Origin of the sequence: Nocardioides agariphilus (assembly GCF_015352445.1) — a bacterium.
GTDB lineage: Bacteria > Actinomycetota > Actinomycetes > Propionibacteriales > Nocardioidaceae > Nocardioides > Nocardioides agariphilus.
In genome coordinates, this window is sequence record NZ_JADKPO010000018.1 from 1 (window position 1) to 56,983 (window position 56,983).

Below are 56,983 nucleotides of genomic sequence, written 5' to 3' on the forward strand. Positions count from 1 at the left end.
AGGTCTCACTGACCGTCGCACGATGGCCGCCTACTTCCTCGTCAACGACACGAGGCACTTCAGCGAGCCAGAACTACACCACCTCCCGGGACGTCACCACAGCCCGTCTCCGCTCGCCGTCAATCGTGCTCTTTCTGTGCTCCTGTAGATCCCAACGTATGAGGCACAGATGACGCCTGATGCACTCAAGCGGGTCCGTCGTGTTCAGCATCCAGACTGCTTGTGCCGACGCCTCGAGTGCTGCCCGCGCCAAGGTGTAGGGCGGGCGCTGCTGGAACACATTTGCCTGCTCGGGGTGGAACTTGAACGGCGCCACGACGTCGGCCCACAGCATCAGATGCTCCAAGGCTGCGTAGATATACGCACGAGCGCGGTCGGCGACACGTTCGTATGGGTAGAGCTCGTGCACGCGTGCGAAGTTGGACTCGGCCTTGGGTTCCCCAACATTCACAAGCACGCGCCAATGCAGGCGCGTGCCGTGTGCGATCTCAGTCCACGCGCGGTCGTTGGATTCATCAACCAGCATTTGGCCCTCTGCCATGACGCGAACCTACGTTGACCTGCCCTCACATGGCGTCCGCTCGTAGCGGACTCTGATCGCGGGCTTCCGAAAGTGCGTCACATCGCCGCTTAACGGACGAGCGGATCACCTTGGTCGCCGGAGAAGGGTGGCGGTTCGCTTGAGCGGCCGTCCCACTGCGAGGGCGCGTCGCCTGGACCGTCGGCGGCCTGCTCCGCGCCGTCTTGGGATGAGATCGCAGTGGACGCAACCGATGGGGGCTCTTGGGTTGGGACTACTTCGGTCTCTCGCATCCGGGGCGGCGCGGCAGACCAAGCCTTGAGATATTGCACGACATCGCCGTAGAACGTGTCCAACAAATCGAGAACGGAGTCGATGAAGCCACCTCGTCCTCTGCCTCGCTTGACACCCATTTGGCGGCTCATTGCTACGCGGAAGGCGCGGATTTCCTTCTTGGGGTCATGGATGAGGAGGCCGGGGCTCTCGCGAACGGTCCCGAGTAGTTCGGCGGCCCCGTCTCCTCTGGCATTGGCAACGAAGGCCTCGACCCGCAGCGAATCGGGTGCTGCCTTGAGTTGGCGGAGGAGCCAGTTGACGCGCGTGGTCGCTCGGCCGTCCTTGGGCGCGTCGATGTCTAGGTAGGCAGTGATGCGGCCGGCTCGCAGATCCGCTGTGAGGTGGATGGGTGCCACGGTGTTGGGGATTCGAATCGCGCCGGTCAGCTCGCCCTTCGAGACCAGACTTTCGAGCAGTGCTTGAGCTCGGATTCCGGGATCGGCGAGTTCCTTCCAGCTGAGGACATGCACCACGTCCGTCCCCAGCTGTCTTCCAAGGCGGAGACCCGCGTAGCGCAGCAGTGCGTCGAATCGAGACACGACCTCGGGCAGAGTCTTGTCGGTTGCGCGCAAGGTCCCCGTGGTCACGGCCTCTCGGACCGAAACCCAGTTGCCGCCCATGTCATCGAGTTCCATCGCGCCCGAGCGAGGGTGTTCGAGGTAGCGGATCAGTTCGCCGAGAATCCATGCCTGCTCGGGGTCGGAGACCCCGCGATGTTCCTTTTGCATGACAGCCGTGGAGAGAAGGTAGGTCCACGACCAATGATGTAGCTCGACCTTTCGGAGCTTCCGCTTGTCCACCTTCGTCGGGTGCTGGCCGGCGACGGCGGGAATCTCGTTGCTGATCGTGATGAGGGCATCGAAACCTTGCTCGCGCGCCACGTCCAGGTAGTTCTCCAGTTGTTCGGTGGCCAGCTCGTTTCGGCCGGTCTTCACCTCGACTAAGGCAGTCCATGACCTGCCACCCCGGGTCACCCTGATCAGGCCGTCGGGATACACGCGCTTCTCGCCGAGCATGAACGGCACCTCGACGTAGGTCTCCACAGTCCCTGAGGGCGAACCCACAGGTCCCAGGGCAGCTCTAGCGAACTCCTTCACGGCGCCCATGACCGCCAGCAGCGCTGAGGTCGCGCGCCGCTCCTGCTCCTCGGCTCCGGAGATGCCTGACGTGGGGATCAGCCGCGCCTGGTGCCAAGTCTCTTCCGTCATGGGTTCCCCCGAGTCGCCCGATCAGTGCCTGCGTCTTCTCGGGCACCCTAGCGAGGCGCACCGACGGTCACAGTCAAATAGCGATTAGTACGTCGGCGACGTTCTTGCCCAATCCACACAATTGCGGGGACGCCTCACGGGCCGCGTCACTTCGCCGCGTTCCGGACGCACCACGTAGCCGATGGGTGGGCGCGTTCGAGGCTTCAGCTGTGTCGGGGGACGCCCCGCGGTGCTGCCGCGCGGACGACCTCATCGGTGTCGAGGGTGGTCAGGTCGGCCCCGAGTGTGGCCAGCATTTCGACGAGCTGTCTTCGCTGGGTCTCGGTCAGCGCGGCCATTGCGGCAGTCTGGAGCGCCACGACTTCCGGCAGGAACTGGTCGACGATGGCCTTCCCGTCCTGGGTGATCACGATGACTAGCCTTCGCCGGTCGGTCGGGTCGGGCTGTCGTTCGACCAGCCCACGCCGTTCCAAGGTGTCGAGCAAAGAAGTGACGCTCGCCGTCGTCACGATGAGCCGCTCGGCGATGGCGGTCGGCGACAGTGGTTGCTCAGCGCCATCGAGGACGGCGAGGGCTTCGCGTCCGGCCCTGGACAGACCGTGGTGCCGGAGGGCTTGGTCGATGCACGCGAGAAGTCTTTCCCCAGTGCGGACCAGAGCTATCGCGCAGGCATTCGCTGACTCGCTGGCCCCCGGGAACTCGCGCTCGAAGTCGGTCACGGGTCGACGCCGAGAAGGGCTCCCGGTGCGGGAGCCCTTCTGGCCGGGGGTTCGCCGGGTACTCAGTACGTCTCCCCGGATGCTTCGGACCAGGTGCTGATGTCCGGTGCGCCGACGACGCCGGCCTTGGCCATGACCTCGCCCAGCTTCGGGTCGGTCTGGAAGGCCTGCGCGGACGCGGCGTCGGGGAACTCGATGAGGGCCAGCACGCTGTTGCCGTCCTGGAGCACTCGGTAGCCGGTTGACCCATGGCTACGACGCGCTTGGTCATGCCCGTCGAACCCGGCCTTCCAGGTGTTGAAGTCTTGCACCGTGTGTCGCACTGCCAGAGTGGTCATGTCGGTCCTTTCCTGCCTCGGTGTGTGAGTGCCCGAGGGTCTTATTACTAGACCTCTAATGATCAGAAGTCAAGCAAACTTGCCTACCTCTCCCAGATCGGGAAGCGGTCCACCCCACACGCACTCATCGCCGTGATGCGCGCTCGGCTGGTCAGTTCCGGATGCACCACCCTCGTCGCTCCACGCGGGTCGTGTTGATGGCCGGCTAGGGCACCATGGCCCGATGGGTGAGCGATGGGGGTGGTTCGCCGGTGGCGACGCGGAGGGCGAGCGTGCGTGGTTCGGCGGAGGGACAGGCGGTGAGCTGAGCCTGACCCGCGACGCCGACGGCCCGTTCCGCACCGCGCAGGGGACGGGGTGCCCCGGGACGTCTTCGTGCGTCCGGCCGACTTCACACCCCGGCCCGTGGTGGTGCCGATGTTCGTCGACGACGTCTCCGGGATCGCGCTGTGGCCGGGAACCGTCGGTTGGCCACCTCGCGCCTCGTTCGTCGCGGAGACCCTTCCGATGGACGTGGAGCTGAGGGCCCGGATCGATGCCTGGGTCGGGGAGTACACCGAGTCGATCGATGACCCCTTCGAACGGTACGACGAGCAGTGGCTGCTCGATCACGACCTTCGCGGTCATGGGTTGAGCCGAGAGCTCCAGGACCGGCTCGGGGACGGCTACCGGGTCGGCTACGAGCCGCACTCTCGGGCGGGCCGAGCGTGTTCCAGAAGACCTGCGTGAGGAGTTCTTCGCGTGGGAGGAAGAGGGTGCGCTGATCGTCGGCGAGCTCCAGGGAGTCTGGGGCGTACGCGTCGACTTCCGATAGCGGAGTCGACGAAGGTCAGCCCTACCCGCGCTTCTTGCGACCGAGCGTGAAGTAGATCAGCGGAACCAGACCCGCGGAGTTGCTGAACGTGATCGCGAGTCCCCACACCTTCTTGGATCCGCGTAGCTCCTGGACGTCTCGGCGTCGGAGATCCACCAACGCTGCGGCCTTCAGGACGCTGTCGAGAAGGACGAGGATCGCGATGAGTCTGCGATTGCGTCCGCTCAGGTCGCTCCATCGTCGTACCGCCATCAGGCCCTCCCTGGAGCTCGTGGACTGCAGACCGGCAACGCTATCTCGCGGGCCGGTGCCGCTCGGCAGAACGCGTAACAGTCGTCGTCAGTCTCTCCAACTGGGCAGCGTCAGCCAGATCGCTCACGGCCAGCAACCACTCACAAACCTGGGCGGCGAAGACCATCCGCAGGCTGACGATGCGTCGTACCGCCGGCGTACCCCTGGTCCGAACGGGCCATTGCGCGTCGTCGTGGCATCTCCCTAGGTTCCCGTCCATAGGGGGCGAGCCTGCCGCTGTCGAACGGTGTCACCGTCGACTGTGGGAGCGAGCGGTCGAGCCAAGGCATACGACCACGCACAGAGGTGTCCTGATGTCGCACAACCGCACCCGCAAGCTCGCCGCGCTCGCGATCGCCGCACTGGCGACCAGCGGGCTGACGGTCCTCCAGACCGCGCAGCCCGCAGCTGCCTACAACGTCTGCTCGGACGCCAACGCCTGTGTTCACGAGAAGATGTCGGCCTTCGCGCTCGACCTGATCCCGCCGGGGTCGGAGGCCGCGCAGTTCGCCCAGGACATCTGGAACGGCGCCGGCCATGAGGACGGCGTGGGCGACCCGAGCGACCACATCTACGGCTACCCGTTCCTGCCGCTGCTCAACGAAGCCGTCATCACGATGCCCCACTTCTGGGACTCCGACGCCGGCGACGAGACGAAGAGCACGTACGGCGACTTCGAGGAGCCGCTGCCGATCGAGACCCTCAAGGACATGTGGGAGGCGCTCGACGTCCTCGACCTGATCGACATCGACATCTTTGACACCACGTTCATCGAGACCGAGAACGCCTGGCAGAAGGCGCGTCAGTTCTGGGTCCTCGCGCAGGGTGCCTACGCCAACGGCGACAAGCACAAGGCCTACGAGTACCTCGGCCACATCGTGCACCTGATGGGCGACCAGACCGTGCCCACGCACGCCCACGGCGACGCCCACGTGAAGGTGGTCTTCGACGCGGACCCCTACGAGAACTGGATGAGTGACCTGGTCGACGGCGACCACGGCCACATGAACCTCACCGACCCGGAGAAGCAACGGCTGCGCGACGAGGACGCGACCGTCGACCCGCTGCATGCTGCGGTGACCGGACGCCTGGACGAGAAGGTGCCCGCCGGCGTCGACCCGCTCTACTACCTGCTCTACACGACCAACCAGCTCGCCGACTTCTTCACCTCACGCGACGTCGACGGCGACACCGTCGACCGGCACGGCTGGGTGCAGGCCGAGCTCGACGACATGAGCACCAAGATCACCAGTCCCCGGGTGCAAGACGACCTCGACAACAACGACAACGATGGTCCGTTCGAGGACATCAACAACGCCGACGGCGACCTCAACCGGGTGCGCAACACAACGTACTTCTACGGCATCCGCGCCATCGCTGCGCTCTACCGCGTCTTCGATCGGACGGTGCGCCAGCCGACCCTGGCCGTGCGGATCGACTCCGTCGACGATGACGACGACGACGTCGACACCTTCGACGACGCCGACATGTACGCCAGGGTCAGCGTCAACGGCAAGAGGGCGCAGAACCGCGGCGAGGAGAAGGTCGACACCGAGCACGTGAACAACCCCGGCTGGGCGTTCGGCAACAACGTCCCGCTGACCGGATCGGTCCCCGTGACCGTGGACATCCTCGACGAGGACGGCGAGAGCCCGCTCGTCCCGTCGCTGAACTTCGGCGACGACCTGATGGACATCTCGCCCGACGACGACGAGGCGATCGGCGGCCTCAACCTCTCGGTCGACATGGCCAAGTGCATCAAGAAGGAGCCGGGCGCGATCACCGGCAGCGGCATCACCGCCACCTGCGGCACGACGATCGACGTCACCGGCGACAACGACCCGTTCAACCCGCTGGAGTCTGCCGACCGCGCGCACCTGAGGTTCACCGTGTTCTTGTCCAACCTCCCGCCAGTCGCCGACGCGGGCGGGAACCGCAGTACTCCCGAGGGCACCAACATCACCCTCGACGGCACCGGGTCCACCGACCCCGAGGGCGGCACCCTGACCTATGCGTGGGACCTCGACGGCGACGGCGCCTGCGACGACTCCTCAGGTGACTCCACACCGGAGTTCACAGCGGTCGGCCAGGACGGCGACACCACCGTGAAGGTCTGCGTCACCGATCCCGAGGGCCTCACCGACGACGACACCGCCGTCGTCACGGTCACCAACGTCGCACCCGCCGTGTCGGCCAGCGATCCGACAACGGTCTCGGAGAACACCGCCACCACGGTCTCCGGCACGGTCAGCGACCCGGGCTGGCTCGACCCCCTGTCGGCCACCATCGACTGGGGCGACGGCTCAGGGGCCCAGACCCTGACGGGCACGTTGGAGAACATCCGCCCCGATGCCACCTTCACCTTCAGCACGACCCACACGTACGGCGACAACGGCACGTGGACGGTGCGGATCTGTGGCAGCGACGACGACACCAGCACCTGCAAGGACATCAGCGCGACGGTGTCCAACACCGACCCCACAGCCGTCATCGACACCACCAACACGGTGAGCGTCAACGGCATCCCGACGGTGATCGCGCACGCGGGCACCAACGTCGACTTCAAGGTGCGGATCACCGACCCCGGGAGCGACGACCTCACGACCAGGTGGGACTGGGGTGACGGCGCGGCGGTGAGCACCACGACCGACTACGTCAACCCACCCGACGCCGACCCGGCCAAGAGTCCGTCGATCCAGCCGCGCGACATCTCACCCAACGCCGGTCACTCGTTCAACCAGGCCTGCACCTACACCAGCGCGCTGGGCATCACCGACGACGACGGCGGCACGGCGACCGGCTCGCTCAATGTGGTCATCGTCGGCAACAACCATCCGAACCGACCGCACGGCTACTGGAAGCAGCAGTACCGCTACTACGCGTTCAACTCCGGACCGGCCCCCGACATCGACGCCACGACCGCGGACTGCTACCTCAAGATCGTCGGCTACATGAGCAGGGTCTTCAACGAACAGACCGCGGCGTCGACCGCGGCCCAGTCCTACGACGTACTCGACACCAGCGCGACGAGCGTGATGAACGAGCTGTTCGACCAGCAGCTGTTGGCCGCCTGGCTCAACTTCGCCAACGGCGCGATCGACTGGAACCGGCTGGTCGACACCAACAACGACAAGCGCGTCGACACGCAGTTCCTGACGGCCATGGTGAACGCCGAGACCGTGCGCCTGAACCCCAACGTCAAGCGCAAGCAGCTGGAGGACACCAAGAAGATCGTCGAGAGCTGGACGAACCTGCCCTGAACCGGTCGTGGGATTGCCCCCCGGCCCTGACAGAGAGGACCCTGGGGCCCATAGGCCGCCGTACCAGCCCTCGCATCCTCGGGATCCTTGGCGTGCTCGCGTGCCTGCTGACGGCGCTGCTGGGGCCGATCGTCACGACAGCGTCGCCGGCCGCAGCCGCCGGCGAGGCCTGGTCGTTCACCCCACCGTCGGCCCTTGCCGGCCAGACCATCACGGCGAGTGGCACGGGCTGGGATCCCGATCCCTACACCGGTCCGGTCTACCTGTTCCTGCCCGGCATCGACCCCAACCCCTCCAACGCGTGGATGTCCGCCGACGTCAGCGCCGACGGCACGTGGAGCATCGAGGTCACGGTGCCGTCGTACCAAGCAGGCCAGTACCGGTTCTTCGCCTGCCAGATCTGCTCGTTCATCGACTCGCCCGGACCTCCCAACGCCGAGACGTACCTCAACGTGCTCGCGGTCTTCACGCCCGCCGTGAGCCAGGCCCTGCCGAACACCTCGGTGCCCGTGACCGGCTCGGGCTGGAGTCCCAACGAGGCGGTCTCGCTCTACACCTCCATCGGCACGTTGGGGCAACCCGACAGCCTCGTCGGCACCGTGATGCCGATCTCGGACGGCACCTTCGACAACGCCGCAGCGTTCACCGTGCCGGGAATCCCGGCGGGCAAGTACGTCTTCGTGGCCTGCCAGGGCTGCACCTACGGGTCGGAGGCTCTCACGGTCGATGTCCCGTTCGTGGTGACGACCGTGCCCAACGACACGCTGCAGACGCTCGCGGTCGCACCGGCGAAACAGGCCGTGGGAGAGGACGTCTCCGTCAGCGGCACCGGATGGTCGCTGACGGACGGCGACGTCTCGGTGTACGCCGACATCGCCGACCTCGGCGCCGGTCTCGATCCGCTGGCCACGACGACGGTGTTGTCGGGCGGTGAGATCAACACGACGGTCACGGTCCCGGACCGCGGGGTCGATTCGCTGACGCTCTACGCCTGCCAGGTGTGTGGCGACTCCGACCTCGAGGCCCGAGCGACGCTGACGATCGCCGAGAGGTCGGTACCGGTTCCCATCCTGGAGGTCCAGCCGACCTCCGGGGCGCCGGACGACCAGCTGCAGGCCACGGGCACCGGATGGCTGGACGGTCCGGTCACGCTGGTCATTCGCCGCTCCGCCGGCGTCGGCCGGGTCGACCTGGCGACCGCCACCGCCGTCGACGGCGTGTTCGAGCAGGAGCTGGCCGTGCCGGACATGGATCCGGGACAGGCCGAGATCGTGGCCTGCCAGCTGTGCAGCGGTGCCGACCGGATCGAGGACATCGTCGCGTTCACCGTCTTGTCCCCGCAGATCGACAACCCCGTGATCGCCCTCGACCGACGCAGCGTCGAACCCAAGGCCCGCATCACCGTCAGCGGCGCCGACTGGGCTCCCGACGACGGCGAGGTGACCGTGCTCATCGGGCCGGCCGGCGACGAGGAGCCGACCGACGTCTGGTTCCGCGTCCAGCCCGCGGAGGACGGCACCTTCACCGAGGAGGTCGAGGCCCCCGACCGCGACAACGGCCAGTACAAGGTCGTCGCGTGCCAGCGCTGCGACGAGTCGGAGCACCCCGTCGCGACCGCGCCCCTCGCGATCAACGGGGGACTCGACCTGCTGCTCGTCGTCGGCGGCGCGGGTGGTGGGCTGGCGCTCCTCCTGGCGGCCCTGCTGGGAGTCATGCTGCTGCGACGACCTGGCCGGGTCGCCGCCAGCCCCGAGCCGTCGCCGCCTCCCACGCCGACGGCACGACCCGACGTACGCCTGGTGATGGACGACGACCTGCAGGTGGGATGGCAGGACGCGTCCGACCGCCCCGCCGGCTTCAAGCTGCCCGGCATCGACATCGTCGCTCGTCTCGACCCGGCCCCGCTGGCCGACAACGTGGAGGTCCTCAGATGACCCTCGGAGCGCCGACGTCCTCGGCCACAGCACCGGTCACGGCCCTGTCGGTCCTCCAGCCAGGTGACGCGGAGCTCGACCGGCTCGTGCCGCCCTCCGACGAGCTCACCGAGGCCAGGTCGCTGGCATCCTCGGTCACCGACGCCTTGTGGGCGGTCACGCTGCGCGAGGCCGGCCGAGCAGCCGCCGGCTTCCTCGACATCGACCTCGGCGACGTGATGCTCGCCGGCTGGGCGAAGTTCGACGAGCTGCGCGAGGCAGCCCGCCGCACCCTCGGCACCATCGACGAGGCCACGGTCGACCTCGCGGGCCGCGGCCTGGCCCTGCGACAGCACCCCCAGATCGAGCTGAGGTGGCTGGAGCAGACCATCTACCGCATCCCGTTCGAGGTCCTGGTCGAGGTGAACGTCAAGGCGGTGGAGGCGGTCGTGGCCGACGGCTCGTTGGTCCGGCTGACCAGCGGCCGGTGCGAGGTGGCCGTGTCGCTGAGCGGCCCCGGCTACACGATCGGCCCCCGCACCCAGGAGCTCGACCCGAACCTCGCCGTCGACCTCGGCGACGGCTTCCGCCTCGCCGACTAGACGAGGCGTCCGCGCTCGCCAACCTGGTGCGCGCCTGGCTCAGGCACGCACCCACCCGTTAGCCTCACCCCACCGCCAGCCCCGGCGGCGTACCCGTCCCCGGAGGTCACGCGCATGCGCCTTCTCCTCGCCGACCGGCTGCCCGACCACACGGTCGACGACCTGACCGCCCTCGGTCACGAGGTGGTCATGGAACCCGGACTCTCGGCTGACGACCTACCGGGCCGCATCGCCGGGTTCGACGGCCTGGTGGTGCGCAGTACCAAGGTCAACGGGGCGGTGTTCGAGGCTGCTGACCGGCTGGTGCTCGTGATCAGGGCGGGTGCCGGCACCAACACCATCGACACAGAGGCGGCGTCGCGCCGTGCTGTCTACGTCTGCAACGTCCCGGGTCGCAACGCTGCGGCGGTGGCCGAGCTGACGATGGGACTGCTCCTCGCGATCGACCGACGGATCACCGACAACGTCGCCGATCTGCGCAACGGCCAGTGGGACAAGCAGCGCTACAGCAAGGCCGAAGGGCTGCTCGGCTCGACCATGGGGATCATCGGCCTGGGCTCGATCGGGTTCCTCGTGGCCGAGAGGGCCGCGGCGTTCGGGATCAAGGTGCAGGCCCTGGCCAAGCCCGGCCGCTCGCCGCAGTCGATCTCTCGGGCCGAGGACCTCGGCATCACCTTCTGCGACTCCCTGGAGGAGCTGGCGGAGACCTCCGACATCGTCAGCGTCCACGTACCTTCCGGGGCTGAGACCAAGCACCTGGTCGACGCGGAGTTCCTGGCGCGGATGAAGCCCGGAGCCATCCTGCTCAACACCTCGCGCGGCGACGTCGTCGACGAGACGGCGCTGCTCGCTGCACTCGACGCGGGCCGGGTGCGCGCCGGCCTCGACGTCTTCGACCACGAGCCGGGTGGCGGACAGGCCGAGTGGGAGTCCGCGGTCGCGCGTCACCCCGAGGTGGTGGCCACCCACCACATCGGCGCCTCGACCTCGCAAGCCCAGCGCGCGATCGCGGCCGGAGTGGCCGAGATCGTCGAGGCGTTCGCGGCCGGGGAGGCCCGTCACTGCGTCAACCTCGATCCCGACCGCCAAGGGTCCGCGGCCATCTCCATCCGCCACCTCGACCGGGTGGGCGTGCTCGCCCACATCCTCGACGAGCTGCGCAGCGCCCACATCAACGTGCAGCACATGGTCAACCGGGTCTTCCGGGGCGGCGAGGCGGCGGTGGCCACCATCGACGTCGAAGGCACGGTCTCGGAGGAGCTGCTGACCGCGCTCGGCGCCATCGAGCACGTCCTGGGCGTCTCGGTCGTGACCCTCGGCGCCGACGAGCTCTCATGAGCTTCGTCCGCCTCTTCCCAGCCCGTGTGGTCCGCCAGGAGTGGGCCCGCCGCACGGTGTCGTCACTGGCCGAGTCGGTCGATGAGTCGGGCATCGACCTCTATGGCGTCTCGATCGACCCGGCTGCCTACGAGGAGTCACCCGTCGCCCTCTACGTCTACCGCCAGACGAGCGGGCACGCGTCCTACGTCGGGATCGTGTGCGACGTCTCGGTGCAGGCCCTCGCCGACGGACGCGTGCGCGGCCACGAGGCCGTCCACCAGCAGAGGGTGGACGCGTTGGTGTGGCACCACCAGCAGACGTCTCATGGCACGCCGGCCCTGGTCTCGCTGCTCCACCGAGCGGGCGAGGTCTACACGCGGATCCTTGAGGCGGTGCAGCAACAGCCACCACTCCTGGACTTCCCCGGCCCGAGCGGGTGGCAGCAGACGGTCTGGCGACTCCCGGTGGGCGACGAGACGAGCGCGCTGACCGACGAGCTGACGGCCGCCGACTTCTACATCGCCGATGGCCATCACCGGGTCGCGGCGGCGCTGGAGGAGTGGGCGCTGGCCGGCAAGCCCGACGACGCCACCGTCTTGTGCCAGATACACCCGATGGACGGCCTCGGGCTGTCGTCGTTCCACCGTCGCGTGTCCGGACCGCTCGACCCGGAGGGCCTGCTGGGCCTGGTGTCTGCGGACTTCGACCTGCTCGAGGTCTCGCGCGCCGCCGTACCCTCTTCTGGCTCGATGGGCCTCTACGTCGATCACCGCTGGTTCGAGGTCACCTACGACGGGGCCCGCGAGCGTGGCGTCGCGGGCCTCGATGTGACCCTGCTGCAGAGCCGGATCCTCGACAGGGTGACGGCCGTCGCGTCGTCGGGCCGGGTCCCTGTTGTCGACGCCGTGCCGGCCACGGCCGATGTCGACGCGCTGACCGCCCGCTGCGACGTCGACGGAGGTGCGCTGTTCACGTTGGCGCCGCCGAGCTACGAGGCGATCATCGAGGTGGCCGACGCCGACGAGGTGATGCCGCCGAAGGCGACGTACTTCGAGCCCAAGCCCTGCACGGGAATCTTCCTGCGACCCTGAGGGCTGGCCAGAGGGTTGGCCTGGGGGCTCGGCTGAGGGTTGGGCACCCGATGCGACCGGCTCACCGTCGGCGACGCACGCCGCGCTCGTGCCGCACGCTGTGCGGGCCGACCATGCGCGGGCCGGCGAGCTTGGCCTCGAGGCGGCGCGCCTCGCGCCGGATCGGCTGGGCGAGGTACTCGCCGAGGATGGCACCCGAGCTCAACGCGAGCGCGATGGCGATCGCGGTCACCATCGCGAGCAGCGCGGCACTGGCGTCGGTGGCGGCCAGGCCGAGGCCGCGGTAGATCGACAGGCCGGGCAGGAACGGCAAGATGCCCGCCGCGACGACCACCAGCGACGGCACGCGCACACGCCTGGCCACGGGATAGCTGACGAGTCCCAGCAGCAGGGCGGCCAGGGCCGAGGACCACGCGATGCCGACACCGCGGTCGAGCGCCACGGCGTACAGCCCGATCGACAGGCCCGCCACGATCGCGATGGGCAGCAGCGAGCGTTCGGGGGCGTAGGCGGAGAAGGCGTAGGCCGCCGCCGCGATGGCGCCGCCGACCACCATGACCGGCCAGTCAGCCAGGGCGTAGGCGCCCGGGCTGACGTGCCCGAGGTCCACACCCAGTACGTCGGCGACCTGCAGCCCGCCGCTCACGCCGGCGACGATGCCCGCCGTCGCGAGGAACGCCTCCAGGATCCGGGCCCCGGCCGTCAGCGGGAAGCCGGTGAGCGCGTCCTGGATGGCGCCGAGGAAGTTCACCCCGGTCAGCAACAGCACGATGCTCGTGGAGATCACCAGGCTGGGCGAGACCTGCGCAGGTGTGGCGGTCACCCCGACGGCGATCAGCGTGGCGAGCAGCCCGCCCGCGACCTGTTGGTAGAACGCCGGCAGCCGGCGTCTGCCCATCCGCCGCTGCAACAGGTCCACCAGCACGGCGGCCACGGCGGCAACGAGTACGACGACCCAGTCCCCGCCCAGGAACAGCCCGATGCTGCCGCCCATCACACCCAGGGCCAGCGAGATCGACCATCGCGGTCGCGAGTGGCCCGAGGAGATGATCTGGTTGAGGCGGCGACTCGCATACTCGCGACCGATCACCCCCGCCACGACCTGGCGGATCAGCTGGTCGACCAGCGTCAGGTCGCCGTAGTCGACCTCGCGGTAGCGCACCTGCCGGATCTGGATGACGGGGACGGCGTCCCCAGCGGTCTGCGCCGTCATCGTCAGCTCGGTGAACGTCACGTCGGCGGTGAACCGTCGCAGCCCGCAGGCCCGCCCGACGTTGTTCATCGCAGCGCTGACGTCGCTAGCACCCGCGCCCGATGACAGCAGCACCTCGCCGATGCGCAGGGCGAGGTCCATGGTCGCGGTGATCTCGCGGGTGTTCGCCGTCCGTGACGTTTCGGTTGTCTCGTACGGCGTGTCGACAGCACGTTCGTCACTGACGGCGTCGTCGGGGCGGTCGGGTCCAGCGGCCATGGCGCGACCAGTGTGGCCCATGCGGGTCAGACTCCGCCGTGACCTCGAGGTTGTGCCCGTCCGAGGGCCCGGCCCGTAGCCTGGCCGGCATGGGACTGTTCGACCTGCTCCGACCCGGACGATCCGAGTCCACCCATACGGCCTCTGCCCTGGAGGCCGCCCGAGCGGGCGTGCCGGACGACGGTGCCATGTCACGCGTCGTGCAGATGCTCATGGACGCCGGCCTCGACGGCCGCGGCCCCTTGCGGCCGGCGACGGCGATGGCCGACTCCGCGCGCCGACGTACGTCTGATCCCGAGGCGGCGATCGAACGGATCGTCCGTCTCCACTTCATCGGCGGGGTGGTCGGCGGCTTCGTCACCGGGCTCGGCGGCTTCGTGACGATGCCAGTCGCACTGCCGGTCAACGTGGCGGAGTTCTACGTCCAGGCGACCCGCATGGTGGGCGGCATCGCCCACCTGCGCGGCTACGACGTCGATGAGAGGCACGTCCGTACGGCGGTGCTGCTGACGCTCGTCGGGTCGCGGGCCGACGAGGTGCTGGCCAAGGCCGGGATGGCGACGGGTGGTGGTGCACTGACCAAGCTGGCCCTCGGCAAGCTCTCGCCTGCTGCACTGATGGTGGTCAACAAGGCGGTCGGCTTCCGGCTGATGCGTGGGGTCTTCGAGCGCGTCTTCTCGCGTCTGGGTCGAGCGTTGCCGTTCTTCGGCGGTGTGGTGGGCGCCGTGGTGGACGGGTGGATGATGAAGCGGATCGCCGAGCACGCACTCGCGGAGTTCCCGCCGCGCACCGGCGATCGGCCCGGAGGTGCACAGTGAGCAGGGACGACAAGCCGATCACCGACCAGCTCAAGCAGGTCGTCGACGAGCTCCAGCTGGAGGAGCGCGTCAAGGAGGCCGCAGCCGCAGCCGAGCAGGCGGTGCTGCGCGGCCTGGACGCCACGGGGTCCTACGTCCGCGACCACCGCGCCGACATCGAGGACTTCCTGCACCGAGCCGGCGCCGCGATCGACCGGCAGACCTCGGGGCGGTTCGCCGACCAGGTCGAGCAGGTGCGCAACCAGCTGACCGCCGGTGTTGCCAGTCTCGCCGAACGCGACTGGGGCTCCGGTCCGGGACGCGAGCTCGAGCCTCCGGCCGAGGAGCCCTAGACAGGAACGAAGGCCCGAACCCCATGGATTCGGGCCTTCTCCGCGAGTACGAGCTCGTCGCACACGAGGTCCCCTGTGACCAGAAGAGTATGACGCGCAGGGGGTGTTGCGCTTCACCCTTAAGGCCGAAATGTGTCAGGCCGTGGTGCCCGGCTCCAGACGTGCTCCCGCGGCCACGTGCTGACGCCGGCCTACCGAGGAGTCCTGGCCGACCAGCGTGACCTCCTCGTCGCGCGCGATGCGACTGGTCGGCAACTCGCCGACCAGGCTGTCGCGGCCGAACGTCGAGCGGTCGTCAGCGATGGTCGTGAACACGTGGGCCCCGGCCTCGACCCGGCAGTCGGCGAACAGCACGGAATCCTCCACGCGGGCTCCCTTCGCGACGACCACACCGGGCCCGATGACCGAGCGCACGACCTCCCCCGACACATCGGCGCCAGGTGAGACCAGAGTGTCCTCGACATGGCAACCCGCGCGCAGGCGGGCAGTCGGCCGGTCGTCCCAGTGGCTGATGACGGGATAGCCCTCGTGGTCGAACACGTCGACGCGGCCGGCGATCAGGTCCCGGTGCCCGTTGAGGTAGGCACCCGGACGACCGAGGTCGCGCCAGTAGCCGCTCAGCGGTTCGGTGCGGACCGTCCCCCCCGAGATCAGCCGTGGCAGCAGGTGCTCGCCGAAGTCGCCCAGCCCGCTGTCGGCGCTCTCGCCCTCGGCGGCCTCGTCGTCGGCGCCGGCGCCGAGCTCGCGACGTAGCTCGAACAGCGCCTCGAGCAACGACTCGGTGCGGTAGACGAAGATCTCGGTGGCCACCACGCCCGAGCTGGGGCGCGACGGCTTCACCTCGACGCCGGTGGCCTGGCCCGCGCGGTCGGTGAGGACCACGACGTTCGAGCTCGCCTCGCGCTTGGTGACCTCGGACGTCAGCACGGTCGCGTCCGCGCCGGACTCGACGTGCCGCTCGACCACCGGATCGAGGTCGGCGGCGAAGACGTGGTCAGCGCTGGCCACCACGAGGGTCTCGGCGCCGAAGTGCATCAGGTCGCGACTCATCCGCAGCAGCAGGTCGGCGTTGCCGTGGGCGAACTCGTCCTCGGTCGGCGACCCGCCGCCCGACTGCGGCACCATCCGGCGGAACCCGCCTCGGTTGCGGTCCAGGCTCCACGGGCGCCCGCCCGACAGGTAGTCGTCGATCGAGGCCACCTGGTACTCGACGCTCACCCACACGTCGACGAGCCCCGAGTTCGCGAAGCTCGACAGCACGAAGTCCACGAGGCGGTGGGTGCCGCCGTACGGCAGCACCGGCTTGGCCCGCTCGCGCGTCAGCACGTCCATCCGGGACCCCTCGCCACCTGCCTGCACCAGCGCCAGCACGTCGCCACGGCGGATTCTCGGTAGGCGCCCAGGAGTCATCCCCGCACGCTAGCCAGGCTCACTCCTGGCAGGGACCACCCCGGAGGACGGACAGCTGCCCGCGCTCGACGTCGAGCGTGGCGGTGGCCAGGGTCGCGGTCTCCAGGTAGTCGCGGCTGTCGACCTCGGCCGGGTGCCGGCACACGGGCCCGGCCTCGACGTGGTGGGTCATGGCGTCGAGTACGTCGGCAGCGGACGTCGGCGGCTGGGCGCCGAGGGTGGCGACCAGGTGATCGCGACGAACCCAGGAGTTGTCGTCCAGCAGGCCGGCCTGGCAGCCGGGCTCGCCCTCGGCGGAGACGAAGTGGTTGGTGCGTACGAGCAGCTCGGACTCGGGCTTCACCTCGCCGACCCCGTCGGGGAAGGTCTCCAGCGATGCCGCGTCGCCGCCCCTGTCGACGACGGTGAGGGCGGACGACGCGGTGAAGTTCGCTGCGCCGACGAGATCACGCGCCTGGTCGACGGTGTCGCAGCGCTCGAGGAGCGTGCGAAGCATGACGTGGACCGGGAAGCCGACCTGTGCCTCGTCACCCAGGGCGAGCTGGTCGTCGGCCTCGTGGTGGAGCATGTTGAGCATCACGCCGAGACCCGCGTCGTTGACGCCGATCTTGGCCAGCACGCCGTACTCCGTGAGGGTCGTGACCTGGCGACCCGTCGCCGTCTCGAAGGACCACACGAACCACCCGTTGCGCATCTGCGGGTACCAGTCCCAGGTCTGCACGGCGATCGGCGCGCACCCGTCGGGAGTCGCGACCACCGTCGAGCACTCGGAGGCCGCGATGCGTGGCGCGATGCCGGCCAGCACCTCGGTGCGGGCGTTGAGTGCGGCGATCTCCTCGACACCGCGGCCGGAGCCCGCGGCGATCCCGGCGATCTCCTCAGCCGCGTGCGGGGCGCGGGCCTGGATGGAGCCGAGCGCCCGATCACCCCACCACGCGATGTCGAAGGCGGGATCGAGCCACGTCCACAGCCGGCGGTACGCCGCGACGGTGCTGCCGACGCGGTCGGACAGAGCCGTGCCCAGCTCGACCCCACGTTCGTAGGGGTCGGTGGCTGTCGAGGAGAAGGTGACGAACGATGTCACGGACGTAGTCAAGCAGGGCGGACGCAAGGGCGCCCGGAGCGGGTGCTCCGGGCGCCGTACGTCGTGTGGTCCAGCTAGTTGAAGATGCTGACGCCACCCGGGCCGACCAGCAGTCCGAGAATGATCAGGACAACGCCCATCAGGACCTGGCCGCGGACCAGGGTCACGATGCCCCAGATAACCAGGACCACGGCGATCAGCCAGAGGATGAATAACATCTGTCGCTCCTTGTGAGTGCGAAAACCTGGGCCAAGTCATGCCTTGAGCTCCCAGCACGCGCGGGAGGTGCCCACCGCGTCACCTCTAATCAACCAGACGCCGCACCTCCTCCACAGCGCCCGATGGGGTGAGTGCCCGGGGTGCTTCCCACCCGGCCGGGTGAGGACCTGTGACTGAGTCACAGATAGCCCGAAGCCGCCCGCGTGCGCCGGCAGGTCGTTCAGTCGATGGGCTCTCCAGCAATGGCCTTCGATGCCAGCCGCTCCTCCTCGCTGACCTCCCAGACCTCGTAGGCCGCGTGCAGCGCCAGCAGGATGATGAAGCAGCCGAGGATCAGGTCGGGCCAGCCCGACGCGGTCCAGAGGGTCACGAGGGCCATGACGATGATGGCCACGTTGACCAGGACGTCGTTGCGCGCCGAGAGGAACGCTGCCCTGCTCAGCGAACCGCCGTGGTGACGAACCCTGACGAGCAACCAGGCGCTGGTCCCATTGATCGCGATCGCGCCCAGCGAGGCCAGCACCACCGGCACCACCGACGGTGCGACCGGGTCGGAGAAGCGTTGGATCGCCTGCCAGCCCGCCACGGCCGCCGGGCCCAGGATGATGAGGGCCATGGCCTTCCCCATCCAGGCCCGTCGGGCCATCGGCCAACCCAACGCGACGAAGATCAGCAGGTTGATCGCGGTGTCTTCGAGGAAGTCGACGCTGTCTGCCAACAAGGAGACGGAGCCGGCGGCCAGCGCCACCGAGAACTCGACGAAGAAGTAGGAGAAGTTCAACATCGCCACGGCGAGGACGATCCGGCGCAGCCGACCCGCATCGATGCGGTCGGGGTGCCGCGGTCCCGGCCCGACCCGGTCGTCTGGGCTCATAGCTCGAACCCCAGCCGCTCCTCGAGACGGCCGACGTCGACGCCGTACGTCGCGATGACACGCGCACCGTGTGCTCCGACCTCGAACGTCGCGAGGTCCGTGTAGACGCGGGTGACGCAGGCCAGCCCGGTCAACGGATAGGTGCACTCGCGGACCAGCTTGGGCGAGCCGTCCTTGGCGAACAGCGTCATCATCACGAAGACCTGCTTGGCGCCGATCGCCAGGTCCATCGCGCCGCCGACGGCGGGGATCGCATCCGGAGCGCCGGTGTGCCAGTTGGCGAGGTCTCCTCGAGTGGAGACCTGGAACGCGCCGAGCACGCAGACGTCGAGGTGGCCGCCGCGCATCATCGCGAAGGAGTCCGCGTGGTGGAAGTACGCCGCTCCGGGCAGCTCGGTGACCGCCTGCTTGCCGGCGTTGGTGAGGTCCCAGTCCTCGTGGCCCGGAAGTGCGGCCGGGCCCATGCCGAGCATGCCGTTCTCGGTGTGCAGCACCACTCCGGACTCGGCTGTCAGGTGATCGGCGACCTTGGTGGGCTGGCCGATCCCGAGGTTGACGAACGAGCCCGGCGCGATGTCCGCCGCAACGGCCGCGGCGATCTCGTCGATGGTCCTCATGACACGACCACGCGATCCACGTAGATGCCAGGTGTCACCACGACCTCGGGGTCGATCGCCCCGATGTCGACGACCTCGCGCACCTCGGCGACGACGAGGTCGGCGGCCGTCGCCATCACCGGCCCGAAGTTACGTGCGGTCTTGCGGTAGACAAGGTTGCCCGCGCGGTCGGCGCGGTGGGCACCGATGAGCGCGACGTCACCGTGGATCGGGTACTCCAGCACGTAGGTGCGGCCAGCGATCTCGCGGGTCTCCTTGCCGGCGGCCAACGGGGTGCCGACCCCGGTCGGGCAGAAGAACGCGCCGATCCCCGCCCCCGCAGCCCGCATCCGCTCGGCGAGATTGCCTTGGGGGACGAGCTCGAGCTCGATGCGACCCTCGCGATAGAGGCTGTCGAAGACCCACGAGTCGTGCTGGCGGGGAAACGAGCACATCACCTTGCGCACTCGACCCTTCGACAGGAGTGCAGCCAGGCCCGTGTCGCCGTTGCCCGCGTTGTTGTTGACGATCGTCAGGTCGGTGGCACCCTGGCGGATCAGCGCATCGATGAGGACGTACGGCATGCCGGCCGGCCCGAAGCCACCCACCAGCACCGTCGAACCGTCAGCCACATCGGCGACCGCCGCGTCCGCGGACTCCGGGAACGTCACCTTCACGCGAGGTTCTCCAACACCACAGCCAGGCCCTGGCCGACGCCGATGCAGATGGCAGCGACTCCCCAGCGCCCCCCCGACTCGCGCAACCGGTGGGCGAGGGTGCCGAGGATCCGGCCCCCCGAGGCACCCAGCGGGTGGCCGATCGCGATGGCGCCTCCCTGGGTGTTGACGATCTCGGGGTCGACCTTCCACGCATCGACGCAGGCCAGCGACTGCACGGCAAATGCCTCGTTGAGCTCCACAGCGGAAACGTCGTCCCAACCGATCCCCGCGCGAGCGAGGGCCTGCTCGACTGCCTCGACCGGCGCGATCCCGAAGTCCTGCGGCAACAGCGCGAAGGTGCCCCGGCCTGCTACCCGCGCGACCGGGTCGACACCGATGGTGTCGCGAGCGGACTCCGATCCGAGCAGCACCGCGGAAGCACCGTCGTTGAGCGGAGATGCGTTTCCTGGCGTGATCGACCCGCCATTGCGGAAGGACGGCTTCAGACCCGCGAGCTTCTCGGGCGACGACCCGGGACGGATGCCCTCGTCGCGGGCCAGGTCGACGCCAGGTACGGCGACGACGAGGTCGTCGTAGAACCCGCGTTCCCAGGCAGCATCCGCCAAGTTGTGCGAGCGGGCAGCGAACTCGTCCTGTCGCTCTCGGCTGATGCCGAACCGGTCGGCGAGCTGCTCGTTGGCCTCACCCAGCGACACGGTCCACTCGGCCGGCATCTTCTCGTTGACCAACCGCCAGCCCAGGGTCGTGGAGACGGCGGTGGCGTTGCCGGCGGGATAGGCGCGGTCTGGTTTGGGCAGCACCCACGGGGCACGCGTCATCGACTCGACGCCGCCGGTGAGCACGATGTCGGCGTCACCGGACTCGATGGCCCGCGAGCCGATCATGGCCGCGTCGAGCGACGAGCCGCACAGTCGGTTGACGGTCACCGCCGGCACCGAGACCGGCAGTCCCGCAAGCAGTACCGCCATCCGACCCACGTTGCGGTTGTCCTCACCGGCGCCGTTGGCGTTGCCCCAGACCACGTCATCGATGACCGCCGGGTCGAGGCCAGGAGCCTTGGCGAGCACACCGGTGATCGCGGTGGCGGCCAGGTCGTCGGGACGTACGCCGGCCAGTGCACCGCCGAAGCGTCCGAACGGCGTCCTCGCCGCGGCGTACAGGAACGCGCTCGTCACTGGTCGACCTCCTCGTCGCGGACTCCTTGGGCGATGCGGAAGGCCGTGTTGGCAGCCGGCACCCCGCAGTAGATCGCGGTCTGCAACAGCATCTCCTTGATCTCCGTCCAGCTGAGCCCGTTGCGGCGCGCGGCCCGCAGGTGCAGCGCGAGCTCCTCATGGTGCCCACCAGCGACGAGCGCGGTGACGGTCACCATCGAGCGACTGCGACGGTCGAGGCCGGGCCGGGTCCAGGCCCCACCCCAGGCGTAGGTCGTGATGAAGTCCTGGAACTCCCGCGTGAGGTCAGTGGCGTTGGCGAAGGACTGGTCGACCCACTCGTCGCCGAGCACCTCGCGGCGGACGACCTCACCTGGCGCGCGATCGACCCTCTGCCCGAGGAAGTGCCGGCGCAGCAAGGCGGCGACCTCCTCGGGCCGTTCGGCCGGCGCGAGGTGCGAGACACCGTCGAGCACGACCAGGCGGCCGTCCTTGACGCCGTCGGCGATCTCCTGGAGCGAGGCCGGCGGTGTCGTCGGGTCCTCCGAGCCCGCAATCGCCAGCACTGGCTGGGAGATCTCACTCAGCCGGTCACGGACGTCGAAGCTCGCGAGGGCATCGCAGGCGGCGATGTATCCCGCGTCCATCGCCTCGCTCAATGCGTGCAACAGCTCACTGCTGCGCGCCGGCTGGTGCTCGAGGAAGCCCGGACCGAACCATCGCTCGGCAGACATCGACACCAGCCCCGACGTACCTGAAGCGCGCACCTTGGCGACGCGGTCGGCCCAGGAAGCGGGAGTGCCGATACGCGCACCCGTGCAGATCAGCGCGGCCGACGTGACGCGGTCGGGGTGGTCGAGGAGCAGCTGCAACCCGACGCTGCCGCCGAGAGAGACGCCGGCGTAGGCGAACGGCGCACCGTCGTCGCCGCGTTGCAGTTGCACGTCGGCGACCAGCGCCAGCAGGCCGTCGGCGAGGTCGCCGACCGTGATCGGCTCATCCGGGACCGACCGGTTGTGGCCGTGCCCCGGCAGGTCCCACGCAAGTACGTCGAACGCGTCGGTCAGCCCGCCCGCACACGCGGTCCACACGGAACCGGCACTCGTGCCGAGCGAGGGGCCGAGGACCAGCAACGGGAGCTCGGCGCGATGCGCGGCACCGGACATCCGCACGCCGGTGAGGATGGGGGTCACGTGGGTCCTCCTTCGGCCAGCACGCCGGCGGGTGCTCATCGGTTCAGTCTTGCGTGTCGGGGTAGGTGACGAACACCGTCTCCCCCTGAAGTTGAGGTCCGATTCCAGGCCCGGCCGAGCCTATGGTGGAGCCCCGTCTCACGACTTGTGACCCGTACGGCTGGTGGTGAGCTGGTTTCGGGAAGCCTCCGGGGTCACCAGTGACGGGATCCCCGGATGTCCGGGGATTCCGCCCACCCCGTCAGGCCCGAACCGCGACCAGCCCCTCCCGCCGTCCGACGGTGGCGGCGACGAGGATCGTCAGGCCGGCGGCGGAGAAGTTCACGACGGTGACGGTCAGACCCTTGATCAGCACGAAGTCGGCAAGAGACGCCGAGAGCAGCAGCCAGAGGGTGAAGGTGGCCTTGCCGAGGTAGAGCAATGCCCACATGGCGGTGAGCACGCGGAAGAGCCGCTGGATGCCCGGTCGTGCGGCGATCTCCTCGGTCATCGGGTAGAAGTCGCCGGCGAGCCGGGCGACCAGGGTGCGGGCGCAGAACAGGGAGACGAAGAAGGCGACGCCGATCGCGGCGTCGGTGAGGATCGGCTGCAGGAAGTAGAGGAACGGGCTGCCCGCCACGAACGAGATCAGCGAGCGACCTGTCAGCACGGCCGCTGTCAGGACCAGGAGCCCGGAGGTACATCGGCCGGTGAGCGCGCGCCAGGCGATCGCGCCGTACGACCACGCCAGCGCGAACCCGATCGCCACCCACACGCCGGCGAGGGCGAACGCGGCGTAGAACAACGCACCCGGGATCGCGCACCCGACGGTGATGCTGACCGCGACCCGCCTGATCACAGCACCGAGCCCCGGCCGGGGGGCGACCGGGGCTGCAGAAGGTGCTGAGGAGGGGGCCACAGCGGGGGTGATCAGGGACATGCGAGACCCGTCCTGCCGGACGGACCGGCTCTTCAGCTTGGTCCACCGGGGGAAGACGCCCGCTAGGGCATCCGGGGGGGTTCCACCGGTGGTTGATGCAAAAACTATGCGCTGGTCCGCACCAGCCAAGGCGAATCAGTCCGAAATGACCCACATGGACCAGGTGAATAGTCCGCGGGGGCTAGCGCTGCTGACCCGGAAGACCCTTCCGCCATGACTACATCCGACAACGGCGCCCGAACGCCATACTTCTCCTGGCCACGTATCCGATCGGGAGCGGGATGAGCAGCGACGACACACCAAGCCCTTCCACCTCAGCCGACGTCGAGACCGCCGTGCGGCTGGGCTGGGTCGTCGCGGAGCTGCGCGGCCGCTCGTGGCCCGACGGCCCGCGGCCGGCCACGACCTCGCTGCCCGACCAGCCGGAGTACACCCTGCCCCTGCGGTCCCAGCGGGGGTACGCCGCGGCGCAGCGCTCCGCCATCCAGACGATGATGGCGCTCTCGAAGCTGCTCGGTGTCGACGCCGAGGACGCTGACGAGGAGCTGGCCATGGGTCGGCCGTGGGCGGAGGTGTCGTCGTACTTCTTCGAGTTCGACGCCCGTGTGCAGGACTCGCTGGCGTGGCGCAACGAGGGCGCGGCCAACGGCTACCTGCTGGCCCGCGGTCTGGCCGAGTGCTACTGGGGCCTGGGCCCGGACTCCGCGTGGGAGGAGGGCGGCAAGCAGACCGGGGTGTCGCTGCTGTTCCTGTTCGGCGTGGACCGGCGTCGCGAGCTGAGCCGGATGCTCGGTCGGCTCAAGTCCGGCCAGATGCACGAGCTCAGCGCACCCGCGATCGCGGGCAGCATCGAGGCCTGGGGCAAGGTGGCCGAGGACCCTTCGTGGTCACGCGCGCCCGACCTGCGTGACGAGCTCTACGAGCAGGTACGCCGGTGGTACCAGCTGCTGGTCCTCGACCAGGACCCCACGACCCTGGTCAAGCCGTACGCCAAGCTCAACTCCCCGCACGGCTTCTTCCGCTTCATGCGGCTCTACCGCCTGCAGATCATCATCGGCATCGTGGCGATCCTGCTGCTGACAGGCTTCTTCGCGTTCCGCGGTCAGGCCACCGGCTGGATCCCCTCCATCGTCGGCGCCCTCGGCGTCGGCGGCGCTGTGCTCACCACCGTGCTGACCCGCGCGCAGAGCACCGCGCAACGCCTGGCCACCCGGATGCGCCAGGACGCCTACACCGATCTGGTGGCCGTCGCGGTCACGTCGGTCCCCGAGCACCCCGGCTCCCCCACGTCCGGCTCGGCGATCGAGGCTGCTGTGCGCAAGCGGTTGCTGACGCCGGCCACACCCGCACCCGACTGAGAGTCGCGGCGCCGTTACGTTGGGCGGCATGTCTCGAGACCCGCACTCGCACGCGCGACCCGACGAGGTCGCCGTTCGCAACCTCTCGCTCGACCTGACGGTCGACTTCGAGACTCGCACCATCACTGGCAGCGCGTCGCTCGACCTCGACCGGCGCGAACCGGACGTCGGCACGCTCGTGCTCGACACGCGCGGTCTGGTGATCGATCGCGTCACCGACGGTGAGGGTGTCGAGCTGGCGCACGAGCTCGGCGAGCACGACCCGGTCCTCGGCCGCAGCCTGTCGGTCCAGATCGGCCGGACCGACAGCGTTGTCGTGCACTACTCGACGGGCGAAGGCGCGGATGCCCTGCAGTGGTTGGAGCCGGCGCAGACCTCGGGCGACAAGCCGTTCCTCTTCAGCCAGGCACAGCCGATCCTGGCGCGCACGTGGATCCCCTGTCAGGACAGCCCGTCCGTGCGGATGACCTATGCCGCGACCATCCGGGTGCCCGAGGACCTGCTGGCCGTGATGAGTGCAGCCAACCCGCAGGACCGCTCCGACGACGGCGTCTACCGCTTCGAGATGCCGCAACCCGTTCCGTCGTACCTGATCGCCTTGGCCGTGGGCGACCTGGAGTTCCGGTCACTTGGCGCGCGCAGTGGGGTGTACGCCGAGCCGTCGGTGGTCGAGTCCGCGGCGTGGGAGTTCGGCGAGGTCGAGCAGATGATCATCGCGGCCGAGGGCCTCTACGGTCCCTATCGATGGGGGCGCTACGACATGCTCGTGCTCCCGCCGAGCTTCCCCTTCGGTGGCATGGAGAACCCGCGCCTCACCTTCGTGACGCCCACGATCCTGGCGGGCGACCGATCACTAGTGACGCTGATCGCCCACGAGCTCGCGCACTCGTGGTCGGGAAACCTGGTGACCAACGCGAAGTGGGACGACGTGTGGCTCAACGAGGGCTTCACGGTCTACTTCGAGACGCGCATCGACGAGGCGATCTACGGCGAGACCTACACCCGGATGATCCAGCGGCTCGGCCGGCAGGAGCTCGACGAGGAGGTCGAGCGCCTCGACCCGAGGATGACCTGGCTCGAGCTCGACTTCACCGGCAAGGATCCCGGCGGCCCGATGACAGTGCCCTACGAGAAGGGCTCTCTGCTGCTGCGGCTGATCGAGCAGACCGTCGGCCGCGAGCAGTTCGACGTCTTCCTGCGCGACTACTTCGACCGGCACGCCTTCACCTCGGTCACGACCGAGATCTTCCTCAGCGAACTGCGTCGCGACCTGCTGGACCCCATGGGCATCTCGCCCGAGGACCTGCGACTGGAGGAGTGGGTGCACGGACCCGGAGTGCCTGACAACGCGCCGTACTTCGAGTCCGCGGCGTTCGACGTCGTCGACGCCCAGGTGGCTGCCTTCCTCGCAGGGGCTGAAGCAAGGTCCCTCGACACTGCCGGCTGGGTCTCGCAGCAGTGGGTCCACTTCGTACGCGCGCTCCCGAGCGACCTGCCCTCCGCACGGCTCGACGAGGTCGACGCGGTTCACGGGTTCAGCCGAAGCCGCAACATCGAGGTGGCGACGTCGTGGCTCGAGCTCTCGATCGAGTCAGGCTTCGCACTCGACGATGCCGACCAGGACGACGCGGTGGCGGACTTCTTGACAAGGCACGGACGAGCGGCATACGTCCGACGCGTCTACGCCAAGCTCGCCGCGACGCCCACCGGACTGGCGAGGGCGCGGCAGATCTACGCCAGCGCGCGGCCGACGTATCACTCGGTGACGCGCAACGCCGTCGACCGCGTGCTGGCCTGATCGGCCTGAGCCTTCTGGCGTTCGGCCGAGACGACGATCGCGACCGCACCGACGACGACCGCACCGCCGATCACGATCGGCATCGTCACGGCCTCCGACAGGATCAGCCAGCCGAGGAAGACGGCGACGACCGGGTTGACGTAGGCATAGGTCGCCACGAGGGAGATCGGTGCGACGCTGAGCACCCAGACGTAGGCGGTGAAGGCGACCACCGACCCGAACGTGACCAGGTACGCCCAGGCAAGCCAGGCATCGAGCGGAGCCGACGTCGGGAGGAGGTGCTCGCCTCGGACGGCCGCGAGGAGCAGCAGCCAGACCGACCCGAACAGCATCTCGTAGACCGCCAGGACGAAGGCGTCCTTGGGCAGCGGCAGTCGCGGCTGCGACCAGGACCCCAGCGACCAGAACACGGTCGCGCCCATGATGATCAGGCAGGCCACGACCGGGACGTCGCCGCTGATCCCTTGCGAGGCGATGAGGACGACCAGGCCCGCGAAGCCGAGCAGTACTCCGAGGAGGGTACGGGCGCTGGGCCGGTCGCCGGTCAGGCGCCGGTAGACGATCACCCACAGCGGCACCGCAGCGATCAAGAGTGCGGCGATCCCCGAGGGCGCGCCCTTCTGCTCGCCGAGCATGACCAGGCCGTTGCCGAGTGCCGGCAGCAGGAGCCCGAGCGCCGCGCACCCGACCAGCTCGCGGCGGGCGACGCGCAGCCGACGTACGCCTCCGCGCAGGGCGAGGACGGCCCCGAGCAGCAGCCCGGCCACCAGGTAGCGCCAGCTGGCCGAGGCGAAAGGCGGCAGGTCCTCGACGAGCACGCGGATGGCGAGGTACGTCGATCCCCAGACCACGTAGACGATGCCGAGCGCGACCGCGACGAGCCACGCAGCGGGTGGCACCGTGGCCACGGCCGGCGGGGCTGTCATCTGCCAACGATCGGTTTGCTCCTGCACGGCTCCATCGTAGGGAGCAGGCGCCCCCCGGGCCGGATGCTTTTCGGACACCGCACCGCGATTTCCCGCCGCCACGTGCCGTCTGGAGCTGTCTTGACCGGTTCTTCTGCCGAACGGCGTCCAACGTGTCAACCTCTTGGACATGACCGTCCTCCGCGTCGGACTGTGGGGTGCTGACCAGCACGCCGCGGACGTCACCGTGCCCACGCTCAGGAGCACTCCCGGCATCCAGCTCACGGCGATCGCCTCGATGTCGACCTACGCACAGGAGCTTGCCGACACCTGGGGGGTCGAGGGCGTGCAGGCCACGGTCCAGGAGTACCTCTCGGTCGGCGAGTTCGATGCCGTCGTCCTCGCCGACAACCCGGCGTCCCACGAGTCCGCACTGGCCGTGGCCGCCGAGATCGGGATGCCGGTGTACGTCGAGACGCCGGCCGCGTTCGGCGCGGCTCCGTTGCGCAGGTACGCCGAGATGGTCAGCAAGCGCGACAAGCCGGTCGCGTCGTTCGTCGGCTTCAACCTCAGGTACGCCGCGATGACCCGCGCCGCGCTGGAGCTCGTCGCCACCCATGGCCGGATCTCGCACGTCGCCATGGACTACCACGTCGGATCTCCCCGCGGAGGCCTGTGGTCGCGCGACCCGCTCGACACCTTCTTGCTGGTCTCCGGCATCCACGCCCTCGGGGTGATGGCCGACGTGCTCGACTGGCCGGCTGCCGACACGCTCACGAGCGCGGAGGTCACCCAGACCCGCAAGGACGACTGCTTCGTCACCGCCGACTTCACGACTCGCACGACCAGGGGCTCGCTGCGGATGTCCAACACCCGCAACCGCGAGACCTTCGAGACCACCGTGACCTGCGTCGACGGCTGGTCGGTGTCCTGGACGCTCGACGAGGTCACCGCCTACAGCCCCGGCGCCCATGAGGAGTCCCACCACTACTGCAGCCCCCTGCTGATGGGCGGCGAGCGCGCCGGGTACGCCGCAGCGATGCGAGAGTTCCGCGACGCCTGCCGCGGCAAGGCCGAGAGCCGGTCGACGATCGAGCAGGCCGTCGTGGTCATGGAGTGGATCGAACGCCTGCGCGCGTAGCTCGCGGACGTCATACGAAGTGGTCGCTATGGCGACCAATTCGTATGACGTCCCGCGCGTGACAAGGGCAGGATCCGCACCATGACCTCAGCCGCGGACCTCTCCCGGTACGACGACATGCTGGCCTGGATCGACGCTCGCCACGGAGCCGACCCGGACGTCCGGGCGTGCTGGGTCGGCGGTTCGGCGGCGACGGGTGGGTACGACGACCACTCCGACCTCGATCTCAACGTGCTCGCCGCGCCGGGCACGTTCGCGCGTGTGTTCGCCGACCTGGTCGCCTCGCTGCAGGAGTCGTTCGGGCTGACGAGTCTGTGGCTGCTCCCCGAGTCGACGTACTCCGACGGGCGCCAGCTCTTCGCCACGCTGGACGAGGACCCGGGTGGTCTCGCGACGCCGACCCGACTGGTCGACCTGGTCGTCTTCGAACCGACCGACGAGCACCGCTGCATCGACGTACGCCGCCACGGCACGCCGCTGGTCCGCTTCGACCCCGACGGCCTGGTCGTGGTGCGTCATGACGACGAGGAGGGGCTGCATCGGGGCGCCGCCGAGACGATCGACCAGATCCGCCAGCGCCGGCTGGTCGCGGAGTGGCTCGTGAACCGAGCCACGGCGCGGGGCCATCTGCCCGAGGCGGTGTCGCTCTATCTGAGGTTCGCGCTGCTTCCGGTCATCCAGCTGCTGAGGGCGCGCGACTGCCCGGCCCGACACGACTACCTGTTCCGCTACCTCCACACCGACCTGCGGCAGGAGGATGCCGCCCGGATCGACACCCTCCTGCCCGGAGTGGAGAGGCTGCGCGAGCTGTCCGCCGAGTGCTTCGCTTGGCAGGACGAGCTGCTCGCGACCGCCGCTGGTTGAGGAGGTTGCTCTGCAAGCTCACTGGTACTGGGAGAGCAGTCCAGTCACCGGGTTTCGAGACAGGCGCTAGCGCGCCTTCCTCAACCAACGAGTCACCAGGTGGGTCCGCAGCCAGTCGAGACGGTCGACGCGGGCGCTGTCGCGGAACTCGTGGTCCTGGCGGGGGTAGAGCTTCGTGACGGCGTCGGGGCTGGAGGCGGCGTAGGCGTCGCGCACGTCCTGGCCGATGTAGAAGTCCTCCTCGGCCCACTGGATGTAGACCTGGTCACCCAGTCGGGCAGCGTGGTCGACGGGGTTGAGATCGTCGAACAGCGCGAGGTAGGCGTCGCGCTCGGGACCTTCGAGCTGCAGCCAGAACTGTGCGAACCAGTTGCCCATCAGCGCATCGGGAGCCTGGAGCACCATCGTGGAGATGCGGTGGTCGGAGTCGGCGAGCAGCGCGCCGTACATGGCGCCGTAGTCGTGTCCGACCAGCGCGATGCGGTCGTCGTCGACCGCACGGACGGCGGCGAGCCGGTCGAGCGCCCGCCGGAAGGCCGCCACCTGGTTCTCGACGAGCGTGACGTCGCCCGTCGTGCCGTCGGGATTGGGCACCCACGGGAAGTAGCCGAGCGGCAGCACCGAGACGACACCCTCGCCGGCCAGGGTGATGGCCTCGGGGAGGTACTCGCTGCGGTCGTTGTTGATCTCGCCGAGCCAGTGCAACCACAGCACACCCGGAGCCGAGTGCCTCTTCAGCGCCCCGGCGGGTCTGACCAGGTAGGCCTGCACGGGGTCCTGACCCGGAACCGGGATCGAGATGTCCTCGACGACCACCCCACTCGCGACTGGTCGAGCAGCCGCGGGGCGCGCCGCGTCCGACGTCGTGCTGACGCCCGCCATCAGTCCTCCCATCAAGGCCGCTACCGCCACCAGGGCTGTCCGTCGTGGTTGCACCTCGCACCTCCATGCATCAGTTGCTGCATCAGTAGTAAAGAGGGTTTTAAGACTGACGCGAGGTACGTCGGTAGCATAGAGCCGCTAGCAACTGACGCCGAATCGTGATCTCGACACGCTCGATCACCGAGAGGACGCCATGAACGGGTTCCCCAGCGACTGGCTGGTCGACGCGATGGTGCCGGCATCCGACGTCGAGCTGGCGCTGCTGCTCGTCAACAGCATGGATCTCCTGGAGGACCCGCCCGACCGCTTGGTCGACCTCCAGTGGCTGACGCACGTGCTCACTCGCGTCGGACACGCACAGCTGGCAGGCGAGCTCACCAAACGAGACCTCCCTCGCCTGCGCAGGTTGCGGGACGCGATGCGCAGCGTCTTCGAGACCGATGACGACACGACCGCCGCCGAGGTGCTCAACCCCTTGCTGGTGAAGGCTCGAGCGGTCCCACTCCTGACGGAGCACGACGGCGCGATCTTCCTCCAGGTCGGCCTCGGACTGCGCGGCGTCGCCGCTCTCGAGGCACGCCTCCCGGCGGCCCTTGCCACCTTCGTTGCCGAGCAGGGCACCCGTCGCCTCGGCGTCTGCGGCAGCGATCCGTGCCGGTGCGTGTTCGTCGACCGGACCCGGGCGGGCACTCGCAAGTACTGCTGCAGCTACTGCAATGACCGCTACGCCGCGCGGGCCTATCGTCGACGCCGCAAGCACTAGCCTGGCGTTGGCCCCCCTCGCGCACCGGCTGGAAGAACGTCGAGCAGGCGGAAGGGCCTTGCTGTCATCGGTACTACCGCGAAGGTGCATCCGAATCGAAGGTGTTCACAATGGTCCCCATGGAGTGGGAGATCAAGCCTCTGTCGACGGAGACCTGGGATGCCTACGCGGCCCTGATCGCCAAGCACAACGGCATCTTCGGAGGCTGTTGGGACACCTACTTCCACTCACTGGAGAGGGACCCCGACCGCACCTACGACAGCAACCGCGAGCTCAAGTGCCGGCTGGTCGAGGACGGCCGGGCGCATGCGGCCGTCGTGTTCAGCGGCGACCAGGCCATCGGCTGGTGCCAGTACGGATCGCCGGAGGAGCTGCCCAACATCCACCACCGCAAGCAGTACGACGCGGAGGCCGACCTCGTGCCGGACTACCGGCTCACCTGCATCTTCGTCGACCGCGACCACCGCCGGCAGGGCGTGACCGAGTTCGCGATCCAAGGCGCTCTGGACCTGATCGCCCAGGCCGGAGGCGGAGTCGTCGAGGGATACCCCCACGAGAGGCCCACCAAGAAGGTCTCCTCGTCGTTCCTCTACAACGCGACGCGACCCGTCTACGAGCGGATGGGCTTCGAGTACGTCAGGCCCAAGGGACTCAAGAACACCGTCATGCGCAAGGTCGTTGCGCCCCGATGAATCGCTCGACCGGGTCAGCAACGGCGGCGGGATCGCCACCTCCGGGACGCTACTCGGTGAACTCCTGCTCGCGACTGCTCGTCATCCGACTGGTCACAGGTTCGGCCCGGGATCCCCTCGTCGCCTGAGGTTCGCACGGTCCACGAGACTTCCTACGGCCGCATGTCCCAGGTGGGTGCCAAGGTGTCCCGTGTGTCGCGCATCTGGGTCTCCCGGCTTCCGGGCGAGCGCGTGCTCGCTCGGGAGAGTGGGAGCCGACACGACCTGTCGATGACCGACCTCGCGGCCTTCGTCGCCGGCCGCGAGGCTGACTCTCCGCGGTGGGTGTGGGACGACACGGCCAGGTGGTACCCACCCTTGCTGGAGGCCGGCGTCCGCGTCGAGCGCTGTCACGACCTGCGGCTCGCACACCAGCTGTTGCGGCGAGCACCCGCGGTCGACCAAGGGCTGCTCGACGGCGAGGCCGAGCACTGGGACCGCCTCGGACCCAGTGCGTCCGGCGAGCCGGCACTCTTCGCGCCCGACGACTCGCTCGAGCACCTCGACGCCTACGTCGAGGACCAGCGCCAGCTGGCGGCCGTGGCTGCGTCCCCGGATGCGGCGAAGCTCGCGCTCCTGCTCGCCGCGGAGTCGTCGGGAGCCCTCGTCGCGGCCGAGATGACCCATGCCGGGCTGCCCTGGAGCATCGAGCTCCACCAGCGCCTGCTGGCCGAACGCCTCGGCCCGCGTCCTCCGCGCGGTCAGCGACCGGCGGCGCTCGAGGCACTCGCGGCCGAGGTGAGGCAACGGCTCGACGCACCGCGACTCAACCCCGACTCGCGCCCCGAGCTCCTGGCCGCTTTGCGACGTGCCGGCCTCGACGTCGCCGACACCCGCGCATCGTCGCTGCGACGGCTCGACCATCCGGGCATCGAGTCCGTCCTTCGCTACAAGCAGCTCGCGCACCTGTTCCAGAACAACGGCTGGGACTGGATCGACCAGTGGGTCAGGGACCGCAGGTTCCGGCCGTCCTACCAGCCGGCCGGCTCGACGACGGGTCGGTGGTCGTCCAACGGCGGTGGCGCTCTCTCCATCCCCGCCCACGTCAGACCGGCGGCCGTTGCCGACGAAGGCTGGCTCCTCGTCGTCGCCGACGTGGCGCAGCTCGAGCCACGCGTCCTCGCCGGCATGAGCGGCGACCTCGCCCTGTCAGCGGCCGCCCGCGGTGCCGATCTCTACGAGGGCATGGTCGACGCTGGCGCGGTGGCGAGCAGGCGCGACGCCAAGCTCGGCCTGCTCGGCGCGATGTACGGCGCCACGACCGGTGAGAGCGGTCGCATCCTCGACAGCCTCACTCGGCGCTACCCCCAGGCGTTCGGACTGGTCGAGGCAGCGGCCCGAGCGGGCGAGCGGGGCGAGGTCGTGCGTACCCTGCTGGGTCGCGGGTCCCCCAGCATCGGCGACGCCTGGGACCACGACAACGACGAGGCACCGCCCGACCCCGACCGGATGGCCGCACGACGCCGGGCCTTCGGCAGGTTCACCCGCAACTTCGTCGTGCAGGGCACCGGCGCGGAGTGGGCACTGTGCTGGATCGCCGACCTGCGCAACCGCCTGTGGCGGCTGGGCGATGGCCAGCTCACCACCCGACCGCACCTGGTGTTCTTCCTCCATGACGAGGTGGTCGTGCACACTCCGGAGGCGCTGGCCGAGTCGGTCACCCGCGAGGTCGCGGACGCCGCAGCGACAGCCGGACGGTTGGTGTTCCGAGATGTCGCCGTCGACTTCCCGCTCAACGTCTCGGTGGTGCGGAGCTATGCCGATGCCGGCAAACCCGGCAGCGACGAGTCCTCGGCGAGGAGCGACGGCTCGGACGCCGCCACCGCCACTGGCCGAGCCAGCTTCCAGGCCGAGGGCGGATGATGGGCAACCGACCGGTCACCGATTCCGTTAGGTAGGCATGGCACCCGAGACCGACCTGCGAAGCGAGTTCGCCACCCTCTTCGTCGACGAGCCGCCGGCACCGACCGTTGCGCACCTCGTGGCCGGCGGCCGACGCCGCCTGCGGCAGCGCCGGCTCGGACGGGGGCTCGGGGTCGCTGTCGTCATCGTCGCTGTGGCGACCGGCTATGGCGCCGTCTCTGCGGGGCCGGACGGCGAGCGCTCGCTGGTCACCGACAACACCTCACCAGACGGCCCGCAGCCGCCTGGGCCGACGGCGACGACGACGTACGACTCGACCGACACCGAGGCCGACGCCGACCGCGTGCGCGGCTTCAGCATCGATGAGGCCACCGGTGAGGTGACCGGGATCGCGGGCGGCGACGTACGCGATGCGCTCACCCTCGGTGAGATCAGCCAGGACTCCGGTGCTGTGGCGGTCGACGTCGTGCTCGATGGTGACGAGACCTGGTGGTACGTCGACTGGAGCAAGGACGGAAGCGGCTCGGTCAACGTGGCCGCCCAGCTCGAGCAGCCGTTCAGCGAGTGGGCGCAGCGGATGCACCAGAGCCAGCAGTCGCCCCCCGACCCCGGCAGCGACGGCCCGCCACCCCTGGTCGCCACCGACTCGATGGGCAAGCTCCAGATCGAGCCTGGGGTCGAGGTGCTCCAGCGCATCGACAACCCGCTGGACCTGCAGGCGCCGTACACCTCGGTCGCGGTCGAGGTACGCAAGGGCAAAGACCATTTCCTGGCGGTCTTGACCCCCAACGGCGGCTCCTACGGCGACCCGGACAAGCAGACCCTGCAGGAGCTGATCGACGAGGTTCGCGCCGGCGGCCCGGGTTACACCGCTGCCGGGCCGATGCCACCGCTGTGGGACCTGGGCGCCGGTGGGATGCCGGTCATCCGACCCGATGCCGAAGTCGTCAGGAAGGTCGACAACCCCCTCGGTCTCGAGCCACCGCGTCGTTCGGTCGCCTACGTCGTGCGCTACGACGCCAAGACGTGGTGGGCCCTGTGGGAGCTCGGCCCCAGCGGGCTCAACGGTGCCCAGACGATCCGGGTGGCCAAGGACGGCTACGCGTCCATCGAGGACTGGCTGGCCGACCAGCGGGCGCAGGTCGCGTGGTGAGCGAGCGCGACGCCGGGTTCTCGGAGTTCGTGGCGTCGCGCCGCGACCACCTGCGGCGCGTCGCCTACCTGATCTGCGGCGACTGGCACCAGGCCGACGACCTGCTCCAGACGGCACTGGCGAAGGCGTACGTCGCGTGGCCGCGCATCCAGCGCGACGGGCATGAGGAGGGCTACGTCCGCCAGATCATGGTGCGCGCCAACATCGACGAGCACCGGCGGCCGTGGCGGCGCCGCGAACGATCCGGCCTCGAGGGCTACGACGCCGAGGTCGCCACGGGCCCGGGCCATGAGGAGCGCGCGGTGCTGCTGGACGCCCTTGCGGAGCTCGGCCCGATGGTGCGACGCGCGGTGGTGCTGCGCTACTGGGTCGGGCTGTCGGTCGCGGAGACCGCGGCCGAGCTCGGCATCGCCGAGGGCACGGTCAAGGGGTACTGCGCCCGCGGCCTCGAGCGGCTGCGGGAGACGCTGGCCGCCGACCGTGCCTGACCCTGTCAGCCCAGGGTCGAGGTCCGCGCGACGAGCTCGGGCAGCAGCACCACCTGCTGGTGGCTGTGCTCCGGGTTGTCGGCCTCGTCGAGGACCAGCTGAGCGGCCCGGCGGCCGAGCTCGTGGCGGGGCTGGCGCACCGAGGTGAGAGGCACCGCCGCGGCGCCGGCGAAGTAGATGTCGTCGTAGCCGACGATCGCGAGGTCGTCGGGAACGGCGAGGCCGGAGCCGACGAGCTGCTGCAGCAGCCCGAGAGCCAGCAGGTCGTTGGCACAGAACGCGGCCGTCGGGCGCTTGGCACGTGGCAGGCCGAGGATCCGCTCGCCAGCCGTCCGGCCCTCCCGCACGGTCGTCGCCTCGGTCGCGATCACGGTCACAGGTGGTGCGCCGGCGTCGTCGAGTCCGCCACGAGCACCGACCAGCCGGTCGCGGACCTGCCCGATCGACTCGGGCCCACCGACGAAGGCGATGCGCTCGTGCCCGCGGTCGAGGAGGTGCTCGACCGCCAGCCTGCCGCCGAGCACGTCGTCGACCGCCACCGAGCACAGGGCCTGCTCGCGTGGCGTCCGGTCGACCACGACCACGGGTGTCCCGCGGTGCGCGACCGCAGCCAGGTGTGCGGCCTCCGGATCGATCGGCGTCACCAAGATGCCCTGCACCCGCTGCTCGACGAGGTGGTCGAGGTAGGCGACCTCACGGTCGACGCGGTTGTCGCTGTTGCACATGTAGAGCGAGAAGCGGCCGCTCTCGGCCGTCTCCTCGATGCCGGCAGCGACGTCGGTGAAGAACGGGTTGGCGGCGTCGAGCATCACGTAGGCGAGCGTCCGGCTGCGCCCCGAGCGCAGGTGGCGGGCCGCCTCGTTGCGCACGAAGCCCAGCTCGACCATCGCCTCCTCGACCTTGCGACGGGTGGCCGGGCTGACTCGGTGCGGCTGGTTGAGCACGTTGGAGACGGTGCCGAGCGAGACACCCGCATGGGCAGCGACGTCCTTGACGCCGGCCATCGCCTCACCCCCGTTGTCCTGATTGAAGGGCAGCTGCTGTAACGCTTCAGCCAGCCTGTCCGCGGTCAATCTAGTGCAAAACCTTGACGGATGTGAACGTCGTCACCTACGGTCTGCTCATCCAATTGAAACCTTTCAATTGGATTCACGCCAGTGTGACAGGCAGATCGAGGACTCATGAACGACGGCGACGCCACCGCGGTGCTCGAGCTGCGTGACGTCTCCAAGTCCTTCGGTCCGGTCGTGGCGCTGCGGTCCGGCAGCATCCGCGTCGAGGCCGGCTCGATCCACGCGCTGGTCGGCGAGAACGGCGCCGGCAAGTCGACGCTGGTCAAGGTCGTGGCCGGCGTCTACCGCCGCGACGGAGGCGAGTTCCTCCTCAGTGGTCAGCCCGTCGACTTCGGGTCGACAGCCGAGTCGAAGAACGCCGGGATCGCGGTCATCTACCAGGAGCCGACGCTCTTCCCCGACCTCTCGGTCACCGAGAACATCTTCATGGGCCGGATGCCCACCGGCCGCAACCGCCGCATCGACAGGGCGGGCATGCACCGCGAGGCCAACGCCCTCTTCACGCGGCTGGGCGTGCACATCGACCCGCGCCGTCCGGCACTGGGTCTGTCGATCGCCGACCAGCAGATCATCGAGATCGCCAAGGCCATCTCGCTCGATGCCCGGCTGCTGATCATGGACGAGCCCACCGCCGCGCTGAGCGGCAACGAGGTCGCCCGTCTTTTCGCCGTGGCTCGCAGCCTGCGCGACGAGGGTCGAGCACTAGTGTTCATCTCCCACCGCTTCGACGAGGTCTTCGACCTCTGCGACACCGTCACCGTGATGCGCGATGGCTCCTACATCGCCACCGACCGCATCGCCGAGACCTCCGAGTCCCAGATCGTCGCCAAGATGGTCGGCCGCGAAGTCGGTGACCTGTTCCCCAAGTCGCCCGCACCCCTCGGCGACGTCGTCCTCGACGTACGAAGCCTGGAGACGGCCGGTGAGTTCCACGACGTCTCCTTCCAGGTCCGGGCCGGCGAGATCGTGGGGCTCGCCGGTCTCGTCGGCGCCGGCCGCAGCGAGATCGCCCGGGCGATCTTCGGTGTCGACGCGTACGACGCCGGATCGGTCACCCTCCTCGGCAAGGCCGTCCCCCCGCACGACCCGCGAGCCGCCATCCGCGCCGGCATGGCGTTCGTGCCGGAGGACCGCCGCCAGCAAGGTCTGGTCCTGCACGGTTCGGTCGGCAAGAACATCGCGTCCGTCATCCGCGGTCGCCTGGACAGAAGTGGCTTCCTCACCGCCGCTGCGGAGTACAAGGCCGCCCGGCCGTGGGCCTCACGCCTCGAGGTCAAGACCAACGCGCTGGACATGACGGCCGCGACCATGAGCGGCGGAAACCAGCAGAAGGTCGTCATCGCCAAGTGGCTGGCCACCGACCCGCAGCTGCTGATCATCGACGAGCCCACGCGCGGCATCGATGTCGGCACCAAGGCCGAGGTGCACCGGCTGCTGTCGGAGCTCGCCGGACAGGGCCTGGCGATCCTGATGATCTCCAGCGAGCTGCCCGAGGTGCTCGGCATGGCCGACCGCGTGCTCGTCGTGTGCGAGGGCCGGATCACCGCCGACATCGCCCGCGCCGATGCGACGCCCGAGAACGTGATGTCAGCGGCCACACGCTCCGCCGAGAGGACCGCGCCGTGACCGACCTCCGCGTCGAGCCCAGCCAGCAGTCGCGCAGCGCTCGCATGCTCGGCACCCTGCTGCGCTCTCGCGAGCTGTCCATCGCGATCGTCCTGGTCCTCATCGTGCTGGCCGCCACAGCCAGGCGGTCGACGTTCGTCTTCAGCGGCGACGGCTGGCGCGACACCCTGCTGGCGCCCTCGATCCTGCTGCTGCTGGCGATCGGTCAGATGGTCGTCATCGTCACCCGCAACGTGGACCTGTCGGTGGGCTCGACCCTGGGTGCGACGGCCTACGTCACCGGCAAGATCTTCATCGCCAACCCCGAGACCAACGTGGTGCTGGTCTTCCTCGCCGGCCTGCTGGTGGGGGCCGCACTGGGCGCCGTCAACGGGCTTCTCGTGGCGTTCTTCCGGGTGCCGGCGCTCGTGGTCACCCTCGGCACCATGTACATCTTCCGCGGTGTCCTGACCAACCAGATCGGCAACGACCGCATCGTGGCCGGCGACATCCCGGCCAACTTCGAGAAGCTCGGCACCCAGCAGATCTTGACGATCCCGGTGCTGACGCTGATCGGCCTGCTCGTGCTGGCGATCGTCGGCTACTACCTGCACACCGCACGCGGGGGGCGCGAGCTCTACGCCATCGGCTCCGATCCCGACGCCGCGAAGCTCTACGGCCTCAACGTCGGCAAGCGCGTCTTCGCAGCGTTCGTGCTCTGCGGCGCCCTGGCCGGTCTCGCAGGCGTCTTCTCGGTCGCCCGCTACGCCACGGCATTCGCGGGCACCGGCCGCGACCTCGAGCTGCAAGCGGTCGCCGCAGTGGTGATCGGCGGGGTCGCCATCTTCGGCGGCAGCGGCTCGGTCTGGGGAGCCGCGATCGGAGCGTTCCTGCTCGTGACCATCAACCGGGCGCTGCCGATCCTCGGCATCAGCGACTTCTGGCAGGGGGCGGTGGTCGGTGGACTCATCATCGGCTCGATCGTCCTCGACCGGGTGCTGATGCTGCGCCGGACCCACCAGCTCGTCGAAGCCCGAGACACGACGGGGACCCCATGACCACGCAGCAAGCGCCGGCGACCCGCAGCGCGTACCCCGTCTACTCGCGCAACATCGTCCAGCGGCTCCTGGTCAACCGGGAGTCCGCGGTGATCGCCCTGCTGGTGATCGTCTACGTCTACTCGCTGGTCAACGTCGAGTTCTTCGACGGCCCGCTGACGACGTACAACCTCTTCAAGGAGTACGCGCCGATCCTGCTGATGGCACTCCCGATGACGCTCATCATCATCACCGGCGAGATCGACCTGTCGGTGTCGAGCACCCTCGGGGTCTGCGCGGCGGCATGTGGCGTGATGGTCAAGGACCACGGGCTGTCGATGCCGACGGCCATCGTCCTCACACTCCTGCTCGGCATCGTGCTCGGCGCCGTCAACGGCTTCCTCGTCGCGTACGTCGGGCTGCCGTCGCTGGCGGTCACCATCGGGACCCTGGCGCTCTACCGGGGTCTCGCGGAGGGCCTGATCCAGACCGACCGGATCGCGGAGTTCCCCGCCTCGTGGCAGGACTGGCCGACCGAGCGGATCGGCGACACCAACATCCCCAACATCATGGTCCCGGTGGTGGTCCTGGCCGTGGTGTTCGGTCTGCTGCTGCACTTCACGTCGTTCGGCCGGGGGATCTACGAGATCGGCCTCAGCTCCGAGACCGCCCACTTCTCCGGCGTCAACGTCGCTCGCACGAAGTTCCTGCTGTTCATCATGAGCGGCTTCGTGGCCGCCCTGGCCGGCATCTACGTGCTGCTGCGGTCCGACTCGGTCGCCACCGACACCGGAGTCGGCTTCGAGCTCAAGGTGATCGCATCGGTGCTTCTGGGCGGCGTCTCGATCTTCGGCGGCCGCGGCGCACTGCACGGCGTGATCGCCGGCGTGCTGCTGATCGCCGTCCTCAACTCGGCCCTCCAGCTCAGCAATCAGGGCTCGGAGATCATCCAGATCATCATCGGCCTGCTCCTGGTCGTCTCGGTGATCGCCTCCAGCTTCCTGCCGCGGGTCCGGGAGCTCCTCCCGCGCAGGGCCATGGCCTCTGGGCCATCCAAGGCGCCGAACTCCGGCGACGAATCACGAAAGGCAAGGCAATGATCATCAAGAACAACCGATTCGCCGCTCTGGCGGTCATGGCGCTGGTCGCCAGCCTCGGTCTCGCCGGGTGTGGCTCCGACGACTCCTCCACCGCTTCGGGCGACGGGGGTGGCGGTGGCGGCGACGCCACGACGGTGACCTTCCTGCCCAAGAACCTCGGCAACCCGTACTTCGACACCAGCGACGCCGGTGGCGAGAAGGCCGTCAAGGAGTTCGGCGGCACCTACGCCGAGGTCGGCCCGGACGCCGCCGGTCCCGATGCCCAGGTCAGCTTCATCGACACCGCAGCCCAGCAAGGCGTCGACGCGCTGGTGATCTCGGCCAACGACCCGAAGGCCCTGTGCGACTCCATCAACGCGGCTCGCGACGCCGGCACCAAGGTCGTGACGTTCGACTCCGACACCGACCCCTCATGCCGCGACCTGTTCATCAACCAGGCCACGGCGGAGGGCATCGCCAACGTCGAGGTCGACATGATCGCGGAGCAGATCGGCGACGCCGGTGAGATCGCGATCCTCTCGGCCGCGGCCAACGCGACCAACCAGAACGCTTGGATCGAGACGATGAAGGCGACCCTGGAGGCCGACCACCCCGACATCAAGCTCGTCGACGTGGTCTACGGCGACGACGACGACCAGAAGTCCTTCGACGCGACCGCAGCACTGCTCGCCGACCACCCGGACCTCAAGGGCATCATCTCGCCGACGACCGTCGGCATCGCCGCCGCCGCCCGCTACCTGTCCACCTCGGACGCCAAGGGCAAGGTCGCGCTGACGGGTCTGGGCACGCCCAACCAGATGCGTGACTACGTCGAGGACGGCACGGTCACCGAGTTCGCTCTCTGGAACCCGGGCGACCTGGGCTACCTGGCCGCCTACGCCGCCAAGGCTCTGGTCGACGGCGACATCACCGGCAAGGAGGGCGACTCGTTCACCGCGGGCGACCTGGGTGACTTCACCGTCGGCGCGGACGCCACCGTGCTGCTCGGCGAGCCGTTCCGTTTCAACAAGGACAACATCGCCGACTTCAACTTCTAGCCGCTCCAGCCTCGAGACCCGGAGAGTGAACAGGCAGCAGAGCCACTCACCGGGTCTCGAGACAGGCGCTAGCGCGCCTTCCTCGACCAACGAGAAGGAGCGCCTTCCTCGACCAACGAGAAGGAGCGCCTTCCTCGACCAACGAGAAGGCGCGCCTTCCTCGACCAACCGAGATGGGAAAGGTCTCGCCATGCCTCGCTACTGCTTCCAGCTCCAGGTGAAGCCCGACCGGATCGCGGAGTACCGCGAACGGCACGCGACCGTCTGGCCGGAGATGCTGCGGGCGCTGGCCGAGACCGGCTGGCACAACTACTCGCTGTTCCTGCGCCCCGACGGGCTGCTCATCGGGTACGTCGAGTCGCCGGACCTCGCGGCTGCCCAGAAGGCCATGGACGACAGCGACGTCAACCGCCGGTGGCAGGCCGAGATGTCCCCGTTCTTCGAGGCCCTCGACGCGCCGACACCTTTTCGCCCGGACCAGGGGTTCCTGCTCCTGGAGGAGGTCTTCCACCTCGAGGACCAGCTCGCCACACTCGACAACGACCAAGGAACGCCACGATGACCGAACAACAGGGCTTCGCCGACATCACCGGCCGGCTCGAGACGCTGGCCATCGAGGTCCCCAGCTGGGCCTACGGCAACTCCGGCACCCGCTTCAAGGTGTTCGGCTCGGCCGGCACCCCACGCACCGTGCACGAGAAGATCGCCGACGCCGCCGCCGTACACCGCTTCACCGGGCTCGCTCCGACCGTCGCGCTGCACATCCCGTGGGACCTCGTCGACGACTTCGCCGCCCTGCGCGTCTACGCCGAGGACCACGGCGTCGGGCTCGGCACCATCAACTCCAACACCTTCCAAGACGACGACTTCAAGCTCGGCTCGCTGACCAACGCCGACCCAGCGGTCCGGCGCAAGGCCGTGCAGCACAACCTCGACTGCATCGAGGTCATGAACGCGACGGGATCGCGCGACCTCAAGATCTGGCTGGCCGACGGCACCAACTACCCCGGCCAGGCCGACATCCGCGCCCGCCAGGACTGGCTGGCAGAGGGGCTCGCCGAGATCTACGCCCAGCTCTCCGACGACCAGCGACTGGTGCTGGAGTACAAGTTCTTCGAGCCGGCCTTCTACCACACCGACGTCCCCGACTGGGGCACCTCGTTCGTCCACTGCCTGGCCCTCGGCGACCGCGCGGTCGTCTGCCTCGACACCGGTCACCACGCTCCCGGTACCAACATCGAGTTCATCGTCGCCCAGCTGATCCGGCTCGGGAAGCTCGGCTCGTTCGACTTCAACTCCCGCTTCTACGCCGATGACGACCTGATCGTCGGTGCGGCCGACCCCTTCCAGCTGTTCCGGATCATGGTTGAGGTGATCAGGGGCGGCGCGTACGACGGTCGCCCCGAAGACGGACACAGCCGGGCGGCGCTGATGCTCGACCAGTGCCACAACATCGAGAAGAAGATCCCCGGCCAGATCCGCTCGGTGCTCAACGTGCAGGAGATGGTGGCGCGCGCGCTGCTGCTCGACACCCCAGACACTCGGGCAGCGCTCGCCGTCGCGCAGCGCGAGGGTGACGTGCTCGCCGCCAACGAGATCTACATGGACGCGTTCTACACCGACGTACGACGCGACCTCGCCGGCTTCCGCGAGGAGCGCGGACTGCCGGCCGACCCGATGGCGGCCTACCTCGCCTCGGGTCACCAGGAGCAGATCGAGGCCGACCGCGTGGGCGGCACCCAAGCAGGATGGAACTCATGACCAACCCCACCGTCGCGTCCCTCGTCGACCGGTCCAACCGCCTGGGCCGCGACCCCAAGAACACCAACTACGCCGGCGGCAACACCTCGGCCAAGGGCACCGAGGTCGACCCGGTGACCGGCGAGGCCGTGGAGCTGGTGTGGGTGAAGGGATCGGGTGGTGACCTGGGCACCTTGACCGAGGGCGGGCTCGCCGTGCTGCGGCTGGACCGGATGCGCGCGCTGACCAACGTCTACCCGGGAGTCGAGCGCGAGGACGAGATGGTCGCGGCGTTCGACTACTGCCTGCACGGCAAGGGCGGCGCGGCGCCGTCGATCGACACCGCGATGCACGGGCTCGTGGACGCCGCGCACGTCGACCACCTGCACCCCGACTCCGGCATCGCGATCGCGACGGCCGCGGACGGCCAGGCGCTGACCAAGGAGATCTTCGGCGACCGGGTCGTCTGGGTGCCCTGGCGGCGTCCGGGCTTCCAGCTCGGCCTGGACATCGCCGCGATCAAGGAGGCCAACCCGCAGGCGGTCGGCTGCATCCTCGGCGGCCACGGCATCACCGCGTGGGGCGAGACGTCCGAGGAGTCCGAGCGCAACAGCCTCTGGATCATCGACACCGCCGCGGCCTACATCGCCGAGCACAGCAAGCCGGAGCCGTTCGGCGCCCCGCTCGAGGGGTACGCCGCCCTGCCCGGGGCCGAGCGTCGGGCGAAGGCCGCCGCCATCGCGCCGACCATCCGCGGCCTGGCGTCGACGGACAAGCCGATGGTCGGGCACTTCACCGACTCCCCCGAGGTCCTGGACTTCCTGGCCTCGGCCGAGCACCCCCGGCTCGCGGCTCTCGGCACGTCCTGCCCGGACCACTTCCTGCGCACCAAGGTCAAGCCGATGCTGCTCGACCTACCTGCCACGGCGTCGATCGAGGACACCATCGCGCGGCTCAAGGAGCTGCACGGCCCGTACCGCGAGGACTACCAGGCGTACTACGACCGCAACGCGGTCTCGACAGGCTCGAGCAGCGAATGGCCCGCCATCCGCGGCGCCGACCCGCTGATCGTGCTGGTTCCGGGGGTCGGGATGTTCTCGTTCGGGAAGGACAAGCAGACCGCGCGTGTGGCGGGCGAGTTCTACGTCAACGCCATCAACGTGATGCGCGGCGCCGAGGGACTCTCGACCTACGCCCCCATCGACGAGGCGGAGAAGTTCCGCATCGAGTACTGGGCACTCGAGGAGGCCAAGCTCCAGCGGATGCCGAAGCCTAAGCCACTCGCGACCCGTATCGCGCTGGTCACCGGTGCCGCCTCGGGCATCGGCAAGGCCATCGCCACCAAGCTCGCCGCCGAGGGTGCGTGCGTGGTGATCGCCGACCTGTCGCTGGAGAAGGCGCAGGCCGCCGCCGCCGAGATCGGCGGCACCGACGTCGCGGTCGGCGTCCAGGTTGACGTCTCCGACGAGACCGCCGTGCAGGCCATGGTCGACGCGACCGTGCTGGCCTTCGGCGGCGTGGACCTGGTCGTCAACAACGCAGGCCTGTCCCTCTCCAAGACCCTGCTCGAGACCACGGTCGCCGACTGGGACCTCCAGCACGACGTGATGGCCAAGGGCTCCTTCCTCGTCTCACGCACCGCCGCCAAGGTGCTCATCGAGCAGGGCCTCGGCGGCGACATCGTCTACATCTCCTCGAAGAACTCCGTCTTCGCCGGCCCCAACAACATCGCCTACTCCGCCGTGAAGGCCGACCAGGCCCACCAGGTCCGGCTGCTCGCAGCCGAGCTCGGCGAGCACGGCATCAAGGTCAACGGGGTCAACCCCGACGGCGTCGTACAGGGGTCCGGCATCTTCGCCGGCGGCTGGGGCGCGCAGCGGGCAGCCGTGTACGGCGTGGACGAGAGCGAGCTGGGCAAGTTCTACGCCCAGCGCACCCTGCTCAAGCAGGAGGTGCTGCCGGAGCACTGCGCCCAGGCCGTGTTCGTGCTCTGCTCGCCCGAGCTCAGCCGCACCACCGGCCTGCACATCCCCGTCGACTCCGGCGTCGCGGCCGCGTTCTTGAGGTGACTGGGTGGCGATGAGGTTCGCGGCCGTCGACCTCGGCGCCTCCAGCGGCCGGGTGATGGTCGGTGAGGTCGGGCCGGGCACGTTGCGCCTGGAGGCGGCCGCGCGCTTCGCCAACGACCCCGTACGCCGTGACGACGGCCTGCACTGGAACCTCGACGCGCTCATCGACCATGCCATCGCCGGCCTCGCGACGGCGCAGGCCGCCGGGGCGCTGACCAGCGTGGGCGTCGACAGCTGGGGCGTCGACTACGGCCTGCTCCGCAACGGTCGAGTCCTCGGTGAGCCGTTCCACTACCGCGACGAGCGTCGCAACGAGCTCGGGCCTGCACGGGTGGCCGCCTTGATCGGCGCCGAGGAGCTCTATCGCCGCAACGGGCTGCAGCACCTGTCGTTCAACACGCTCTACCAGCTGAGCGCCGAGGAGCAGCTCGACCAGGCGACCTCACTGCTGTTGATCGCCGACCTCGTCGCCGCTGCCCTGTGTGGCAACCACGTCACGGAGCGGACCAACGCCTCCACCACCGGTCTCCTCGACGTCACGACTCGCGAGTGGGACCGCGAGCTGATGGTGCGCCTCGGTCTCGGCGTCGGCCTGTTCGGCGACCTGGTCGACCCCGGCCACCAGACCGGCGTACTGCTCCCCCACATCGCTGACCGAATCCTTGGCCGAGCAGGCGGACGCATCCCCGTCGTCGCAGTCGGGTCCCACGACACCGCCTCTGCGGTGGTCGGCGTGCCCATGCAACCCGACGGGCATGGCGACGCCGCCTACGTCTCTCTCGGCACGTGGGCCCTCGCCGGCCTCGAGCTGGACGGACCCGTGCTGAGCGAGGAGGCTCGGCTGGCCAACTTCACCAACGAAGGCGGCGTCGACGGCACGACCCGCTTCCTCACCAACGTGATGGGGACCTGGTTGCTCAGTGAGACCTTGCGGAGCTGGGGCGAGTCCGACCTGACCGGCCTGCTGCGCGCCGCGGAGGCAGCTGACGAACCGGTGCCGCTCGTGGACGTGCAGGACCCGCGCTTCCTGCCACCCCATGATCGGCACAGCGACATGGCGGCCAGGATCGAGGGGTGGTGCGCCGAGCACGACCTACCCCCTCCGTCCGGTCGTCCGGCCGTCGTCCGGTGCATCGTCCTCAGCATCGCTGCAGCCGTCTCAGCGGCGCTCGACCTCGCCGCGACGCTGGCCGGCCGCACGATCGGCGTCGTTCACGTCGTGGGGGGCGGCGCGCAGAACTCCTTCCTGTGCCAGGCGGTCGCCGACGCCTCCGGCCTGCCCGTGCTCGCCGGACCCGTCGAGGCCACGGCGATCGGCAACGTGCTGGTGCAGGCCCGGACCGCCGGAGTACTCGGTCCCGGCCTCGCCGACCTCCGGGCCCTGGTTGCGGCCACGCACGACCTCGCGCGATACGACCCGCGCGACTGAGGGAGGATCACACCGTGCGAGTCGCACTCATGGTGACGTGCATCAACGACGCGCTCTTCCCCGACGTCGGGAAGGCGTGTGTCACGCTGCTGCGTCGCCTGGGTGTCGAGGTGGACTTCCCCGATGCCCAGACGTGCTGCGGCCAGCCGATGGTCAACACCGGCTACCTGGATGAGGCGATCGCGCCGTTGCGGTCGTTCGTGAAGGCGTTCGAGGGGTACGACGCGATCGTCACGCCGTCCGGGTCCTGCGCGGGGTCTGCGCGCCACCAGCACGGCATGGTCGCCCGCCGGTCCGGCGACCCGGAGCTCGTGGCTGCGGTCGAGCGGACGGCGCCTCGCACCTACGAGCTGAGCGAGTTCCTCGTCGACGTGCTCGGCGTGACCGACGTCGGCGCCTGCTTCCCGCATCGGGTGACCTACCACCCGACCTGCCACTCGTTGCGGATGCTCGGCGTCGGCGACCGTCCCACCACGCTGCTGCGCGCCGTACGCGGTCTCGACCTGGTCGAGCTGCCACGCGCCGAGGAGTGCTGCGGGTTCGGCGGCACGTTCGCGGTGAAGAACTCCGACACCTCGGTCGCGATGGTCTCCGACAAGGCTCGACACGTGCGCGAGACCGGCGCGGAGGTCCTGGTCGCGGGCGACAGCTCGTGCCTGATGAACATCGGTGGCGCACTGTCGCGCCAGCAGGCCGGCATCCGGGTGATGCACCTGGCCGAGGTCCTCGCCCAGACAGCGACGGGTGGGGGGCAGTCGTGACGAGCACCTTCGTCGGGATGCCGAAGTTCCCGGTCGCCGCGCGGGAAGCGTTGGCGAACACGCAGCTGCGGAGCAACCTCGCGCACGCGACCGCGACCATCCGCGACAAGCGCGCCCGTGTCGTGGCCGAGGTCGACAACTGGGAGGAGCTCCGGCTCTCCGGCGCGGCCATCAAGGATGCTGCGCTGGCCTCGCTGGACCAGCACCTGGTGAGGCTCGAGGCACGCCTCACCGCTGCGGGGGCAGAGGTGCGCTGGGCCCGCGACGCCGATGAGGCGTGCACGATCGTCGCCGAGGTCGCCCAGCGCCACGGGATCGACGAGGTCGTCAAGGTCAAGTCGATGGTCACCCAGGAGATCGGGCTCAACGAAGCCCTGCAGGAACAGGGCATCTCGGCCTGGGAGACCGACCTCGCCGAACTGATCGTCCAGCTCGGCGACGACCTGCCCAGCCACATCCTGGTGCCCGCGATCCACCGCAACAGGGCCGAGATCCTCGAGATCTTCCAGCGCCGCATGCAGGGCCTGGCGTCACCGGAGGAACTCACCGACGATCCCGCCGTACTCGCCGGGGCGGCTCGCGAGCACCTGCGCCAGAAGTTCCTCACGGCGCGGATGGCGGTCTCCGGAGCCAACTTCGCGGTCGCCGAGACCGGCACGCTCGTGGTGGTCGAGTCCGAGGGCAATGGCCGGATGTGCCTGACGCTGCCCGAGGTGCTGGTGTCGGTGGTGGGCATCGAGAAGGTGGTGCCGACGTGGGAGGACCTCGACGTCTTCCTGCGGCTGCTGCCGCGGTCGTCGACCGGCGAGCGGATGAACCCCTACACCTCGACCTGGACCGGCGTGACCCCCGGCGACGGTCCGCAAGAGGTCGTCGTCGTGCTGCTCGACAACGGCCGCACTCGTGCGCTGGCCGACCAGGTCGGCCGCCAGGCCCTGCGCTGCATCCGCTGCTCGGCCTGCCTGAACTCCTGTCCCGTCTACGAGCGGGTCGGCGGGCACGCCTACGGCTCGGTCTACCCCGGTCCCATCGGCGCGATCCTCAACCCACTGCTCAAGGGCGTCGGGGTCGACGAGCAGGTCGACTCGCTGCCCTACGCCTCCTCGTTGTGCGGCGCGTGCTTCGAGGTCTGCCCGGTGCGCATCGACATCCCGTCGGTCCTGGTCGACCTTCGCGCCCAGGTGGTCGACGCCCACCGCGCCAAGCGGTGGGGCGGCGTGCCGTCGATGCAGACCGTGGCCATGAAGGGCGCGGCAGCGACGTTCCGGTCCGGCCGCCGTTTGCGCCTGGCCGAGCGGTTCGCCCGACTCGGCACCGGGATCGCCGCACGCGTCGGCGCCCGCGCCTGGACCGGCTCCCGCGACCTCCCACGAGCGCCGCGTGAGTCCTTCCGGGCCTGGTGGCGGCGCACGGATGGAGGGACGCGATGAGCGCCCGCGACGAGATCCTCGACCGGGTTCGCGCAGCCCTGGGCGCGGTCTCGACAAGCTCGACCACCTTCGGTCACCCAGCAGGAAGCTCACCCGACGACGTGGTGGCCCTGTTCGCCGAACGCGTCGCCGACTACCAGGCCACCGTCGTGCGCTGCCCGCCGGACGAGCTCGAGGCCGCCCTGCGCGACGCACTGCCCGCCGGGCGCATCGTCGTACCGGACGCACTCTCGGTGTCTGTCCCCCATGCGGTCACCGATGACCGCCTGACACCGTTCGAGCTGGATGCCTGCGCAGCGGTCGTCACCGACTGCGCCGTCGGCATCGCCGAGACCGGCACCATCGTCTTGGACCACGGGCCGGGCCAAGGCCGGCGCGCCATCACGCTCGTCCCCGACGTGCACATCTGCATCGTCCGCGCCGACCAGGTCGTCGCCGACGTACCCGACGCCATGCCCCGCCTCGCCCCGGCCGTCCGGCAGGGCCGCCCGCTGACCTGGATCAGCGGGCCCAGTGCCACGAGCGACATCGAGCTCAGCCGGGTCGAGGGCGTGCACGGCCCCCGGACCCTGGTCGTCCTCCTCGTCGGCTGAACTTGCCCGGGACGCACTGGGCCATCGCTTCGCACGACGTGTCAGGTGCCCCCTCGCCACTGGGGCAGAGGTTGTCGGCCGACGGCGGTGTCGACGGCGGCCTGGGCGAGCAGCCGGGTGGAGTTGAGCAACGGCACCGGTGAGACGGCAGGTGGCACCAGCAGTGACAGCTCGGTGCAGGCCATCGCAACGGCCGAGCAGCCCTTGTCGGCGAGCCGGCCGATGATCGCGAGTACTTCGTCGCGCGCCTCGGCGGAGAACCGGCCGACCACGAGCTCGTCGAGGATGATGGCGTGCAGCGTCGTCGCGTCGGCGGGCTCGGGCACCATGGTGGTGATGCCGCGGGCCGCGCAGCGGTTCTGGTACATGTCGGAGTCGAGCACCCACGACGTGCCGAGCAGGCCGACCGTGTCGTGACCGAGGCGATGGGCCTCGGCGACCACGACGTCGGCGATATGCAAGCCGGGCAGCGCCATGTCGGGGCCGTCGGCCTCGAGGGCGAGATGCGCGGTGTTGTCCGGGCAGGCGAAGAAGTCGGCACCCCCGGCGCGCAGCCGTCGCGTGGAGAGGGCCAAGATGTCGTGCAACTCCTCGAGATCGCCGCGGCGCATCGCGTCGAGGGTCTCGCCCATGGCCACGCAGTTGAGCGAGAACTCCGGGTGTTGGTAGTCGTCGATAGCCCGGGAACCGTAGTCGGCGATGCCGCGGACGAAGTCGGCGGCGCCTTCGATGGTGTGTCCGACGATGCCGATGTGGAACACGCTTTCTCCCTCTCCATCCCTCCCGAGACCGCCGTTACGGAGCCGTGACACTGGCTCGCAGTCTGGCCAAGTCCCGCGTGAGGCAGGTCACGAAGAGGTTGCGATTGGGCTTCGATCATTTCGGTTCCGCACAGCCCATTGGTCCTCGCCGACGGGCGTTCGATGCTGCCGTCGACATGCACAAGGCCCATCGGCCGACCGAAAGGAATCGACGTGCGCTTGAAGAGAGCCGCAGTGGTGATAGGCACTGCCTCACTGCTTGCCCTGGCCGCCTGTGGCGGCAGCGGGAGCGACAATCCGAACGACCCCATCGAGACCCTCGGTGAGGGCGGCAACGCGGGCGCGGGCAAGAACCCCGACCTGCAGGGGCCCCTCGCGGTTCCGGACGACGCCGCCGCCGGTGGCACGGCCACGGTGCTCACGCTGCAGGTGCCGGCGACCTTCGACCCGACCCGGGCCTACTACACCGACTCCACCGAGATCCTGAACCTCGTCACGCGGGCGCTGACGCAGTACGCGTACAACCCCGAGAACGGCGAGATGGAGCTGGTGCCCGACATGGCCACCGACCTCGGCCAGCCCAACAAGGACAACACCGAGTGGACCTTCACCTTGAAGGACGGCCTCAAGTACGAGGACGGCACCGACGTGAAGGCCGAAGACGTCGCCTACGCCGTCTCGCGGTCCTTCGCGATCGAGGAGCTGCCGGACGGTCCGACCTACCAGCTGCAGTTCTTCCTCGACGGCGATACCTACAAGGGCCCCTACAAGGACAAGTCCCCCTACAAGGGCGTCGTGGTCGACGGCAACAAGATCACGATCAAGATGTCGCGCCCGTTCCCCGAGATGGACTACTACGCGTCGTTCCCCGTGTTCACCGGGATCCCGAAGGCCAAGGACACCGGACCCGAGTACGGCAACCACCCGCTGGCGACCGGCCCCTACATGTTCGAGGACTACAAGCCGGGCACCTCGTTGACGCTGGTCAAGAACCCCAACTGGGACCCGGCGACCGACCCCGGCCGCATCCAGTCGGTCGACAAGTGGGAGTTCCAGTTCAACCAGGACACCGCGAAGCTCGAGAACACCATCCTCAGCGACACGGGCAACGGGCAGACGACGCTGAGCTACGACAACATCACGCCGCCGACGTACAAGAAGATCACCCAGCAGGCACCTGACCGCTTGGTGACGGGCACGTCGCCGTGCACGTACATGTGGTACCTCGACATGACCAAGATCACCGACCTCAAGGTGCGCCAGGCGATCGGCTATGCCTACCCCTACGTGGACGTGTGGAAGGCGCAGGGCGAGATCGTGGGCCTGACCCGCGTGGCCGGCACCAACATCCTGCCGCCGGGCACTGCCGGGCGCGAGGAGTACGACGTGCTGGGCATCAAGGGCGAGAACACCGACCCCGACAAGGCACGCCAGCTGCTCGAGGAGGCCAACGCGGTCGGCTACGAGGTCAAGTTCTTCTACCAGACCGACGACCCGCTGTCGGTCGCCGCGAAGGACCAGCTGGTCAAGGGCCTTGAGGCCGGTGGCTTCACCGCGACCCCGATCGCCTCGACCACGGACAAGATCCGCGAGGCACGCACCGACTACAACGCGCCGGTCAACGTCCGCTCCAGTGGTTGGTGCTCGGACTGGCCGACGGGCGGCTCGTGGTTCCCGGCCCAGTGGGACGGCTCGCTGGTCGGCCTGGAGGGCATGCCCAACCTGGCCAACTTCGACGAGCAGGAAGCCGACGACATGCAGAAGTCGATCCTCGACGGGTCGGCGGATGAGGCCGCGGCCGGCTGGAACGACCTCGACAAGCTGATCGAGGAGAAGTACTACCCGGCCGTCAACACCGGCTACGCCGGCACGGCGATCATCCGGGGCTCCAAGATCGGCGGCATGTACAACGACAACGTCCGCGGCATGCCGACGTTCCAGACGATGTACATCACCGAGTAGATGGGGGTGCCGCCCGGGACGTCACCTTTCCGGCCCGGGCGGCACCGGACCCTCGCGGACGAGACTCTCGGGGTCGCCTCAGTCACGACTCGAGCTCCGCGGACGGGTCCCTGAGGCCCCATCTTGCACGGCCCTCGACGGCGGTCGAGGGCCGTGCGGCATTTGCTCACCAGTTCGCGTCCGAGACGTGACTGCCCTGTGACCTGGCTGAGTTTCCTCAGCACCGGTTCAGAGCATTCTTCGCGCCTTTTTCGGTTGATCTCAGCAACCATCTCCGAAGGTCACGAAGTGGTTGCAGAAGGGGCGAGGGAAGGTCACTTTTCCCTTGCAGGCATTGGGTTTCGGGCCCGATGGGCGAACCCTTCCGGAGGTTTCTGACACCGACCGGAAGGACACCCCAACGTGCTACTGAAGCGGTCCGCGATCGCCCTCGTGGCGGTCGCCTCACTCCTCGGGCTCGCTGCTTGCGGCGGCAGCAGCGGCAGCGACTCCAACGCCGGAACCCCGACGCAGGGGGCGGGCGGAGGGGCCGGCGCCGGGAAGAACGCCGACGCCCAAGGCCCCCTGGCCCTCCCCGCCGACGCGAAGAGCGGCGGCAAGGTCACGGTCCTCACCTCGCAGGTGCCGGCGACCTTGGACCCGACCCGGGCCTACTACACCGACTCCACCGAGATCATGAACCTGGTCACCCGGGCCCTGACGCAGTACGCGTACAACCCCGACACCCAGGACATGGAGCTGGTCCCCGACATGGCCACCGACCTCGGCCGTCCCAACAAGGACAAGACCGAGTGGACCTTCACCTTGAAGGACGGCCTGAAGTACGAGGACGGCTCCCCGGTCAAGGCCGAGGACATCGCCTACGCCATCGCCCGCTCGTTCGCGATCGAGGAGCTGCCGGACGGTCCGACCTACCAGCTGCAGTTCTTCCTCGACGGCGACACCTACAAGGGCCCCTACAAGGACAAGTCCCCCTACAAGGGCGTCACGGTCAACGGCAACGACATCACCATCAAGATGTCGCGGCCGTTCCCCGACATGGACTACTACGCGTCCTTCCCTGTCTTCACCGCCATCCCGAAGGCCAAGGACACCAAGGAGGCCTACGGCAACCACCCGCTGGCGACCGGCCCCTACATGTTCAAGGACTACAAGCCCGGCTCCTCGCTGACGCTGGTCAAGAACCCCTACTGGGACCCGGCGACCGACCCCGGTCGCATCCAGTCGGTCGACGAGTGGGACTTCGAGTTCAACCAGGACACCGCCAAGACCGAGAACACCATCCTCTCCGACAACGGTGACGGCCAGACCACGGTCACCTACGACAACATCACGCCGGCGACGTACAAGAAGATCACCCAGGACTCGCCTGACCGTCTGGTCACGGGCACGTCGCCGTGCACGTACATGTGGTACCTCGACATGACCAAGATCACCGACCTCAAGGTGCGCCAGGCGATCGGCTACGCCTACCCCTACATCGACGCCTGGAAGGCCGGCGGCGAGATCGTCGGGCTGACCCGTGTGCCGGGCACCAGCATCCTGCCGCCGGGCACCGCTGGTCGCGTCGACTACGACGTGCTGGGCATCAAGGGCGAGAACACCGACCCCGACAAGGCCAAGGAGCTGTTGAAGGAAGCGAACGCCGAGGGGTACGAGATCAAGTTCCTCTACGCGACCGACGACCCGCTGTCGGTGGCTGCCAAGGACCAGATCGTCAAGGGCCTGGAGGCCGGTGGCTTCACCGCGACCCCGATCGCCTCGACCTCCGACAAGATCCGCGAGGCCCGGACCGACCCGAAGAGCCCGATCAACGTCCGCTCCAGCGGTTGGTGCTCGGACTGGCCGTCGGGCGGCTCGTGGTTCCCGGCCCAGTGGGACGGCTCGCTGGTCGGCCTCGAGGGCATGCCCAACCCGTCCAACTTCAAGGAGGCGGACGCCGACCAGATGCAGAAGGACATCCTGGACGGCAAGAAGGGCGACACCTCCCAGGCCTGGGGTGAGTTCGACAAGTTCATCGAGGAGAAGTACTACCCGGCCGTCAACACCGGCTATGCCGGCACGGCGATCATCCGGGGCTCCAAGATCGGCGGCATGTACAACGACAACGTCCGCGGCATGCCGACGTTCCAGACGATGTATGTGACCAACTAGGCACCAGCTGAGTCGGAAGATCCCCAGCACCTGCTGCTGGGGATCTTCCGATTTCCGGCTCCTGCCAGGCTGTCCCCGTGCTCACGCTGACCATCGACGTCGCCGGCTGGATCGGCATGGCCCTGCTGATCGGCGCCTACGCCCTGGTGACCACCGGCCGCATCCTCGGACCGAGCCTGACTTTCCAGCTGATGAACCTGGTCGGTGGCGCGCTGCTGATGGTCAACTCCGGCTGGTACGGCGCGTGGCCGTCAGCCGCGCTCAACCTGGTGTGGGTGGTGATCGGCACCGTCGGGCTCGTGCGGGCGCGACTGCGCCGACAGCACGTCAGCGCCGCGGGATGACAATGGGCTCATGCCTTCCACGACGTTCACCGTCCGCACGAGCCTGACACCGACCCAGACCATGGCGGTCCTGACCGACTTCGGGCCCGACCGCGCAAAGCTGTGGGCCAACATCGACGAGGCGCACTTCCGTGTCCATGAGCTCGGCCCGACGTGGGCCGAGGTCACCGAGGGCAACTCCATCGGCTGGGAGCGCGAGCGCTACGAGTGGGACGACCACGCCGGCACGCTGACCATCGAGACGCTGGACTCCAACATCTGGAGACCGGGCAGTGGCTGGCGCTACCAGCTCTCGCCCCGCGACGGCGGCACCGAGATCACCGTCACTCTCACCCGCGTCGCCAAGGCGTTCGTCGGCATCCTCCTCGGCGCCGCCATCCCGCTGGTCGGCGGCCGAACCCTGAGCAAGCAGCTGCGATCGGTGCTGGCGAAGGCCGAGGCCCGCTAGACGGTGGCCTCGTCCACGCTCGGCGCACCTTCAGCAGGCACGACGTCCTCGGCCTTCATCGACGGGCGGGCGTCGTCGGCGCGGCCGAGTCCGGCGTAGGCGCGGGCCACCCGGCTCACGAACTGGTAGACGCCGTCCTCCTCGGGCGCGAGCGGACCGGGGATCGCGTGCGGGCTGGTGAGGCCGCGCTGCACGGACTCGCAGGCCGCCCAGTCCTGGCGGTTGGTGAGGTCCCAGAAGTCGACGGCGTACGACGGGTCGAAACCGGGACGCTCGGCCACCTCGCGAGGGAAGGCCCACGAGCACTCGACGAACGTCCGGTCCGCCGAGATGGGCCGCAGCGTGTGGGTCATCACGTAGTCGGGGTGCAGGCTGATCAGCAGGTTGGGGAACGCCACGACGTACATCACCGTGCGCATCTCGACATCGGTCAGCCCTTCGATGGCCACGCCGCCGCTGGTGCCGTCGAGAGACATCGTCGTCGCGTGAGCCTCCAGGTCCATCCAGCCGCCCATCCACTCGCCGTCGGGCTCGAGGTTCTCGCCGCTCTGCGGCGGGCTGACCCGGCACAGCTCGGGGTGGATCGAAGGGCAGTGGTAGCACTCCTGGTAGTTCTCGACGATGACCTTCCAATTGGTCTCGAGCGTGTAGGAGTGCGAGGCGACAGTGACGAGGTTCTCAGGCTTGTAGTTGGCCACGACCTGCTCGAGGCCAGCGGCGTGCTCCTCGAACGGACCGGACTGCCCGCTCGGGTCCACGAAGACCCAGCCGTGCCACTCCACGACGTTGAGCTCGGCGAGGCCGAACTGCGTCTTGTCGAAGTCCTCGACGTCGCGGAAGCCGCCCGGGGCGTTGCGCAATGAGCCGTCGAGCTTGTAGGTCCAGGCGTGGTAGGGGCAGACGATCGACTTGGTCTGCTTGGTGACGCCGCACGGCACCAGCTCGTGGCCGCGGTGGCGACACACGTTGGCGAACGCCCGCAGCTCCCCGTCGTCACCGCGCACCAGCAGCACGCCGCCGGCGCCGGTCTCGACGCTGGTCTGGGTGCCGGCCTCGGCGAACTTCTCGCCCCGCCCGAGACACATCCACCCCGAGAAGATGTTGGCCTGCTCCCAGTCGTAGACCGCGGGATCGACGTAGGCCAGACGCGGCAGCATGCGCGAGGTGCCGAAGGCCGCGTAGGACGCGGCCACGTCGTCAGCAGGCAGAGGGGCAACCGTGCCACGGGCTTGATTGAACATGCAGTCAATCCTAGTCGTGCGGAGGGAACTTGGTCTAGTGCCACGGTCCCACAGGAGTGGCTACTGACTCCAGACTCAGTTCGTGGCCTGTCGCGCCCGGGCGCCGCTCGGCAGGCGTAGGTTCGGCGTCACCGCGAGAGGGGACCGAATGAGACGACGTTGGCCCTACCTGATCGGCAAGCCGCTACTGATGCCTGCGCTCGCCGCCCGGCACGTCATGGGCACCGACGAACCGAGCCGCGCGGTCCTGACGGCCGACGCGCTGTCCTGGGTGGGCGACATCGCCCTGATGGGCTCCGGACGCCGGTGGTTCCTCACGGGAGTGGGCTCGTTCTTCGGCGCCCACCTCGCCTACATCGCTACCTACCGAGACCGTTCGTCGATGCCGCTGCTCGGCACCCGCGGCCGGCGCCGGTTCCTCGGCGGTGCCGCGGCGCTGGCTGGAGGAATGGCCCTCGCTGCCCGTCGCCAGGACCCGACTCTCGCCGCGCCCGTGGCGGCGTACGGTCTCACCCTCGCAGTGATGGTCGCCTCGGCGGCGGCGGTCGATGACGGCCGCGGTCGCGATCTCCTGCTGCCGGGGGCCGGGCTGTTCCTGGTCTCCGACGCCCTCATCGGGGTCCAGCAGTTCGTGGCGGGTGAGGACTCGCGCGCGCTCGAGGCAGCGGTGCTCGGCACGTATGCAGTCGCTCAGGCACTGATCACCGAGGGACTGACCCGGACACGCTGACGACCTACGTCTCGCCGGCGAACGAACCGATCGACTCGGCCTCACCCGTTCGCTTGCCGAGCCAGCGATAGAGCAGGAAGCCCAACGCCACCGCCAGCATCGCCGCGACCAGCATCAAGGTGGCCAGCGCGTTGAGCGCAGGCGTCGGCGCAGCTCGCGCAGTGTTGTAGATCTTCACCGACGTCGGCTCGGTGGTGGAGTCGCCCGAGAGGTAGCGCACGATCACGAAGTCGTCGATGACATCGGCGAAGACGAGGACGGCGCTCGCGACGATGGCCGGCACCAGCATCGGCAGGATGACCCGGCGCTGGGCCGACAACGGTGAGGCGCCCAGGTCCTGGGCAGCCTCCTCGAGCTGGTG

General features: G+C 69.0%; 54 protein-coding genes (1 of these 54 cut by a window edge). 33 read left to right on the top strand and 21 right to left on the bottom strand.

Going from position 1 to position 56,983, the window contains the following annotated elements; translation table 11 throughout:
* Positions 1-73: 73 nt before the first annotated feature.
* From ISU10_RS13905 to ISU10_RS13920, 4 genes are all read right to left on the bottom strand, one after another.
* Positions 74-541 (bottom strand): hypothetical protein, encoded by a 468-nt coding sequence (locus tag ISU10_RS13905; protein ID WP_194697009.1) that lies wholly within the window; start codon positions 539-541, stop codon positions 74-76.
* Between the two features lie 89 nt (positions 542-630).
* The gene (locus ISU10_RS13910; RefSeq protein ID WP_194697010.1) at positions 631-2,064 is read right to left on the bottom strand and encodes a hypothetical protein; all 1,434 of its coding nucleotides are present in this window, start codon (positions 2,062-2,064) and stop codon (positions 631-633) included.
* 203 nt (positions 2,065-2,267) lie between these two features.
* The gene (locus ISU10_RS23860; RefSeq protein WP_194697011.1) at positions 2,268-2,783 is read right to left on the bottom strand and encodes a MarR family winged helix-turn-helix transcriptional regulator; all 516 of its coding nucleotides are present in this window, start codon (positions 2,781-2,783) and stop codon (positions 2,268-2,270) included.
* A 62-nt stretch (positions 2,784-2,845) separates the two neighbouring features.
* Positions 2,846-3,121: a cyclase gene (locus ISU10_RS13920; RefSeq protein WP_194697012.1), complete on the bottom strand. Its 276-nt coding sequence runs from the start codon at positions 3,119-3,121 to the stop codon at positions 2,846-2,848.
* Between the two features lie 357 nt (positions 3,122-3,478).
* On the opposite strand from ISU10_RS13920, the gene ISU10_RS13925 reads away from it, so the two are divergent.
* Complete coding sequence (locus ISU10_RS13925; RefSeq protein WP_194697013.1) at positions 3,479-3,850, top strand: immunity protein CdiI family protein; 372 nt, start codon at positions 3,479-3,481, stop codon at positions 3,848-3,850.
* A 106-nt stretch (positions 3,851-3,956) separates the two neighbouring features.
* On the opposite strand, the gene ISU10_RS13930 is transcribed toward ISU10_RS13925, so the two are convergent.
* Positions 3,957-4,187 carry a hypothetical protein gene (locus ISU10_RS13930; RefSeq protein ID WP_194697014.1) on the bottom strand — a complete coding sequence of 77 codons (231 nt, stop codon included), beginning with the start codon at positions 4,185-4,187 and terminating at the stop codon, positions 3,957-3,959.
* Between the two features lie 353 nt (positions 4,188-4,540).
* Here ISU10_RS13930 and ISU10_RS13935 point away from each other — a divergent pair, with 353 nt between their 5' ends.
* The 5 genes from ISU10_RS13935 (at position 4,541) to ISU10_RS13955 (ending at position 12,412) form a co-directional block, all read left to right on the top strand.
* Entirely contained in the window at positions 4,541-7,486 is a 2,946-nt protein-coding gene (locus ISU10_RS13935; protein ID WP_194697015.1) for a PKD domain-containing protein, read from the top strand.
* A gap of 92 nt (positions 7,487-7,578) precedes the next feature.
* A complete protein-coding gene (locus tag ISU10_RS13940) occupies positions 7,579-9,420 on the top strand; it encodes a hypothetical protein (RefSeq protein WP_194697016.1) in 1,842 nt (613 codons plus the stop codon).
* Entirely contained in the window at positions 9,417-10,001 is a 585-nt protein-coding gene (locus ISU10_RS13945) for a hypothetical protein (protein WP_194697017.1), read from the top strand. The genes ISU10_RS13940 and ISU10_RS13945 overlap by 4 nt, the downstream gene beginning before the upstream one ends.
* 114 nt (positions 10,002-10,115) lie before the next feature.
* Complete coding sequence (locus ISU10_RS13950) at positions 10,116-11,339, top strand: NAD(P)-dependent oxidoreductase (RefSeq protein ID WP_194697018.1); 1,224 nt, start codon at positions 10,116-10,118, stop codon at positions 11,337-11,339.
* A complete protein-coding gene (locus ISU10_RS13955; protein WP_194697019.1) occupies positions 11,336-12,412 on the top strand; it encodes a DUF1015 family protein in 1,077 nt (358 codons plus the stop codon). Before ISU10_RS13950 ends, ISU10_RS13955 begins: the two co-directional genes overlap by 4 nt.
* Before the next feature lie 61 nt (positions 12,413-12,473).
* Here ISU10_RS13955 and ISU10_RS13960 read toward each other — a convergent pair whose 3' ends face one another.
* Positions 12,474-13,883, bottom strand: a complete 1,410-nt coding sequence (locus tag ISU10_RS13960) for a threonine/serine exporter family protein (RefSeq protein ID WP_194697020.1) — start codon at positions 13,881-13,883, stop codon at positions 12,474-12,476.
* Positions 13,884-13,972: 89 nt separating this feature from the next.
* Here ISU10_RS13960 and ISU10_RS13965 point away from each other — a divergent pair, with 89 nt between their 5' ends.
* Positions 13,973-14,701 carry an EcsC family protein gene (locus tag ISU10_RS13965; RefSeq protein WP_194697021.1) on the top strand — a complete coding sequence of 243 codons (729 nt, stop codon included), beginning with the start codon at positions 13,973-13,975 and terminating at the stop codon, positions 14,699-14,701.
* Positions 14,698-15,033 (top strand): hypothetical protein, encoded by a 336-nt coding sequence (locus ISU10_RS13970; protein WP_194697022.1) that lies wholly within the window; start codon positions 14,698-14,700, stop codon positions 15,031-15,033. The genes ISU10_RS13965 and ISU10_RS13970 overlap by 4 nt, the downstream gene beginning before the upstream one ends.
* A gap of 135 nt (positions 15,034-15,168) precedes the next feature.
* Here the strand turns inward: ISU10_RS13970 and ISU10_RS13975 are convergent, their stop codons facing one another.
* From ISU10_RS13975 to ISU10_RS14015, 9 genes are all read right to left on the bottom strand, one after another.
* The gene (locus tag ISU10_RS13975) at positions 15,169-16,443 is read right to left on the bottom strand and encodes a glucose-1-phosphate adenylyltransferase family protein (RefSeq protein WP_194697023.1); all 1,275 of its coding nucleotides are present in this window, start codon (positions 16,441-16,443) and stop codon (positions 15,169-15,171) included.
* Positions 16,444-16,462: 19 nt separating this feature from the next.
* Positions 16,463-17,527 (bottom strand): C45 family autoproteolytic acyltransferase/hydrolase, encoded by a 1,065-nt coding sequence (locus ISU10_RS13980; protein WP_194697024.1) that lies wholly within the window; start codon positions 17,525-17,527, stop codon positions 16,463-16,465.
* Between the two features lie 74 nt (positions 17,528-17,601).
* Positions 17,602-17,745 carry a GPGG-motif small membrane protein gene (locus ISU10_RS13985; RefSeq protein ID WP_194697025.1) on the bottom strand — a complete coding sequence of 48 codons (144 nt, stop codon included), beginning with the start codon at positions 17,743-17,745 and terminating at the stop codon, positions 17,602-17,604.
* A 221-nt stretch (positions 17,746-17,966) separates the two neighbouring features.
* The gene (locus ISU10_RS13990; protein WP_194697026.1) at positions 17,967-18,620 is read right to left on the bottom strand and encodes a cation efflux transmembrane domain-containing protein; all 654 of its coding nucleotides are present in this window, start codon (positions 18,618-18,620) and stop codon (positions 17,967-17,969) included.
* A complete protein-coding gene (locus ISU10_RS13995; RefSeq protein ID WP_194697027.1) occupies positions 18,617-19,237 on the bottom strand; it encodes a 3-oxoacid CoA-transferase subunit B in 621 nt (206 codons plus the stop codon). Before ISU10_RS13995 ends, ISU10_RS13990 begins: the two co-directional genes overlap by 4 nt.
* On the bottom strand, positions 19,234-19,893 hold the full coding sequence (locus ISU10_RS14000; protein ID WP_194697028.1) for a 3-oxoacid CoA-transferase subunit A: 660 nt from the start codon (positions 19,891-19,893) through the stop codon (positions 19,234-19,236). Before ISU10_RS14000 ends, ISU10_RS13995 begins: the two co-directional genes overlap by 4 nt.
* The gene (locus ISU10_RS14005) at positions 19,890-21,071 is read right to left on the bottom strand and encodes a thiolase family protein (RefSeq protein ID WP_194697029.1); all 1,182 of its coding nucleotides are present in this window, start codon (positions 21,069-21,071) and stop codon (positions 19,890-19,892) included. The genes ISU10_RS14000 and ISU10_RS14005 overlap by 4 nt, the downstream gene beginning before the upstream one ends.
* On the bottom strand, positions 21,068-22,243 hold the full coding sequence (gene pcaDC / locus ISU10_RS14010) for a bifunctional 3-oxoadipate enol-lactonase/4-carboxymuconolactone decarboxylase PcaDC (protein WP_442417791.1): 1,176 nt from the start codon (positions 22,241-22,243) through the stop codon (positions 21,068-21,070). Before pcaDC ends, ISU10_RS14005 begins: the two co-directional genes overlap by 4 nt.
* Before the next feature lie 241 nt (positions 22,244-22,484).
* The gene (locus ISU10_RS14015; RefSeq protein WP_194697030.1) at positions 22,485-23,081 is read right to left on the bottom strand and encodes a VC0807 family protein; all 597 of its coding nucleotides are present in this window, start codon (positions 23,079-23,081) and stop codon (positions 22,485-22,487) included.
* Positions 23,082-23,443: 362 nt separating this feature from the next.
* On the opposite strand from ISU10_RS14015, the gene ISU10_RS14020 reads away from it, so the two are divergent.
* Together ISU10_RS14020 and ISU10_RS14025 are read left to right on the top strand one after the other, a co-directional pair.
* Entirely contained in the window at positions 23,444-24,520 is a 1,077-nt protein-coding gene (locus tag ISU10_RS14020; protein WP_194697031.1) for a hypothetical protein, read from the top strand.
* A 28-nt stretch (positions 24,521-24,548) separates the two neighbouring features.
* A complete protein-coding gene (locus ISU10_RS14025; RefSeq protein ID WP_194697032.1) occupies positions 24,549-26,318 on the top strand; it encodes a M1 family metallopeptidase in 1,770 nt (589 codons plus the stop codon).
* On the opposite strand, the gene ISU10_RS14030 is transcribed toward ISU10_RS14025, so the two are convergent.
* Complete coding sequence (locus ISU10_RS14030) at positions 26,276-27,244, bottom strand: EamA family transporter (RefSeq protein WP_194697033.1); 969 nt, start codon at positions 27,242-27,244, stop codon at positions 26,276-26,278. The genes ISU10_RS14025 and ISU10_RS14030 overlap by 43 nt on opposite strands.
* A 169-nt stretch (positions 27,245-27,413) precedes the next feature.
* Between ISU10_RS14030 and ISU10_RS14035 the strand changes: the two genes are divergently transcribed.
* Together ISU10_RS14035 and ISU10_RS14040 are read left to right on the top strand one after the other, a co-directional pair.
* Positions 27,414-28,364 (top strand): Gfo/Idh/MocA family protein, encoded by a 951-nt coding sequence (locus ISU10_RS14035; RefSeq protein ID WP_194697034.1) that lies wholly within the window; start codon positions 27,414-27,416, stop codon positions 28,362-28,364.
* Between the two features lie 81 nt (positions 28,365-28,445).
* Entirely contained in the window at positions 28,446-29,228 is a 783-nt protein-coding gene (locus tag ISU10_RS14040; protein ID WP_194697035.1) for a nucleotidyltransferase domain-containing protein, read from the top strand.
* A 66-nt stretch (positions 29,229-29,294) separates the two neighbouring features.
* On the opposite strand, the gene ISU10_RS14045 is transcribed toward ISU10_RS14040, so the two are convergent.
* Complete coding sequence (locus ISU10_RS14045; protein ID WP_194697036.1) at positions 29,295-30,110, bottom strand: alpha/beta hydrolase family protein; 816 nt, start codon at positions 30,108-30,110, stop codon at positions 29,295-29,297.
* A 193-nt stretch (positions 30,111-30,303) separates the two neighbouring features.
* On the opposite strand from ISU10_RS14045, the gene ISU10_RS14050 reads away from it, so the two are divergent.
* The 5 genes from ISU10_RS14050 to ISU10_RS14070 all read left to right on the top strand — a co-directional run bounded on the left by ISU10_RS14050 (position 30,304) and on the right by ISU10_RS14070 (position 35,108).
* Positions 30,304-30,873 (top strand): ABATE domain-containing protein, encoded by a 570-nt coding sequence (locus ISU10_RS14050; protein ID WP_194697037.1) that lies wholly within the window; start codon positions 30,304-30,306, stop codon positions 30,871-30,873.
* A gap of 119 nt (positions 30,874-30,992) precedes the next feature.
* On the top strand, positions 30,993-31,565 hold the full coding sequence (locus ISU10_RS14055; RefSeq protein WP_228500883.1) for a GNAT family protein: 573 nt from the start codon (positions 30,993-30,995) through the stop codon (positions 31,563-31,565).
* A gap of 192 nt (positions 31,566-31,757) precedes the next feature.
* Complete coding sequence (locus ISU10_RS14060; protein WP_370865376.1) at positions 31,758-33,467, top strand: bifunctional 3'-5' exonuclease/DNA polymerase; 1,710 nt, start codon at positions 31,758-31,760, stop codon at positions 33,465-33,467.
* A gap of 37 nt (positions 33,468-33,504) precedes the next feature.
* Positions 33,505-34,620, top strand: coding sequence for a hypothetical protein (locus ISU10_RS14065; protein WP_194697040.1), 1,116 nt, complete (start codon positions 33,505-33,507; stop codon positions 34,618-34,620).
* On the top strand, positions 34,617-35,108 hold the full coding sequence (locus ISU10_RS14070; protein ID WP_194697041.1) for a SigE family RNA polymerase sigma factor: 492 nt from the start codon (positions 34,617-34,619) through the stop codon (positions 35,106-35,108). The genes ISU10_RS14065 and ISU10_RS14070 overlap by 4 nt, the downstream gene beginning before the upstream one ends.
* Before the next feature lie 5 nt (positions 35,109-35,113).
* On the opposite strand, the gene ISU10_RS14075 is transcribed toward ISU10_RS14070, so the two are convergent.
* Complete coding sequence (locus ISU10_RS14075; protein WP_194697042.1) at positions 35,114-36,112, bottom strand: LacI family DNA-binding transcriptional regulator; 999 nt, start codon at positions 36,110-36,112, stop codon at positions 35,114-35,116.
* Positions 36,113-36,289: 177 nt separating this feature from the next.
* Between ISU10_RS14075 and ISU10_RS14080 the strand changes: the two genes are divergently transcribed.
* The 11 genes from ISU10_RS14080 to ISU10_RS14130 all read left to right on the top strand — a co-directional run bounded on the left by ISU10_RS14080 (position 36,290) and on the right by ISU10_RS14130 (position 48,982).
* Positions 36,290-37,807 (top strand): sugar ABC transporter ATP-binding protein, encoded by a 1,518-nt coding sequence (locus ISU10_RS14080; RefSeq protein ID WP_194697043.1) that lies wholly within the window; start codon positions 36,290-36,292, stop codon positions 37,805-37,807.
* Positions 37,804-38,844, top strand: coding sequence for an ABC transporter permease (locus ISU10_RS14085; protein ID WP_370865379.1), 1,041 nt, complete (start codon positions 37,804-37,806; stop codon positions 38,842-38,844). The genes ISU10_RS14080 and ISU10_RS14085 overlap by 4 nt, the downstream gene beginning before the upstream one ends.
* Positions 38,841-39,923: an ABC transporter permease gene (locus ISU10_RS14090; RefSeq protein ID WP_194697044.1), complete on the top strand. Its 1,083-nt coding sequence runs from the start codon at positions 38,841-38,843 to the stop codon at positions 39,921-39,923. Before ISU10_RS14085 ends, ISU10_RS14090 begins: the two co-directional genes overlap by 4 nt.
* Positions 39,920-40,960 carry a rhamnose ABC transporter substrate-binding protein gene (gene rhaS, locus ISU10_RS14095; protein WP_194697045.1) on the top strand — a complete coding sequence of 347 codons (1,041 nt, stop codon included), beginning with the start codon at positions 39,920-39,922 and terminating at the stop codon, positions 40,958-40,960. Before ISU10_RS14090 ends, rhaS begins: the two co-directional genes overlap by 4 nt.
* 190 nt (positions 40,961-41,150) lie before the next feature.
* Positions 41,151-41,522 (top strand): L-rhamnose mutarotase, encoded by a 372-nt coding sequence (locus ISU10_RS14100; RefSeq protein WP_194697046.1) that lies wholly within the window; start codon positions 41,151-41,153, stop codon positions 41,520-41,522.
* Positions 41,519-42,721 (top strand): L-rhamnose isomerase, encoded by a 1,203-nt coding sequence (gene rhaI / locus ISU10_RS14105; RefSeq protein WP_194697047.1) that lies wholly within the window; start codon positions 41,519-41,521, stop codon positions 42,719-42,721. The genes ISU10_RS14100 and rhaI overlap by 4 nt, the downstream gene beginning before the upstream one ends.
* Positions 42,718-44,769 carry a bifunctional aldolase/short-chain dehydrogenase gene (locus ISU10_RS14110; RefSeq protein WP_194697048.1) on the top strand — a complete coding sequence of 684 codons (2,052 nt, stop codon included), beginning with the start codon at positions 42,718-42,720 and terminating at the stop codon, positions 44,767-44,769. Before rhaI ends, ISU10_RS14110 begins: the two co-directional genes overlap by 4 nt.
* Before the next feature lie 10 nt (positions 44,770-44,779).
* A complete protein-coding gene (locus ISU10_RS14115) occupies positions 44,780-46,198 on the top strand; it encodes a rhamnulokinase (RefSeq protein WP_194697079.1) in 1,419 nt (472 codons plus the stop codon).
* A 29-nt stretch (positions 46,199-46,227) separates the two neighbouring features.
* On the top strand, positions 46,228-46,959 hold the full coding sequence (locus ISU10_RS14120) for a (Fe-S)-binding protein (protein ID WP_194697080.1): 732 nt from the start codon (positions 46,228-46,230) through the stop codon (positions 46,957-46,959).
* Positions 46,960-46,976: 17 nt separating this feature from the next.
* Entirely contained in the window at positions 46,977-48,389 is a 1,413-nt protein-coding gene (locus tag ISU10_RS14125) for a lactate utilization protein B (protein WP_194697081.1), read from the top strand.
* On the top strand, positions 48,386-48,982 hold the full coding sequence (locus ISU10_RS14130) for a LutC/YkgG family protein (protein WP_194697049.1): 597 nt from the start codon (positions 48,386-48,388) through the stop codon (positions 48,980-48,982). The genes ISU10_RS14125 and ISU10_RS14130 overlap by 4 nt, the downstream gene beginning before the upstream one ends.
* Before the next feature lie 41 nt (positions 48,983-49,023).
* On the opposite strand, the gene ISU10_RS14135 is transcribed toward ISU10_RS14130, so the two are convergent.
* Entirely contained in the window at positions 49,024-49,743 is a 720-nt protein-coding gene (locus ISU10_RS14135; protein ID WP_370865383.1) for an aspartate/glutamate racemase family protein, read from the bottom strand.
* A gap of 237 nt (positions 49,744-49,980) precedes the next feature.
* Here ISU10_RS14135 and ISU10_RS14140 point away from each other — a divergent pair, with 237 nt between their 5' ends.
* From ISU10_RS14140 to ISU10_RS14155, 4 genes are all read left to right on the top strand, one after another.
* Positions 49,981-51,705: an ABC transporter substrate-binding protein gene (locus ISU10_RS14140; RefSeq protein ID WP_194697050.1), complete on the top strand. Its 1,725-nt coding sequence runs from the start codon at positions 49,981-49,983 to the stop codon at positions 51,703-51,705.
* 402 nt (positions 51,706-52,107) lie between these two features.
* A complete protein-coding gene (locus tag ISU10_RS14145) occupies positions 52,108-53,859 on the top strand; it encodes an ABC transporter substrate-binding protein (protein ID WP_194697051.1) in 1,752 nt (583 codons plus the stop codon).
* Positions 53,860-53,936: 77 nt separating this feature from the next.
* Entirely contained in the window at positions 53,937-54,203 is a 267-nt protein-coding gene (locus ISU10_RS14150) for a CBU_0592 family membrane protein (protein ID WP_228500884.1), read from the top strand.
* 10 nt (positions 54,204-54,213) lie between these two features.
* The gene (locus ISU10_RS14155; protein WP_194697052.1) at positions 54,214-54,651 is read left to right on the top strand and encodes a hypothetical protein; all 438 of its coding nucleotides are present in this window, start codon (positions 54,214-54,216) and stop codon (positions 54,649-54,651) included.
* Here the strand turns inward: ISU10_RS14155 and ISU10_RS14160 are convergent.
* Entirely contained in the window at positions 54,648-55,892 is a 1,245-nt protein-coding gene (locus tag ISU10_RS14160) for an aromatic ring-hydroxylating oxygenase subunit alpha (RefSeq protein WP_194697053.1), read from the bottom strand. The genes ISU10_RS14155 and ISU10_RS14160 overlap by 4 nt on opposite strands.
* A 148-nt stretch (positions 55,893-56,040) precedes the next feature.
* On the opposite strand from ISU10_RS14160, the gene ISU10_RS14165 reads away from it, so the two are divergent.
* Positions 56,041-56,622 carry a lysoplasmalogenase gene (locus ISU10_RS14165; protein ID WP_194697054.1) on the top strand — a complete coding sequence of 194 codons (582 nt, stop codon included), beginning with the start codon at positions 56,041-56,043 and terminating at the stop codon, positions 56,620-56,622.
* A gap of 4 nt (positions 56,623-56,626) precedes the next feature.
* On the opposite strand, the gene ISU10_RS14170 is transcribed toward ISU10_RS14165, so the two are convergent.
* Positions 56,627-56,983: the 3' portion of an ABC transporter permease gene (locus ISU10_RS14170; protein ID WP_194697055.1), read on the bottom strand. Its footprint extends 519 nt past the window's final position; the window shows 357 of its 876 coding nt (coding positions 520-876); its start codon lies beyond the right edge, outside the window; the stop codon is at positions 56,627-56,629.

Bases quoted from the DNA above. Each gene is read 5' to 3' on its own strand.
- ISU10_RS13905 (WP_194697009.1), bottom strand. From the start codon at position 541: ATGGCAGAGGGCCAAATGCTGGTTGATGAATCCAACGACCGCGCGTGG.
- ISU10_RS13910 (WP_194697010.1), bottom strand. From the start codon at position 2,064: ATGACGGAAGAGACTTGGCACCAGGCGCGGCTGATCCCCACGTCAGGC.
- ISU10_RS13920 (WP_194697012.1), bottom strand. From the start codon at position 3,121: ATGACCACTCTGGCAGTGCGACACACGGTGCAAGACTTCAACACCTGG.
- ISU10_RS13930 (WP_194697014.1), bottom strand. From the start codon at position 4,187: ATGGCGGTACGACGATGGAGCGACCTGAGCGGACGCAATCGCAGACTC.
- ISU10_RS13935 (WP_194697015.1), top strand. From the start codon at position 4,541: ATGTCGCACAACCGCACCCGCAAGCTCGCCGCGCTCGCGATCGCCGCA.
- ISU10_RS13945 (WP_194697017.1), top strand. From the start codon at position 9,417: ATGACCCTCGGAGCGCCGACGTCCTCGGCCACAGCACCGGTCACGGCC.
- ISU10_RS13950 (WP_194697018.1), top strand. From the start codon at position 10,116: ATGCGCCTTCTCCTCGCCGACCGGCTGCCCGACCACACGGTCGACGAC.
- ISU10_RS13955 (WP_194697019.1), top strand. From the start codon at position 11,336: ATGAGCTTCGTCCGCCTCTTCCCAGCCCGTGTGGTCCGCCAGGAGTGG.
- ISU10_RS13960 (WP_194697020.1), bottom strand. From the start codon at position 13,883: ATGGCCGCTGGACCCGACCGCCCCGACGACGCCGTCAGTGACGAACGT.
- ISU10_RS13965 (WP_194697021.1), top strand. From the start codon at position 13,973: ATGGGACTGTTCGACCTGCTCCGACCCGGACGATCCGAGTCCACCCAT.
- ISU10_RS13975 (WP_194697023.1), bottom strand. From the start codon at position 16,443: ATGACTCCTGGGCGCCTACCGAGAATCCGCCGTGGCGACGTGCTGGCG.
- ISU10_RS13985 (WP_194697025.1), bottom strand. From the start codon at position 17,745: ATGTTATTCATCCTCTGGCTGATCGCCGTGGTCCTGGTTATCTGGGGC.
- ISU10_RS13990 (WP_194697026.1), bottom strand. From the start codon at position 18,620: ATGAGCCCAGACGACCGGGTCGGGCCGGGACCGCGGCACCCCGACCGC.
- ISU10_RS13995 (WP_194697027.1), bottom strand. From the start codon at position 19,237: ATGAGGACCATCGACGAGATCGCCGCGGCCGTTGCGGCGGACATCGCG.
- ISU10_RS14020 (WP_194697031.1), top strand. From the start codon at position 23,444: ATGAGCAGCGACGACACACCAAGCCCTTCCACCTCAGCCGACGTCGAG.
- ISU10_RS14025 (WP_194697032.1), top strand. From the start codon at position 24,549: ATGTCTCGAGACCCGCACTCGCACGCGCGACCCGACGAGGTCGCCGTT.
- ISU10_RS14030 (WP_194697033.1), bottom strand. From the start codon at position 27,244: ATGACAGCCCCGCCGGCCGTGGCCACGGTGCCACCCGCTGCGTGGCTC.
- ISU10_RS14035 (WP_194697034.1), top strand. From the start codon at position 27,414: ATGACCGTCCTCCGCGTCGGACTGTGGGGTGCTGACCAGCACGCCGCG.
- ISU10_RS14040 (WP_194697035.1), top strand. From the start codon at position 28,446: ATGACCTCAGCCGCGGACCTCTCCCGGTACGACGACATGCTGGCCTGG.
- ISU10_RS14045 (WP_194697036.1), bottom strand. From the start codon at position 30,110: ATGGCGGGCGTCAGCACGACGTCGGACGCGGCGCGCCCCGCGGCTGCT.
- ISU10_RS14050 (WP_194697037.1), top strand. From the start codon at position 30,304: ATGAACGGGTTCCCCAGCGACTGGCTGGTCGACGCGATGGTGCCGGCA.
- ISU10_RS14055 (WP_228500883.1), top strand. From the start codon at position 30,993: ATGGAGTGGGAGATCAAGCCTCTGTCGACGGAGACCTGGGATGCCTAC.
- ISU10_RS14065 (WP_194697040.1), top strand. From the start codon at position 33,505: ATGGCACCCGAGACCGACCTGCGAAGCGAGTTCGCCACCCTCTTCGTC.
- ISU10_RS14075 (WP_194697042.1), bottom strand. From the start codon at position 36,112: ATGGCCGGCGTCAAGGACGTCGCTGCCCATGCGGGTGTCTCGCTCGGC.
- ISU10_RS14080 (WP_194697043.1), top strand. From the start codon at position 36,290: ATGAACGACGGCGACGCCACCGCGGTGCTCGAGCTGCGTGACGTCTCC.
- ISU10_RS14090 (WP_194697044.1), top strand. From the start codon at position 38,841: ATGACCACGCAGCAAGCGCCGGCGACCCGCAGCGCGTACCCCGTCTAC.
- rhaS (WP_194697045.1), top strand. From the start codon at position 39,920: ATGATCATCAAGAACAACCGATTCGCCGCTCTGGCGGTCATGGCGCTG.
- ISU10_RS14100 (WP_194697046.1), top strand. From the start codon at position 41,151: ATGCCTCGCTACTGCTTCCAGCTCCAGGTGAAGCCCGACCGGATCGCG.
- rhaI (WP_194697047.1), top strand. From the start codon at position 41,519: ATGACCGAACAACAGGGCTTCGCCGACATCACCGGCCGGCTCGAGACG.
- ISU10_RS14110 (WP_194697048.1), top strand. From the start codon at position 42,718: ATGACCAACCCCACCGTCGCGTCCCTCGTCGACCGGTCCAACCGCCTG.
- ISU10_RS14115 (WP_194697079.1), top strand. From the start codon at position 44,780: ATGAGGTTCGCGGCCGTCGACCTCGGCGCCTCCAGCGGCCGGGTGATG.
- ISU10_RS14120 (WP_194697080.1), top strand. From the start codon at position 46,228: ATGGTGACGTGCATCAACGACGCGCTCTTCCCCGACGTCGGGAAGGCG.
- ISU10_RS14125 (WP_194697081.1), top strand. From the start codon at position 46,977: ATGCCGAAGTTCCCGGTCGCCGCGCGGGAAGCGTTGGCGAACACGCAG.
- ISU10_RS14130 (WP_194697049.1), top strand. From the start codon at position 48,386: ATGAGCGCCCGCGACGAGATCCTCGACCGGGTTCGCGCAGCCCTGGGC.
- ISU10_RS14155 (WP_194697052.1), top strand. From the start codon at position 54,214: ATGCCTTCCACGACGTTCACCGTCCGCACGAGCCTGACACCGACCCAG.
- ISU10_RS14160 (WP_194697053.1), bottom strand. From the start codon at position 55,892: ATGTTCAATCAAGCCCGTGGCACGGTTGCCCCTCTGCCTGCTGACGAC.
- ISU10_RS14165 (WP_194697054.1), top strand. From the start codon at position 56,041: ATGAGACGACGTTGGCCCTACCTGATCGGCAAGCCGCTACTGATGCCT.